Origin of the sequence: Rothia endophytica, from assembly GCF_039543885.1 — a bacterium.
GTDB lineage: Bacteria > Actinomycetota > Actinomycetes > Actinomycetales > Micrococcaceae > Rothia > Rothia endophytica.
Window position 1 is genome coordinate 1 of record NZ_BAABKP010000003.1, and the last position, 57,671, is coordinate 57,671.

Here is a 57,671-nt window from a genome sequence, read left to right on the forward strand (position 1 = left end):
GGAGCAACGGTTCTTCCGGTATGGCTTGAGGTTATTTGTAGTGATTTAATCCTCTTATTTTTGCCGCTGGTGGGGCCGTTGTCTAGTTGGTGGGGTGTGGGTGTGTTCCTACTTTTGAATAAGCCTCAGTACGTCTCAGTGTATTTACAGGTAGGGGAGAAGCGGTTTATATTGTTATAATTACATGCAGATTTTTGATGTCTTACCTGTACCTGTTGTCCCAAGTAAGACCTAGAATTTAAAAGCTGCGTAAACCTAAATTAAACGCGAACCCTAAAACGAAAGAATTAAATTAGATTATGAATCCGGATTTCATCGGACAATGGGATGTTGACGCTCAGCACTCCCGTTTTGGGTTCTCAGCTCGTCACGCAATGGTCACTAAAGTACGTGGCGAATTTGGTCAATTTGAAGGTAAGGCCAATATTAAAGATGTCGGGCAGGGTGAAAGCGAAGTAAATATTGTGCTTCACGTCGACAGCCTCGAAACCCGTAGCGGTGATCGGGACCAGCACTTGATGGGTGCTGACTTCTTTGATGCTGAAACCTACCCTACGATCACCTTCTCCTCAACGACTGTTGATGAAATTGATGAAGGCGCTTTTATCGTGACCGGAAACCTTACCATCCGTGAGGTTACGCGGGCTATCTCAATTCCGCTAGAACTCACCGGTATTAGCGAAGACTCCTTCGGTAACACGCGCGCTGGCCTAGAGGGAACCCGCCGTATTAACCGTAAAGACTGGGGACTTAAGTGGAACCAGGTGCTTGATAACGGCGGCGTAATGGTTGCCGATAAAATTACGCTTGAATTTGACCTCTCCCTGGTTAAGCTCGATTCCTCCTCATAGCCTTTTATGAGACCGGGCGAGAGGGGTCTCTGGTGAGCTGATCTTGCTTCACCAGAAGACCCCTTTTGAATAAGCCTCTTTGAGTACGCGCGCAGCTATCAGGTGGAAGCTAATATTCGCGACGAAGATTATGACCTGCTGGACTACCAGAACGTATTCACCGGCCAGTTCAATCTCAACCGGGAAACCATTGACAACCCCGGCAACCGCGGGCTGGCACTCATGGATACCGACACTATGGTGGCCAAGGCCTACGCTCAGATGAGTGCAGAAGACCCCGCTAGCGCGCTCTCGTCCGCCGACTACCAGTCCTTGCTTCCCATGGCTGATTCCCTCATCGCTAAAGCCCGCTGGGACCTCATTCTCTTCATACCGCCGGTAGGCTCCGCCAACTACACCCGTGACGGTTTCCGATCCGAGACCAATACGTCAGATCACTACCTCAACGATATTTCCCAGCGCATGCTGCATGAAGTCCGCTTAGCGGGGCTAACAGACCGGCTAGTGATGCTGGACGGCTCTGATTACGCAGAACGCTACGAACAAGCCAAGGCCGCCGTCAGCCCCCTTCTGGCTTAACTTTCTTTGACCCACCCCCTTTCACACCGTGGAGCTATTCATGCCCCTTGTCACCGCCCCTGCGCACCCACAGAACCCTCTAGCCCGCACCATCCGGGCTGTGCACACCGACCTTTTTACGGGCTATACCCCCTTTGAGAAAGTCTTCTTCGCTACGCTGATTGGTCTACAAATTCTGGTGAGCACCACAGTTTTTGAGGGCTGGCTGAGCGCCGTTACTGCTGTTGCAGGCATGATCTGCGTGATTCTGGTGGGCAAGGGCAGAATTTCAAACTATTTCTTTGGGGTCATCCAGAATGTTCCCTACCTGATTCTGGCTTTTCAGGCCTACTTCATCGGTGAAATTACCATCGCGGCTTTCTATGTGATCACCCAGTTCTGGGGCCTCTACATATGGCGCAAAAATATGCGGGTTGAAAAATCACGGGCACAGCGCGTAGCTACCTCCACCCTTGAGGATGAGCCGCGTGACGTAATTACACGGCGCCTTAGCCTGCCCCAGATAGGGCTTGCACTGCTTATCCTTGGGCTTCTGACATGGGGCTACGGCTATCTTTTGACCCAGTGGGGATCAAATCAGCCGTACGTAGATGGGTTCACAACAATCATCGCGGTAATGGCGCAGATTCTCATGGTCTTCCGCTTCCGTGAGCAGTGGGTGGGCTGGCTAGTGCTCAACGCGGTGCAGATTTACCTCTGGTCCACGGTGGATGGTGGGGGCAACCTAGCCATCATGGCTATGTACGCCGGCTTTATCGCCAATAGCCTCTACGGCTGGTACAACTGGAGCAAGCTCTCACGCCCGCTCCCCTCATCCTAGAACTGACCCGCCGCGGGGTTGAACGTTTGCTTTAGCCCCTGGCTTTTTGGGTAAAAAAAGACCGGCTCGAGACAAGTGGGCGTCCGAGCCGGTCAGCGGAGGATGGGGGATTTGAACCCCCGAGGGCGTGAACCCAACACGCGTTCCAGGCGTGCGCCATAGGCCGCTAGGCGAATCCTCCAGGCGTGTTGCTTAGCTGAAAACAGCTTCACGAAAGACAACAGATAGAAGTCTACCCAAGGTTAGGCGTCACCGCAAATCTAGCCCAGATTCATACTCACAGACACGCTCAGCGAGTATGGGCAACGAGGTGAATTTCCTTTTGTGTTTTCTAGGGGCTTACGGTACAGTAATGGGTGCCCCTTACGTGGCGTTATCTTGGAAAACTCCCCCAGGGCCGGAAGGCAGCAAGGGTATCTGGGCTCTGACGGGTGCGTAGGGGGTCTTATTTTGCCCAAAACCTACTGGGGCGGTTTACCCCGGTTCTTATAATGTCAGTCACCAGCACTACACTGTTAAGAGCATGCCCGCGCCGGATGCGAATCCCCGCATGACCCCTGCGGCGTGAGCTTTTTACGCATCCCTAGGAAGGTTTTGTTGTGAGCACTGCGCTGTACCGCCGTTACCGCCCTGAGTCCTTTGCCGACGTCATCGGGCAGGAGCACGTCACCGAACCGCTCTCAACCGCCCTAGAAAAGAACCGCGTCAACCACGCTTACCTCTTCTCGGGCCCGCGCGGCTGCGGTAAAACCACCTCCGCCCGCATTCTGGCACGCTGCCTCAACTGCGCAGAAGGCCCCACACCCACCCCCTGCGGGCAGTGCGAATCCTGCAAGGAACTTTCGCGAGACGGCGGCGGTTCCCTCGACGTTATAGAAATGGACGCCGCCTCCCACGGCGGTGTGGACCACGCCCGCGACTTGCGTGAACGTGCCACCTTCGCCCCGGTACGTGACCGCTACAAGATTTTTATTATTGACGAGGCGCACATGGTCACCCGCGAGGGCTTCAACGCCCTGCTCAAGATTGTGGAAGAACCTCCGGAACACATCAAGTTTATTTTTGCGACCACCGAACCCAACAAGGTTCTGGGCACCATTCGTTCGCGTACCCACCACTACCCATTCCGTCTCGTGCCACCCGAAACCCTGGGCGCCTACCTTCAGCAGCTCTGCGCTCAAGAGGGCGTGCAGGTAGCTGATGGCGTCCTCCCCCTGGTAGTGCGTGCCGGTGGCGGTTCTGTACGTGATTCACTCTCTATCCTGGATCAGCTCATGGCTGGTGCTACAGAAGGGCAGGGTATCTCCTATGATCTGGCTGTTGCCCTGTTGGGCTTCACCCACGGTGAGCTACTCGATGACGTCATTGACGCCTTCACCTCCGGCAACGCTGGCACGGTTTTCACCGCTGTAGACCGCGTCATTCAGACTGGCCAAGATCCCCGCCGCTTTGTCGAGGACCTGCTAGAACGCTTCCGCGATCTCATTATTATCAAAGCGGTGCCGGGGTCAGCCGCCTCGATTCTGCGTGGCATGGCAGAGGATCAGCTAGAACGCATGCGCGCGCAAGCTGAGAAGCTGGGCTCCGCCGAACTAACCCGTGCAGCAGACGTTACTAATGATGCACTCAACGAAATGAGCGGGGCGGTCAATCCCCAGCTACACCTGGAGCTTCTCTGCGCCCGCATCCTGGTAGCTGCCACTGATTCTTCAGCGGCCTCCCTCGCTGCCCGCCTGGACCAGCTAGAACGTAAGCTAGCCAGCGGAACTTTTACTACACCGGCCCGAGGGCAGGTATTCAAGCAACAGACAGCTCAGCAGGAGCCCCGGGCGATGCAAGAAGCCGCCGCGTCGGCAGCAGCTGCGCAGCGCAGCCCAGAACCTACCCCTCCTAATGCGGCCCCCCTTCAGCAGGCACCTGCTCCGCTCGCGAGCGCTCCACTCGCTGCCGCCCCGCTCGTCAACGGCGGGCAGACAACAGGCAAGCCCGGCGCGAGGTACCAGGCAGCTCCCCAGCGGCCAGCTCCCCGGCAGGTGACCTCCGGGGCAAGCGGTGAGAACACCGTAGATTTGGTGGCTAACTCCTGGAACGACGTGCTAGCTAAAATCCCCTCTGCCTTTGCGCGTGCTGGCTTTGAGAAGTGCGAGCCGGTGCGGTTCGAACAAGGTGCGCTCTTTATTCGTGCCGAAATTGCAGTGCTTCGCCAGGTCAAGGATTATCTGCCGCAGCTACAAAAGGCCCTGCAGACCGTACTCGATTTGCAGGTTCAGATTCGTGGCGAGGTCAAGAAGCCCGGTGGGGGCACAGACGCCCCAGCCCGCGGCCCACAACCAGCCGGTGATAGCAATACCCCTGCGCCGAGCACCCCGCAGCAGGCTGTGCCTATTGCTGAGGGGCCGCGCGGCGGTGAGCAGGCGTGGGCTTCCCACGGTCAGCCCCGCAGTGAAGCGCCTCCTGCCTGGAGCCAGGACGACTGGAACAAACCTGTTACCTCCTGGAACGTTGCACCTATCCCCGCTGGCTCGGCACCTGCTCAGGACGGCGGGCAAGATGAGCAGTCCGCGGCGTCAGCGCAGGGTGGCACCGAGGTTCCCCGCGAGGACCCTAACCCGCCTACTACCCCGCACCTGCGCGTCATCAAGGGTGATGTTGACCCGGTGGAACTGGCTAAGGCCCACCACCCCTCTTCAGGGGGGTCCGCGGAGCGACGAAGCATGTCCCTGGCACCCGATGTCACCGAGGACGCCGATGAAGAGGACTCTGATGGGTCAACCCCTGATGCCGACCAAGCCAAGGCAGAGGATCAGGCTCACGAAAACCGGGGCACTGAACCAACAGTTTCAGCTCATGAAGGTTCAGATCAGCAGACTGTAGAGGGCAGCGGGCACGCTGTATCTACCGAACCGGTACCGGTCTCTGATGGTCTGGCCGAAGCCGGGCATAAGGAAACCAATAATGCTGATATCAACCAGTCAGACAACCCCGAACCTGCGGAACAGACACCGGGAGCCTCTACGCAGGGCGCCCCTCTGGCGCACGAGTACGCAGGCTACGAGGGCGGTTATTTTGATGATGCCCCAGAGCCTGAACCCGAGTATGTCGCGGGAGTAGGCTATGTTTCCCCTGAAACTGCCGCCCCTCGCTCGGCGTCCGGGCAAGAAAAGCCCGAGAAAACCGAGAAGAAGAGCGGCAAGCTCTCCTTCCGCGAACGCCACGCAGCGCATATCGCTGCAGGCCAGCGGGCAGTTCAGCAACAGCCAGAAAAGCCGCAGGAGCCCCAGGCTGACGAAGATTTCGCCCCCAGCGACGAGGATGTAGCGCTTGAGTCGAGCACCCTCATTGGGCAACGAGCGGTGGAGAAAATTTTGGGCGGCAAGGTCATCGGTGAGCAGCCCCTGCACCAGCCCTCCTAAGCTGCCCCTACCCTAAGGATTTTTTGTGTACGAAAGCGCCGTTCAAAACCTCATTGACGAGCTGGGCAGGCTGCCCGGTGTAGGCCCTAAATCTGCCCAGCGCATTGCCTTCTACATCCTCGACGCTGAGGCAGAAGAGATGCAGAAACTCACCGATGCCATCACACGGGTGAAGAAGACCGTGAGCTTCTGCGAGATTTGCGGCAACGTCTCTGAGACCAAGCTCTGCGCAATCTGCAGGGACGAGAGCCGTGATGTCACAGCCCTGTGCGTGGTCGAAGAGTCTAAAGACGTTGTTGCCATTGAGCGCACCCGCTCCTTTACCGGCCGCTATCACGTACTCGGTGGCTCCATTAACCCCCTGGCGGGTATCGGCCCTGAGCAGTTGCGCATTCGTGAACTCGTGGCACGGCTTTCCGATGAACGCATCAACGAGCTGATTCTTGCTATGGACCCCAACCTTGAGGGCGAGGCAACCGCCACCTACCTCTCGCGTCTTCTGGTGCCCATTGGCATTAGGGTTTCCCGCCTGGCCTCCGGTCTGCCGGTGGGCGGCGATCTTGAGTACGCCGATGAAATTACCCTGGGACGAGCCCTAGAGGGGCGGCGCGTAATCAGCGAAGGCAACCGCGCCCTCACCGATAACTCTGCCCAGGATTTCGAAGCTGCCATCGAAAAGGAAGCTCAGCAGAAGCTAGCCGAGGAGGTTGAAAGCAAGCCACGTACCCGCTGGTCCGGTTCGATGTTTGACGATTTAGGCGCAGACTCTAATGCCCCGGAGAATCAGCAGGATACGGATCAGCACAAGCCACCGCGCGGTGAGCAGTCTGACCTCAATGGCCCCCTGCTAGAAGCAGAGGTGGAAGAAGCCGGGCTGGAAGCTCAAGAAGAAGTCACCCAGGACCTACCGGCAGAAGAGGCACCTGCACAGCCGGTGCCCGGCGAGCTATCGCCCGAAGAACGCGCCGAGCGGGTAGCGGCCGCAGCCTTTGAAGCCGAAGAAGGGCTGAGCGCCCCAGAAACCGAAGAGGCTGATACTAGCGGTGAAGCAGGGCAAGCGCAGGAACGCCGTGAGGCTTACGAGCAGAAGCTCGATGAGCTCAAGAAAACGCCCCTGCGTACGGTAGCACCTACCATTCCACCGATTCCCGGCAAAACCTACGTCAACCCCTGGACCTAACCACCTACGGCTATTCACATCCCCCACGGGCAAGAACAACGCGTCCTAGGACATTTGCCAGCGCAGAAAGCACTAGGGCGCTACCGCCGTAGGCCATGAGGTGCAGTGCATACTGTGAACCCAACGCAGCTCCCAGGGCGTAGCCACTGAGCAGACAGACGTAGACAATCCAGCGGAAGCCAGCCCAGGCACGGCCTTGCTGGTGCTCAGGCACTGACGAGAGAATCACCCGGTTAGTCAGCGCGTTAAAGGCCCCATTACCTACCCCACCAGCAGCGAAGAGCACCATAATAGTGGTAAACCCCGGCTGAAGGAGCCCTACCGCGCCGATAGCCAGTCCAATAGGAAGGGCTACCAGAGGGTAGTAGACCAGGGGTTTTTCAGTAATACAACTGCCCAGCCAGCTACCTGCCACAATCCCCACGGCCCAGGAGGCTGATGCGAAACCATACTGCGTGGGTGAAAGACCCAGGTCGCGTGTCAGGGCAAAGATGCCAGAGACGTCATCCAGGGAGGTACTGGTGACGGTAGTGATAATCAGCAGGAGGCCCAGGCTCCCAAACGCACGCGGGGAGCTAAGGAGCCGCAGCCCCTGGGTGAGCTGAATCTTGTGCGGGCGCTCATCCCGCGCCAGCGCTCCCTGCCGGGCCAGCATCACACCGACTAACGCTAAGAGCAGCATAGCGATGGCATCAATAACCAGCATGGTGCGTAGGGCGCCGGCTCCGAAACTCATTCCACCTGCCGCGACTCCCAGCACTCCCGCTGCCCCCTGAACCACAGCAAGCTGCGAGCCCGTGCGCGCAGAATTAGCGGAATAGTGGGCAACCAGTTTATGAGCTACCGGGCCAACCAGGGCAGCACAGGAGCTAATGAGAGCGCAACCAGCAATGATCACCACCCAATCAAGCGTTATCGCCATCAGTAGCGTGATGACAGCGGCAAGCACCAAGGACGCTGGCCACCACCACCATGCCATATAGCGGTCAGAGATATGCCCGCCGACCAGACCAAAAAGAACCGTCGGCACCAGGTTAGCTGCCAGTACCGCAGCAAGAAGCGAAGACTGCCCGCTCTGGGCTGCCAGCAAGGAAAAGCCGATGGAGGCCAGGGAGGCACCGGCTGCTGAGACAAAAATCCCTAACAGCAGAACCCGTTGAGCCGTAGTGTCTCCTTCCGCTGAGCCCTGTGCACGGTTAGTCAATATTCGTTGTCTAAGACTCACGGGGCTTACCCCCGTTGTTTGAGCGTGAAACGCGGGACGTCCCCGTTCAGGTAGGCAGGTAGCCAGATGCTTTCCCATTCCGGGGCCTCGGCGTGTAGCACGGTTTCCCAGCGATCCGGGGCCAGTTTGGTCAGCCAGTACACCCCGGTCAGGTCATTGCGCTTCAGGTACCCGTAGTCCACCAGTTCGCGGCGCAGGTAAGCAAAATCGGGCCAGAAAGCCTTCAGGGTTTCATTAATCTGCTTCTCGCTGTACTCCACCCCGGGGTCAAAGTAGTTAACCAGGTAGAGCAGCACGTGAGCCCTCGCCTTGCGTTTAGCGGGGAAGCTGGTGAGCGCGCCGTCCTTGAAAAATCGGCCCACTACGGTGCGGTGTTCGGCTTCTGCGGCCCGCGCCTGTTCAGCTTTCTCAGTGAGGACGAGCGCCCGGGCGGCCGTGTAGTTCAGCCCGGTTTCTGCCATGCGGGCGCGCACCAGGGTTTTGAAGTTCTTATTCTGAGTCATTGGTACATCGACTTTTCTGCACCCCTAGCCTGCTTCTCCAGTCGGAAAACCAGTATCAACCCCAGAGATTACTCATCCCTTGGCGCCGTTGGGCGGGAGGCTAGGGCTCCAAACCGGGCGCGAGGCGGTGGGGCCCGCCTGTTGTACAAGGTAGCCCATGCTCCGCGCTCGGGCAAGCACCCGCCGCCCCGACAGCCCCGGCGGCTTCTGCCGTCACGTGCGTAGCATTACCGTTATGTGAGCAAAAATAGTTCATAAACGGCCACCACACGTAACATTGACTCAACCGGAAAATCAGCCGGTAAGTATCACAACGGTATTGGAGAAGTTCAATGAGCCTGATTGTCCAAAAGTTTGGTGGGTCTTCTGTCGCGAATGCAGACGGCATTAAACGCGTAGCCCGCCGCATCGTGGACACCCAGAAGGCTGGCAATGACGTCGTTGTGGTTGTATCTGCGATGGGCGACACCACCGATGACCTTCTAGATGTGGCAGAGGAGGTCACCGGCAGGGCGCCCGGCCCCTCCCGTGAACTCGATATGCTGCTGACCGCCGGTGAGCGCATCTCCATGTCAGTGCTGGCAATGGCAGTGAATTCTCTAGGCGCTAAAGCGCAGTCCTTCACCGGCTCACAGGCTGGCATGATTACTGACGGTGTGCACGGCTCTGCACGTCTCGTTGAGGTCAACCCCAACCGCATCCAAACCTCAATTTCTCAAGGCAACATCGCTATTGTTGCTGGCTTCCAGGGGATGAACCGGCAGACCGGGGACATTACCACCCTGGGCCGCGGCGGATCCGACACCACTGCCGTCGCACTAGCTGCCGCTATGGACGCTGATGTCTGCGAAATCTACACCGATGTGGACGGCGTCTACTCAGCAGACCCCCGTGTGGTCCCATCAGCCCGTAAACTGGACACTGTCACCAGTGAAGAGATGCTTGAGCTAGCAGCTAACGGCGCTAAGATTTTGCACCTGCGCTCCGTGGAATACGCCCGCCGTTTCAACCTGAAACTGCACGTGCGCTCCTCTTTCTCTCAGAATGAGGGCACCATCGTCATCCCCGATAACCCCGAAGAATTTGAGTTTGAAAACCTAAAGGAGATCCCCTTGGAACAGCCACTGATTTCTGGTGTCACCCATGACCGTAGCCAGGCTAAGGTCACCGTTGTTGGTGTTCCCGATGTGCCCGGTTCGGCGGCTAAGGTCTTTGGGCTGCTCAACGAGTCCAACGTCAACCTGGACATGATCGTGCAGAACGTTTCAACCGACCGCTCTGATGTCACTGATATTTCCTTCACCTGTGACCAGGCGCAGGGCGGCAAAGCCGTTGAGGTGCTAACCAACCACAAGGCTGAGCTTGGTTTTGAAGAGATCAAGTACAACGATTCCATTGGCAAGCTCTCCCTGGTGGGTGCAGGCATGAAGGCTAACCCCGGTGTTTCCTTCGCTTTCTTTGATGCCCTGCGTGAAGCCGGGGTGAACATCGAGATGATTTCAACCTCCGAAATCCGCATCTCGGTCATCACTGATATTGATCACCTTGATGAAGCTGTACGCGCTGTGCACACCGCTTTCGGTCTGGACGCTGAGCAGGAAGCCACCGTTTACGGCGGCACCGGCCGCTAGGGTTTAGAGACCTGCACCAGTAGCCCGTGTGGCTGGCGCTTCTGCTAGCTACACGGGTTTTTTGTACCTCGGTAGAATGGTGCCCATGCAGATTCTCCCAGCGCAGCAGTGGCAGGTTTTAGAGCGAGCGCACCAGGAGCGTTCCGGGCGCTATGCCTTGCCCTTTGCTCAGCGGCGCGAGCGGGGTGAGAAGCACCCGGTAGAAGACTTTCTCTTCACCTACTACACCCTCAAGCCCGGTCAGTTCATGCGCTGGCACCCGGGCGCCGACGTCATCTTGCTGGACGCCGCCAGCCGCGCTGACTGGAAGTTTTACCGCCCTGCCACCGAGACTGAGTTGCTCGCCGGTGGGTTAGATGCGGACGAGGCAGCTCGCCTAGCCAGCGAGGGCACCGCAATGACCGTTGATCTTGACGCATTCGCCACTCAACGCGCCTCGGCTGTTGACTTCACCCGCATCATCCTGGGCAAAACAGCCGCCCAGCCCGGCTTCTTTGGCTGCTTTGGTCTGCACGAATGGGCCATGGCCTACAAGTCGGTTGAGAACAACATCCGCCACGACTACCTTGACTTGCGCCTAGGAGCCGACGGCACCGATGCGGTGGTTGAAAGCCACAATATTCGCTGCACCCACTTTGATGCTTTCCGTTTCTTCATGCCCCAGGCGCGCTCATTCAACGAGCTGCAACCTACCCGTCAAACCCAGCGTGACATGGAGCAACCAGCCTGCCTACACGCCAATATGGATATCTATAAGTGGGCCTACAAACTCTTACCGCTCATTAGTTCAGAGCTACTGATGGACTGCTTTGACCTGGCCTGGGAGATACGGGAGCTGGATATGAAAGCAGCACCCTATGATCTTCAGAGTTGGGGCTATGAGCCGGTCAAGATTGAAACCGCCGAGGGCAAGCTGGCTTATACCCGCACCCAGCGTGCCTTTGCTGCAAAATCGGTGCAGCTGCGTCAGCAGCTTCTTGCTCAGCTGAACGCCGCACTGCCAGCCCCTGCAGGCCGGCAAGCGGTCTAGTCCCTGGGGGCCCTGGCCCCCGTCATTCTAGGAAAAGGAGAAACCCATGACCGAACTAAATATTATGCAGGTAGCCCAGCAGCTGGGTGTTAACGAGTACTCGGTGCTGAGCTGGGTAGAAGAAGGCGGGCTCACCCCCGTGGAGGGTAAGCCCGGTCTTTGGTTCACTCCTGAGGAGGTAGAGCGCTTTGCCGCTGTGTTGACGAACCGCACCACTGAATCGCGTGATTCCCTGCAGAGTTTCAAGAAGCTTTATTAGCCCTCATGTTGAGCAGGGCCTTTTGCTGAGATTTGGCCAGTAGTTGTCATATCCATCCTGGTGAAGATAGCGCCCACTTTCACAACGGTGCTGCCGCCTAAATCTGGGCCGGTTTTTTCCTCAACCGGTGGGGGGTGGACCAGACAGCAAAAGCAATTTCGTTCACATCCGGGGTAGAGCACCCTCCCACGGGCCGCTCGACTCGCACCCCTAGAGTGCTGGGCACCACCTTTACTGTGTAAAATGAGACCTGGCTCTATATAGATTCCAGCACCCAAGGAGTGCCCATTCATGGCCCGTATTGTTGTTGATGTTATGCTCAAGCCCGAAATCCTAGACCCCCAGGGTAAGGCTATTGCGAACGAGCTCCCCCGCATCGGATTGTCGAATTTTACCGACGTCCGCCAGGGCAAGCGTTTTGAGCTCACCGTTGAGGGCGCAGTGACCGAGGAACTTCTAGCTCAGGCACGTCAGGCCGCTGAAGAGCTGCTCTCTAACCCCGTGATTGAAGACGTTGTGAACGTCGAAGCTCTGGAGGACTAAGACCTATGGCAGAGTCACTTGCAGCTCACGAAGTGCCCCTGGTGGGGGACTTCTCACAAGACACCCCCGATGGCGCTCTAGCAGGTGTGCGCGTCGGTGTTATCACTTTCCCCGGAACTCTGGATGACCGCGACGCAAGCCGCGCTATCCGCTTAGCCGGTGGCACACCCGTACCGCTGTGGCACGATGAGGCAAACCTCCACGATGTAGATGCCGTCATCGTCCCCGGCGGTTTTTCGTATGGTGATTACCTGCGTGCCGGCGCTATTGCCGCCAAGGCAGCGGTCATGAGCAAGGTAGTAGAGGCCGCTCAGGCCAGCGAAAACCCCCTGCCCGTGCTGGGCATCTGCAACGGTTTCCAGATTCTGACCGAAACCCACCTGCTGCCCGGTTCCATGATTAAGAATGATCACCGCAAGTTCATCTGCCGTGATCAGACCCTGCGCATTGAGAACAACCAGACCTTCTGGACCAGTGATTTTGAGACTGGGCAGGACATCGTCGTGCCCCTGAAGAACCAGGACGGCCAGTACGTCGCTGATGCCAAAACTCTTGAAGCACTTGAAGCTGAGAACCGTGTGGTCTTCCGCTATGTTGATGTCAACCCCAACGGGTCGCGCAACGATATTGCCGGAATCTCAAATGAACGCGGCAATGTGGTGGGCCTGATGCCCCACCCCGAGCACGCTGTGGAGCCGGGCTTTGGCCCCTCGTCCTCAGGTTTTGGCACCGTTGCCCTGCGCGGTGGCGCAGACGGTCTGGGCGTCTTCACCTCTGTTCTCAACAAGCTCGTGGGCGCCTAAGCGCTGGTTTCTAAAGGATTTATGTACTAATGAGCGAAAAGAAGTTTAACCTCGACACCGTTGAGCACGCCGCTGCTACCCCCGATACCGAGCTGCCCTGGGCTGAGCTGGGCCTCAAGGAGAACGAGTTTGAGGACGTCAAGAAGATTCTAGGGCGACGCCCCACCGCCGCTGAGCTGGCCATGTACTCGGTCATGTGGTCGGAGCACTGCTCCTACAAGTCCTCCAAGGTGCACCTCAAGCAGTTCGGCGCCAAGGTCACCGACGAGATGAAGAAGGACCTGATGGTGGGCATCGGCGAGAACGCCGGCGTGACTAACATCGGCAACGGCTGGGCCGTTACCTTCAAGATTGAGTCCCACAACCACCCTTCCTACGTTGAGCCCTACCAGGGTGCAGCAACCGGCGTGGGCGGTATCGTGCGTGACATCATCTCCATGGGTGCACGCCCCGTGGCCGTCATGGACCCCCTGCGTTTCGGTGCGATTGATCACCCCGACACCGCCCGCGTCCTGCCCGGCGTTGTTTCCGGTGTGGGCGGCTACGGCAACTCCCTGGGCCTGCCCAACATCGGCGGCGAAGTTGAGTTCGACGAGTGTTACCAGGCCAATCCCCTGGTCAACGCCCTGGCTGTGGGCATCATGCGCCACGAGGACATCCGCACCGCTAACGCTTCGGGCACCGGCAACAAGGTCATCCTCTTCGGTGCCCGCACCGGTGGCGACGGTATTGGCGGCGCTTCAGTTCTGGCATCAGAGTCCTTCGACGACACCAAGCCCTCCAAGCGCCCCGCCGTTCAGGTGGGCGACCCCTTCGCTGAGAAGGTGCTGATTGAGTGCTGCCTAGAGCTCTTCAAGAACTCCATCGTTGAGGGCATTCAGGACCTCGGCGCCGCGGGTATATCCTGCGCAACCTCCGAGCTGGCCTCTAACGGTGACGGCGGTATGCACGTTGATCTCACCAAGGTTCTGTTGCGTGATCCCACCCTGACCCCGGGCGAGATTCTCATGTCTGAGTCCCAGGAGCGCATGATGGCCGTCGTAACTCCCGAGAACCTAAGCCGCTTCGAAGACATCATGAAGAAGTGGGATGTTGAATACTCCATTCTGGGTGAGGTTACCGGCTCCGGTCGCCTGACCATCGAGTGGCAGGGCGAGATCATCGTGGACGTTGACCCCAAGACTGTCGCCCACGACGGCCCCACCTACGAACGCCCCTACGCCCGCCCCGAGTGGCAGGACGGGCTGCAGGCCGATAAGTTCACCGGCTCCGAGGCGGACGATGCCCGCCCCACCGGCGCTGAACTGGGCGAGGCCATCAAGGCCTTTATGGCCGCCCCCAACATGTGCTCCAAGTCCTGGATCACCAACCAGTACGACCGCTACGTCCAGGGCAACACCGCCCTGTCGATGCCCGATGATTCTGGCGTGATTCGTGTGGATGAAGAGACCGGCCTGGGTGTTGCCCTGGCCACCGATGCCAACCCCCGCTTCACCAAGCTGGACCCCTACGAGGGTGCACGTGCGTCCCTGGCTGAGGCTTACCGCAACGTCGCTACGGTGGGTGCCCGCCCCGTGGCTGTCTCTGACTGCCTGAACTTTGGTTCCCCCGAGGATCCGGATGTCATGTGGCAGTTCGCTGAGGCTGTTCGCGGTATTGCCGATGGTTGTATGGAACTAGGTGTGCCCGTGACCGGCGGTAACGTTTCGCTTTATAACCAGACCGGCGATCAGGCTATTAACCCCACCCCCGTAGTTGCCATGATGGGTGTCATGGATGATGTCACCCGTCGCACCCCCTCAGGGTGGGCTCCGGAGCACGACGGTCAGGCTATCTACCTGCTGGGCACCACCGCCGATGAGCTGGATGGTTCTGAGTGGGCCCGCTACAAGGGTCACCTGGGCGGCCTGCCCCCCAAGGTTGATCTGGCTGCTGAGAAGCTGCTGGGCGACATGCTGGTGAACATGAGCCGTGACGGCATGATTGATGCCGCTCACGACGTTTCAGCAGGTGGCCTAGTGGCTGCCCTATCTGAGGCTTGCTTGCGCTTTGGCGTGGGTGCACGCGTGGGTCTGGGTGAGGTTGCCGAGCGTGACGGTATCGACCTCTTCACTCTGCTCTTCTCAGAGTCCCTGGGTCGCGTGGTTGTATCCGTACCCCGTTCCGAGGAAGTTCGCTTCAAAGACATGTGCACCGCCCGCGATTACCCCTTCGCCCGCATTGGCGTAGTGGACGCTGAGTCTAACGCTCTGGCAATCCAGGGCGAGGCTGAAATCAACCTGAACGAGCTGCGTGAAGCCCACGAGGGCACCCTAGCCCGCCACTTCGGCGAGGTTGCCCCCAGCTAGTCGCTAGCTACACTGCAGAAGGACGCCGCCGCGCCCCTCCCCTGCCTTCGGGCAGGCAGGTGCGTGGCCGGCGTCCTTCCCTCATCTCACCAGCCTCTGGTCCATCAAAATGCTGGCAGGAACGTCATACGATGGAGCGGCCGATAGTTTCATGGACCGGTCTCTATCCCCGGACGAGGGGTGAGCAGGGCGGAATTCATACTCTCGGCTGAGGTGCCCTACGTTTCTATCCCGCTAGGCTAGTAGGGTATGGCACTTGTTGCCTCGTCCCTCTGCCCCAGGAGCCTTTATGACGCCCGCTGCACCCCACCGCGTGAATGTGAGTACCCCTCCAGACAGCGCCCTTGAAGTCGGTGGGCTGAGCAATCAGCAGGTGGCTGAGCGTCAGATCGCTGGGCTGGTCAACACGCAGAATAATGCGACCTCCCGCTCCACTGCCACCATCATTCGCACCCACCTTTTCACCATGTTTAACCTGGTGCTGGGTCTCTGTGGTTTGGCCGTGATTCTGGTGGGGTCCTGGCTTGATACGCTCTTTCTCTTAGCTGCTATTGCCAACGTGGTTATCGGTTTTACCCAGGAGTTCTCTGCTAAGCGCCAGCTCGACCGCATTGCCCTGCTACGCCGCGACCCGGCTACCGCCCTACGCGATGGCAAGCTGGTACCGGTTGGCCTCGATGAGCTGGTTCTCGATGACGTAGTTCTGCTCAAGCGCGGGGATCAGGTCCCTGCCGATGCTGTGGTACTCACCAGCGACGGGCTGGATCTCGATGAATCCCTGCTGACCGGTGAAAACGACCCCGTGGGTAAGCAGCCGGGGGACGGCGTCCTGTCGGCCTCCTCTGTGATTGGCGGCTCGGGTAGGGTGCGACTAACGGCGGTGGGGGCGGCCTCCCGTGCCGCTAAGATTACAGCCGAGGCTCGCGAGTTCACCACCATTCATTCGGAGCTTCGCACGGGTATGGAGCGGGTGGTGACCTGGATTACCTGGGCGCTGGTTCCCATTATCGCGATTGTGCTCAACGGGCAGATGCAGGCCGCTGGCGGCTGGCAGGTGGCCCTTGATTCTGGCACCTGGCGTGATGCCCTGATTACTTCTGTCTCATCGGTGGCTGCCATGATTCCCCAGGGTCTAGCTCTGATGACCACGATTTCCTTTGCGGTGGCCTCAGTCAAGCTGGCCCGCACCGAGGTACTGATTCAGGAGCAGCCCGCCGTTGAGATGCTGGCCCGCGTAGATACCGTCTGCTTTGACAAGACCGGTACGCTGACCGAGGGCGGCGTTGCCTTCAACAGCGTTCTACCACTTGACCTTTCACCGGGTGAGGATGTCGGCACCCGGCTCACAGCAGAAGGGCAGAGCATCAGCGTTCCCGGCACGGTGACGGGTTGGCAGGGTGCTCTAGCCTGGTTTGGCGCTGATGAGAACGCGAACCCCACCGCTGCCGCCCTGCACCCCGCTTTCGGTGAAGTACCTGCACTTGTAGCGACCGGCGTCCTGCCCTTTTCCTCTGCCCTTCGCTTTTCTGCTGTGGAGTTCGCCGACACAGGCGCTTGGGTGCTGGGGGCACCAGAGGCTCTGCTCCCCGTCAAGCACCCGGCTAGGCAAACAGCTGAGCACCTAGCCACCAGTGGCTTGCGTACTATGGTGCTTGCACATGCACCCGCGCTCGCCCGCGAGGAGGGCAAGGTAAGCCGGATGCTCCCATCTCAGCTAACACCCCAGCTTTTTGTGACCTTCCGTGAGCAGGTGCGCGCAGAGGCTCCCGCTACCCTCGCCTACTTTAGGGAGCAGGGCATTGATCTCAAGGTTTTCTCCGGCGACAACCCCCGGACCGTGGCCGCTGCTGCTCGTCTAGCAGGTATGGATGTCACCTCCGGCGCTGTTGATGCCTCTACACTGCCTGAAACCGGTGAAAAGTTAGCACAAGCAGCCATAAACAACAGCGTCTTTGGCAGAGTCTCACCCGAGCAGAAGAAGAATATGGTGCTGGCTTTGCAATCTCAGGGGCGCACCGTTGCTATGACGGGCGACGGCATTAATGATGCTCTAGCTTTGAAACATGCCGATTTAGGCATAGCTATGGGCAATGCCGCCCCTGCCACCAAGGCAGTTTCGCGTTTGATTCTGTTGGATGGCAGGTTTGACCGCCTGCCGGGCGTGCTTGCCGAGGGGCGCAAAATTATCGCCAACATCGAGCGGGTCACTAATCTCTTCCTCACTAAGACCGCCTTCGCCATCCTTTTGGGCATTACCCTGGGTCTACTGTGCTGGAACTTCCCCTTCCTCCCCCGCCAGTACTCCACCGCTGATTTGCTCATTGTGGGCGGGCCTGCCTTCCTCATAACCATGCTGCCCAATACACGCCACTACGTCAGCGGCTTCTTGCAACGTGCCCTACATTTCGCACTGCCCGCAGCGTTGGTGATTACCTGCGTGTTGGTCTTCGTCAATGGCTATGGCAGAACCCAGGGCGAGAGCACGATGCACCTGCAGACAGCGACCTTCAGTGCACTGGCGCTGATGGGCATCTACAACATCAGCACCGTCCTGCGTCCCTTTAAGGTGGTGGGACTAGCTATTGTGGGTGGCATGTATGCAGGCCTGATTCTAGTTCTCTTGCTACCCCCTTCGCTCTGGTACCACCAGTTCTCCATGCCTCAGGGGGCATATTTACTGGTAACTCTGGCTTCTGCCGCCTTGGGGTGCTTATTGCTGGAAGTTAACCTGCGTTTACACGGGGCATGGCTCCGTGCCAAGCACCCAGAAGCAGTGGAAGCCGCAGATAGAGCTCAGATACACTAGTCACATCGAATCAGGATGCAAGCAGGTCTAGTCACCGCCCACTCTGCCACGTGGGGCGTTCTTTCCACCCGAAAAATAGGCTTGCACACCGCCCATAAGCGGAGTATCGTTTTATGCGAATGGGGCTCATACCTCAGAAAAACTTCATTTCAATCATCAGGATTGTTACTGGTTAAGCAGGCAAGACCTGGGTTGTTTACAACTCTTTAGGCCATCGGTGTATCTCCACCGAAGTTCAAGATGAAGAGTATAGCTCTACCTCCTTGTGGGGCGGGGGAAAGTATACAGCTCAGGTCTTTTTGGTGTTAAAAAGCCACCTCATCTTTGCCATTGAAGGCAGTAGCCGGTAGCAACCCGCACCTCACACGAAGGAAAGATCCGTGAATAACTCACAGATTGGCGAGAGCATCCTCGAGGGCCTGGGCGGCCCCGAGAACATCTCTCACTTCACGCACTGCGCCACACGCTTGCGTGTCACCCCTCAGTCCAATGCGGCTATCGATAAGACCAAAATTGAGAAGATCCCCGGCGTCCTCTCTATCATTGAGCAGTCCGGCCAGACCCAGGTTGTTCTGGGCGATAAGGTTGAGGGTGTCTACAACGAGATGCTCAAGCTCCCCGGCATGAGTAATCTAGGCGGCGGCACTGTGGACGCTAACACTGAGCATGAGGGCAACAAGCCCGGCATCCTCACCCGCGTCTTTGATGTCCTGTCTGATTCCTTCCGCCCCCTCCTCTGGGCGCTACTGGGTACCTCGATGATCCTTACCCTGATCGTCTTCTTGCAGCAGTTTGGTTTCTTCGGTCAGTACACCGACCTCACCGGCCAGGTTGTCAACATTGACATCGTCAACGGCCCCCGCCTGTCAGACCCCGAAGCTGCAGCTGCCATGCTTAACGAGTGGCGTGCTGCTTTCCCCTTCTGGTTCATTCTGCTGGCAGCTTCTCTCTCGGTCCTGCAGTTCATGCCTATCATGATTGGTGCAACCGCTGCTAAGCGTCTGGGCGCTAACATGTGGGTTGGTGCGGCTATCCCCGCTGCTCTGATGACTGGCACCTTCCAGGGCTTCCAGGACATCGCCGTTGACGGTGTTGTTCAGGTTCCCTTCTTCGGTCTAGAGATCCCGCTCTACGTCTTCAACTACACCGGTCAGATCTTCCCGCCGCTCTTCGCTGCTGCCCTACTGGCTCCCCTTGAGCGCTTCCTTAAGAAGGTCATCCCCACCATGCTGCACATGGTCTTTGTTCCCATGATTTCTGTGATGATCCTGGTTCCCTTGACTGCTTTCGTGGTTGGCCCCATCGGTATCCGCTTCGCACTAGGTATTTCGGACGTCATTGGTAACGTCAACGAGGTAGCCCCCTGGCTCGTCGGTGGTCTGATCGCCGGTCTGTACCTCTTCATGGTTCCCCTGGGTCTGCACTGGCCGCTGAACGCCGTCATGATTAACAACCTGCAGACTATGGGCACCGACTTCATCCAGTCTCCTATGGGCGCTTACAACTTCGCAGTCTTTGGCCTAGTCACCGGTGTTGCTATCCGCGCTAAAAACAACAAGGAACTGCGCCAGACCGCTACCGGCGCTGCCGCATCCGGTCTGCTGGGCGGTATCTCTGAGCCCTCCCTCTACGGTGTGGTTCTGCGTTACAAGCGCGTCTTCCCCCTGATTCTGGTTCCCGCTATCATCGGTGGTGCAACCATCTCAGCACTGGGTGTTAAGTCCTACGCTTTCGCTTTCACCTCACTGCTCTCCATCCCCGCTATGCAGCCCTCAGCGCTTTACGCTATCGGTCTTGCTATCGCCTTCTTCGGTGCTATGGCTGGTGTACTGATCTTCGGTTACGAGTCAAAGACCCAGCGCGCTGAGTCTGATGCGGCCCGCACGGCAGCAGTTTCAACCACTGACACCACCGAGTCTGCCGTAGCTCCCGCAGCTGCTCCTGCCGCTTCTGTTGCTGCGCCCGCCGCTGCTGCTACTGTCGGGGCCGCAACCTCAGCTGCCGCAGCTCCCTGGGCTAGCGATTCAGAAACTGAAATTGTTCTGAGTGCTCCCCTTGAAGGACGCGCTATTCCGCTGTCTGAGGTTCCCGATCCCATCTTCGCCGCAGCAAAGCTGGGCAAGGGTGCGGCTATTGAACCTACCGGTAACACCGTGGTGGCTCCTGCTGCAGGTAAGGTCACCGCAACCATGTCATCGGGTCACGCTGTTGGCCTCAAGCTGGATAGCGGCGTTGAGTTGCTGATTCACGTGGGTATTGACACCGTGAACCTGGCTGGCAAGGGCTTCGATGTGAAGGTTGAGAAGGGCCAGCAGGTTGCCGCAGGTGATGTGCTCCTTACCTTTGATCCGGCTATTATCACCGAAGCCGGCTACCCGCTGGTTACCCCCGTGCTGGTCACTAACACCGTGAAGTTCGAGGACGTCACCGGTGAGGTTGGCCCGGTTGCTCTGAGTGATACTCTGCTAAAAATCACTACTAAGTAACCCGACCCTTTAGGTCTAACCTCAAAAGAAGGGGGCCGCACCATGATGGTGCGGCCCCCTTCTTTTGATGGAGTTACAGCTTATCTACCCACACCTAGAGCTCTAGTACCATATGCACGTGGTCGATCCCGGCCTCCAGGTAGTCCTCCCCCACCTGCTTGAACCCGGCGGCTCCGTAGTAACGGTCCTTGAGATAAGCCTGAGCGCTGATAGAGATGCGTTGAGCCTCTGTAGTGGTGCGCACCCAGTTGATGGCAGCACCCAAAAGCTCTCTACCCAAGCCCGTGCCGCGGGCATCGGGGTGAACCGCCACTCGCCCCATCGACCAGGCACCAGGATCAAGAGGGTGGGAATCATCAGAAAAAACACCCAGGTCAAAGAGGCGAAGATAGGCGAGCACCTCACCTGCCTCGTTAGCGTGAAAGAAGTGCAAAGCTTGCCGGTCAGCCCGGTCGATCTCGTTTTCCTCGGTAATCTTTTGCCCCACCACAAAGACCAAGCCACGCAGCAGATATATCTCGTTGAGCTCCTCGAGGGTTAGCTCTTTAAAAGTCTTGAGAACAAACATGCAAACCAGCCTATCTGCAGGCCACCGGGCTGTCAGCTGCAACAAGTGCAGGTGTGGGATCTATACCACATACTGATACTAACAGGCAATTGTTAAGTTTTTTTAAATACTGGTCAGTAGCAAAACTGGTGTGACGTGCGGGTTTACTCAAAAAATCCTATCCCTTACAAACACACATCAGGTTTTTCAAGAGAAATTTCGATTTTTGTACTTTCCACAGGAAACTATGGTCTAAGATTTAGGAAACTAAAAGTGTTACCCACCACACCTTTACCACTACCCCGGTAGGTCAAAAGGTGGCCCGTCGTCCGTGGTGGATGCCGTTGGGCGGGTATCCCTAGCCACCATCCTTATTCCCTTTACCCAAGGAGACACCTCATGCGTAAGACCCGCATCACTTCAGCTCTGAGCCTCTCAGCAGTCGCGGCACTGGCTCTCTCAGCCTGTGCCAGCACCGATTCAGGTTCATCAGCTTCCGGCGATTCTTCAGCCGACTCATCAAAGTCAGCTTCCATCGCTATTACCAACGTCTTCTCGTCATTGAACACTGACACCGCTGAAGGCAACTCGGACACCAACGGCATAATTAGCGCCATGACCACCCGTGGCTTCTACAGCATTACTGATGAATTCGATATTCGCCACAACGACTGGTTCGGTTCATACGACATGACCGAAGAGGGCGAAGGCATGAAGGTCGCGTACAAGGTCAACGATGACCAGAAGTGGTCCGACGGTAACGACATCGATAAGGGCGACCTCCTGCTTGCCTGGGCAGCTTACTCAGGCTACTTCAACGGAGAGGGCGAAGAGGGCGTCACCTTCTTCGATTACGCGGGTGAAACCGCCGGTCTGGGTGAAGCAGGTATGCCTGAGCTGGGCGAAGACGGCCGCAGCATCACCTTCTCCTACCCCAAGGCTTTTGCTGACTGGGAGAGCGCCTTCAACATCACCACTCCCGCTCACGTCGTAGCTGAACTGGCTGGACTGGACGAGGAAACCCTGGTCGAAACCATCCAGAACGCTACCCCCGGTGAAGAGAACGAAAACCTGCAGAAGATCGCAGATGCATGGAACACCGGCTTCAACACCACCACCATGCCTGATAATGAGGCACTGACTGTAGGCAACGGCCCCTACCTGGTCACCGATGTTGTCGAGAACCAGTCCATCACTCTGACCGCTAACGAGAATTACCAGGGTGACACCAAGCCCGCCATTGGTGAGGTAGTGCTTCGTGTCAATGGCGACGCTTCCTCCCAGGTTCAGGCCCTAAAGAATGGCGAAGTTGACGCTGTAGCTCCTCAGGCATCGGTTGACACCGTCTCCCAGCTGCAGGAGCTGGAGAACACCACCACCACCGTCCAGCCTGACCAGTCCTACGATCACCTGGATCTCAACATGGTCTCCGGCGGTGTCTTTGAAGACAAGGACGTCCGTGAAGCCTTCCTGCTGACCGTTCCCCGCCAGCAGATCCTGGACAGCCTCATCAAGCCTATGGACCCCGAAGCTGAAGTTCTCAACTCTCAGCTCTACGTAGCCTCAGATACCGAGAACTACGATGATGCCGTCGCCCAGAACAACTCGGATATGTACCCGAGCGATGATATGGATGCCAACATCGAGAAGGCTAAGGAACTGCTGGACGGCAAGACCCCCACCGTGCGCATCCTCTACAACACTGCCAACCCCAACCGCGTCAACTCCTTCGCCATGATTCAGGAATCAGCTTCTAAGGCTGGCTTCGACGTGGTAGACGCAGGCACCGAGCAGTGGTCATCCTTGCTGCCCACCGGTAAGGATGGCGGCTACGACGCTTCTATCTTCGGCTGGGTTTCATCAGGTATCGGCAACTCATCCCTGGGCCAGATCTTCAAGGAAGGTTCACCCTCCAACTTCAACAGTTACTCCAACGATATCGTCAACGCTAACGCTGACGAGATCATGGTGACCCTGGATCAGGCACGCATTGAAGAACTGAAGAAGGAAGCTGACGGCGAGATCTTCAAGGACGCCTACGGCCTGCCCCTCTTCCAGTCCATCGCGGTTACTTCCTACAACAGCGACCTGACCGGTGTAAAGCCCAAGCCCGGCCAGCAGCCCCTGACCTGGAACATCGAAGAATGGGACTTCGCAGAATAATCCCTGCCGCCCTCGTCACGCCACATCTATCCATGTGGATTGCATGAGTCACTTGGCGCGGACGCTCAGTAGCGTCCGCGCCTTCTGGCTGTTCTACAGGGCCCCTTCTTTAGCGAATTTCCCCTAACCCTTTCAGGATTCATCATGTTCATGTATTCAGTGAGGCGTTTGATCACCGCGGTCTTTATTCTTTTCGGTGCATCCTTCCTCATTTACAACCTCGTAGCTATCGCGGGCGATCCCCTCGAAGAGCTGCGCATCAGCCAGTCACCCAATAGGGACGCCCTTATTGCTCAGCGCACCGCGCTCCTCGATCTGGACACTCCAGCCCCTCTGCGCTATTTCAAATGGGTGGGCGGCATCCTAGGGTGCTTCGCGGGTAAGTGCGACTTCGGTTCTAACCTAGCCGGCACTCCGGTCACCCAGTTGCTCTCTAACGCAATTCTGCAGACCCTTACCTTGGTTGTTGCCTCCACCATCCTTGCAATCCTGATTGGTATCAGCCTGGGCATCGTCTCAGCACTGCGCCAGTACTCAGGCCTTGATTACACCATCACCTTCCTCAGCTTCCTCTTCTTCTCTCTGCCCTCCTTCTGGATTGCAGTGCTGCTCAAGGAGTTCCTGGCTATTGGCTTTAACAACTTCTTGAGAAACCCAACGGTTACGATACCGACCACTCTGATTATCGCTGCGCTAGCAGGTCTCTTCTGGTACTCAGCCTCCTTCGGGAAGCAGAAGACCCGCTACCTCATGGGTGTGTTGGGCTTCGTGCTTACCGCCGGGCTTATTATCTTCGTTTCAGCCACTGAATGGCTGAGCAACCCCTTCCTGGGTATTCCTTTCCTGTTGCCGCTTGGCGTCATTGCTGCCCTGCTCTTCACCGTTCTGGTCTCGGGTATGCGCAACCGCCGAGCTCTGGGTGCTGGTCTCACCATGGTCGTCGTTGGTCTTGCGATCTACTTCCCCATTCAGAGCCTCCTCAACCAAGCAACCTTCCTCATGGTCGTCATCATCGCAGTGGCCATGATGCTGGTGGGCTGGGTAGCTGGCCTTCTCTGGGGCGGCTACGATAAGGGCCAGGGCGCCCGCGTGGGTATGCTCTCCGGCCTCGCCATGGCTCTGCTGATTATTGTCGACCGCTTCATGCAGGCCTGGCCCGACTACGTGGGCAACAGCCGCATTAAGGGACGCCCCATCCCCACCGCTAACGCTTCAACCCCCAACCTGCAGGGCGACTTCTGGATTCTGAGCACCGATACGCTCACCCACATCCTGCTGCCCACCGTAGCCCTCACCCTGATCTCCTTGGCAGCCTACTCACGCTACTCGCGTGCGTCCATGCTGGAAATCATGAACCAGGACTACATCCGTACCGCTCGCGCTAAGGGTGTCTCCGAGCGCACCGTGGTGATGAAGCACGCCTTCCGCAACGCTCTGATTCCTCTGGCAACCATCATCGCCATGGATATCGGAAGCATCATCGGCGGCGCAGCCATCACCGAGCGCATCTTCGCCTTCAAGGGCATGGGTACCCTCTTCCTTGATTCGTTGGCGCACACCGACCCCAACCCCGTCATGGGCGTCTTCCTGGTCACCGGTATCATGGCGCTCGTCTTCAACCTGGTTGCTGACCTTCTCTACTCAGCACTCGATCCGCGCGTGAGGGTGAAAGCATAATGAGCACTAAAAACACCAACGGGTCCGTATCAGCCGATAAGGAACCCACCACCGAAACCACCGCCCTGCGCTCGATTGAAACTAACGTTGATATCCGCGCTCAAGAGTCCGTAGGTAAAACCCAGGGCCAGATTGTGCGCAAGCGCTTCTTCCAGAACACCGGTGCTGTAGCCTCAGTTTTCGTCATTATCGCGATTCTGCTGCTAGCGCTGACCTCCATCGGTGTTGGCCCCATCCCCGGCTGGTGGGGCTATAACCACACCGAAATGCAGCCCGTGCTCAACGGTGGTGCGCCCAATGCCACACACTGGTTCGGGCAGGATGCCACCGGTCGTGACCTCTTCGCCATGACCATGCGCGGCACTCAAAACACCGTGCTGGTAGTTCTGCTGATCACCAGCATCGCTGCCATGCTGGGTGTGCTCTTCGGCGGCCTAGCTGGCTACTACCGCGGCTGGGTTGAAGCGGTCATCATGCGCTTTACCGACATGGTTATCATCATCCCGCTCATCCTGCTCACCGCTGTGCTAGGTAAACTGGCAGGTAGCTACTTCACCGGTATCTGGAACACGCTCATGTTCGGTATCGTGGTTGGTCTGCTCTTCTGGTCTTCACTGGCTCGTCTGGTGCGCGCTGAGTTCCTGACCCTGCGCGAACGTGAATTTGTGGACGCTGCCCGCCTGGCAGGTGCCTCAGATATGCGCATCATCTTCAAGCACATCTTGCCCAACGCCATCGGCGTAGTGACCGTGAATGTGTCACTGATGATGAGCTCCGCTATCCTTACCGAAACCGCTCTGTCCTACCTGGGCTTCGGCATCAAGGCACCGGACTGGTCGCTGGGTTCCATCATCTCAGCCAACCAGGCAGCCTTCGCTACCCGCCCATGGCTCTTCTGGTTCCCCGGCCTCTTCATCCTGACCCTGTCACTGGCCATCAACTTCGTGGGCGATGGCCTACGCGATGCCTTTGACCCACGTCAGAAGAAGTTCAACCCCAAGAAGGCTACCGAACGTACCGCTCACTCCGCCGAAAACGGTGTGGGTATCGACGGTGGTGCCGCACCGGCAACTGCTGGCTTGGTCAGGGTAGACACCTCTATTGCCGCTGAAGTTGATCGCCCCGAAAGCTCACGCACCTCGGACTCCATCAACCAGGACCTTGACCCGCAGAACCCTAACGACGACAAGCGTCCGCCCCAGGGCTAACCCAGCGCTAAAGCAAAGCGGTGGCGGGCCGTCCCCCGGACTACCCGCCACCACTGATAAGAACTTCACGTGATAACTACATAGAGAAGCAGAACCCGTGCCCTGGTGCTAGATCATCAACCCGATGATAGCGAGCACCAGTAGCACAGCAAAGAGAACGCTACCCAGAAGGTCAGCCTTAGAACGGCAGACGGCCGGAATACCTGCAAGAGCGTTGGCTTCCACCAGCTCCTGCCAGTAGCCGCGAATCACCAGAGCCACCGACCCCGCCAGGGAGTTCGGTAAATCAGAGGTTCGCATCGCGCCACCCTCACCGTAGGTAATGGAAGGCAAGCGCTCAAGGTCAGCCGGGCGAGCCCGGCGGGAAGCCACCATGCCACCAGCAGGAATGCCAAAGGCCTGGTAACGCTTCTGGGCAGTCACCAGGGTCAGGTTATACCGGGTTGATACATCAATCAGCGCCGCATAATTCACGGTGTGGGTACAAAAAGGATTCACTACTGTGATGTTTTCCTCCCCCACCACCAGATGCGACCGCCCCAGCGTGTACCAAATAGCGTAGGCCAAGAAAATCAGCGACCAACCCCGCGTCACCACCGCGGATAAACCACTGCTGAAGGCCAACGCAACCAGCACGCTCACCGCCACTAGCACGGCAAAGCCGGTATACCAGGGGGCACTCTTAGCCCGGAAAACAACCGGCGGGTTCTGCAAATACTGAGACTTCATAGTCTCGTATTCTTCCAGATATAGCTATCACAGCATAAAACGACAAACCTCCTCACACCACGAACAAGAGTTGGGAAAACCAGTGAACACTCCAAACGTACAAGCGACCGGCTCACAGCCCGTCCTGAAGGTTCGCGACCTCAGCGTCGACTTCGGCGTCGACCGCCAGTGGGTGCCCGCAGCCATCGGTCTTGACTACGAGGTCCACGCCGGCGAAGTTCTCGCCATCGTCGGTGAATCAGGCTCCGGCAAATCAGTCTCATCCATGGGCACCATCGGACTGCTGCCCAAGAACGCCCGCGTCACCGGCTCTGTCCAGCTCAACGGCCGCGAGCTGGTGGGTCTCTCTAACACCGACCTGCTCTCGGTACGCGGTGAAGAAGTCGCCGTAATTTTCCAGGAGCCCATGACCGCCATGAACCCGGTCATGACCGTCGGCGACCAGATCGTTGAAACCCTACGCCTGCACAAAGACGTTGCTCCCGCCCAGGCGAAAGAAGAAGCCATCAAGATGCTGGAAATGGTTGAAATGCCGGATCCAATCAAGGCCTTCAACTCTTACCCCCACCAGATGTCTGGCGGCCAGCGTCAGCGCGCCATGATCGCCCAGTCTCTCTCAACCAACCCCAAATTGCTGATTGCGGACGAACCCACCACCGCTCTTGACGTGACCGTTCAGGCTGAGATCCTGCAGCTCATGCGCAACCTGCAGAAGAAGCTGAACTCAGCCATCATTCTGATTACCCACGATATGGGCGTCGTTGCCGACCTCGCCGACCGTGTAGCCGTCATGCGCCGCGGCGAAATCGTTGAAACCGGCGAAATTCACGAGGTCTTTAACAACCCCCAGCACGAATACACCCAGGCGCTACTCGGCGCCGTGCTGCACCTGGGCGGCGAAGAAATCGACGTCAACGCCGCCATCAATGACGCTGCAGAACAAAACCGCCCCGCCACCGAAATACTCAAAAAGGTAGCGCCAGCCCGCAGCGGCGAGGTCATCCTCTCCCTCAAGGACGTTGCCCTGGAATACCCCAAGCAGGGCCGTGTAGGGCCCTTCCGCGCCGTCACCGGCGCCACCCTTGAAATCCGTGCCGGTGAAGTACTAGGCCTGGTAGGTGAATCAGGCTCCGGTAAATCCACCATCGGCCGCGCCACCGTAGGCTTCCTGGACGTCGCCGAAGGTGAACTGTCCGTCTGCGGCGTGAACATGACCAAGCCCTCCCGCAAGAACCTCGCCCAGGTACGCAAGGACGTCGGTATGGTCTTCCAGGACCCCTCATCCTCCCTCAACCCCCGCCTGCCCATCGGCGAATCCATCGGCGAACCCATGATGCTCGCCGGCGTCGCCAAGGGTGCCGAGCTGCAAAAGCGCATCGAAGAACTCCTGGACCGCGTGGAGCTCCCCCGCTCCTACCGCAACCGCTACCCCCACGAGCTCTCCGGCGGTCAGAAACAGCGCGTAGGCATCGCCCGCGCCCTGTCCCTCAAACCCAAGCTGCTGATCGCCGACGAACCCACCTCTGCGCTGGACGTCTCCGTGCAGGCACGCGTCCTTGAACTCTTTCAAGAACTCCAAGCCGAAATGGGCTTCGCCTGCCTCTTCGTTACCCACGACCTCGCCGTCATCGACGCCCTGGCCGATCGCATCGCCGTGATGCGCCGCGGTGAAATCGTAGAGCAAGGCCCTCGCGAGCAGATTCTGCGTCACCCCCGTGAGGTCTACACCCAACGCCTGCTGGCCGCTGTTCCCCTCCCTGATCCCGACGCTCAGGCCCAGCGCCGCGAGCTCCGCGCCAAGTTACTCGAAGAAACCGGCGCCGTCGTCAGCTAAGGGTGCACAAAAAATAAATTCCTCGTAGCTGACTCTCTCGCCCGGTTCGCTTCGCTCACAAGCCGATTCACGCCAGCCCCGACCAGCTACGCGGAATTTATTTCTTGTACTGAGGGATGTAGGTGGACCCTACCTCAGCGTTTAAAAAGAAGTGACCGGATCTTTACACATTGTAAAAATCCGGTCACTTCTTATTGAGCGGGAGAAGCTAGTTCATTTTGTTGCGCCAGTCGGCATCCTTGCCGGCGCGGGTGTCACGCAAAGCCTGCAGATTTTGCGCAATAAGGCTCTCAGGGTCTACAGGGCGGCCGCCAGCAGAGTGGGGCGTGATCACAATGTTCTTAGCAGCCCAGAGCGGGTCATCAGCGGGCAGGGGTTCAGTCACTGCTACATCGATACCAGCCCCAGCAATGCTGCCCTCATTGAGAGCAGCGACCAGGTCAGCTTCATTAACGGTGGGGCCGCGGCCCACGTTGATGATGTAAGCGCGGGTAGGCAGCTTAGCCAGACGCGCGGCATCCAAAGCGTTCTGCGTTGCTTCAGAATTGGGCAGAATCATCACCAGGATGTCGGTCTCGGGCAGAATGCTATCAATATTCTCGGTAGCAATCACGGGGAAGCCTTCACGCTCACCGGCGGTGGTCGCCACACCGGTCACCTGAGCGCCGAACGCCTGGAAAAGGCGGGCTGTAGTGGTGCCAATAGAGCCAAAGCCCCAGATGGTGACCTTGGCATCCAGCAAGGTGGTGACCTGGTCAGCGGGGTGAAGCTCCTGCGCCCCTCCCAGTTCCCCAGCCCAGTTGCTGCGGTCTTGGTGCTCTGCCAGGGTGGGCAAGAAGCGAACAAAGTTCAGGGTCAGCGCCAGAGCATGCTCCGCCACAGTCTTAGAGTGAAGACCAATCCCCGAGGTAATAACAGCCTCCTGACGGAAGCCCGCTGCGCGTGCCTGATCCGGGCCCGCCAGAAGCGACTGAACCAGCTCCACCTGTTCAAGGTAAGCGGCGGCGTCCTTCAGCTGTTCATTGGTGTTAGCCCAAGAAATCAGCACATCAGCGTCATAGTGTTCAGCGTCAATGTTCACGGTGGGGTCATAGGACACCACGGTGTCTTCCCCTTCAAGACCCAGGCGGGACTCATCCAGGGTGACAGAGGTAGGAACAAGAATTTTCACGAAATCTCCTCAAAAGCGCAGCCGTTGGCACGGCGGGTACAGCACCACTCTACCCAAGGGTGCGAGCTGGAGCACAAGAAATGACGCTAATCGGTCTTCGAAAATAGGTGGGCACAGCGCCCGCGGTTTAATCTTCGCGCAAGAGGTAACGGAAGGTCTGCACAGCCTCACTCACCAGCTGCTGGCGCTCACCCTCCTCCGGCACACCGCGCACAAAGTCTAGGTGCCGTAAAAGGGCGGTTGCAAGGTGAACGGCCGCGCTGGCTTTCTCCTCACCAGCGGCAGAGGCGGTGTTGGCCGTATTAAAGGGGAAGGGCCCGCGGCGGCCAGCTATCCTAAAGGCTGGCCAGTCAACGGTGAGCAAAAATGCCTGTAAGGTCTTTTCGCACTCGAGATTATGCAGTCGCATGCGGTAGCGCAGCTCCGGGTAACGCGAGATAAGATCTTGCACCTGCGTATACGTAGGGCCATCTACTGAGGCCACAATAATATCGAGCAGAAGGTGGGTGAGACGCTCAAAAAAATCCAGGTGCTGACGCGCGGCGTCCTTCTCAAGAATCTGCTCGGTGAGTTCTGGGGCACGTAAACCCATCACGGCGTCCTCTTTCACCGCAAAATAATTGAAGAGGGTGCGAGGGCTCACCTGAGCTTCGGCCGCTATTTCATCAGTGGTGGTTGCTTTCAAACCCTTCTCAGCTACCAGCGCCAAGGCTGCGGTGTGGATTGCAGTATGGGTGCGTTCACGGCGCGCTTGGCGCACAGACTTCTCAGGTTTGCTCACTCTCTCAGTCTAGCCGCTTACTTCCATCACCGGGGGGGGCAAAGACTCAGGCAAGTACGAGCGCATCTTGTCACACCTAACGGTAGACTCAGAACGGTGAACTTATTCTTGCCCACCATCGACATCCCTAATATTCCGGACTGGCTATCGGTAGCTTTGGTCGTTATCGATGTTTTGATCCGCTTGACCGTAATATTTTGGTTGCCCTATAACCGCAAACCGGTGGTGGCTCTGGGTTGGCTGATGGCCATCTTCTTCATTCCCTTCGTAGGTCTCATCGCCTTCCTGGTCTTCGGCTCTAACCTGGTGCCCAAGCACCGGCGTAGCCGTCAGCGGGCCATGAACCAAATCATCAAAGATGTCATCGGCGGTGAGGACGCAGTTTTGGGCGAGGTGGAAATTTCTGAACCCGCGCGTGTAGCAGCCAACCTTAACTACAGGCTGGGAGCTCTTCCTCTCATTGGCGGCAACAAGTTTGATCTGCGAGAAAGCAACAACGATGCCCTGGCAGAGCTCGCTGAACAGATTGACAAAGCAACCACCTATGTCCACTTTGAGTTCTATATCACCGCCCTAGACACCGCCACCGAGCCCCTCTGGGACGCCCTGGTGCGCGCCCACGAGCGCGGAGTGAGCGTCCGGGTGCTCATTGACCATATTGGCGCCCGCAAATACCCTCGGTGGAGGGAGCTACAGCGCAAACTCACCGCTGCCGGAGTGCCCTGGCGTCTCATGTTGCCCCTCAAACCCTGGAAGGGCCAGTGGCAGCGCCCCGACCTGCGTAACCACCGCAAAATTGTGGTGATTGACGGCGAAATCGCCTTTACGGGGTCACAGAACGCTATCCACAGCTCCTATAACCTCAAACGCAACCTCCGAAAAGGCTTGGAGTGGAAGGACCTCTCCTTTGTCTGCACCGGTCCTGTAGTTCACCAGCTCAACGCTGTGTTCGTCTCGGACTGGTACGCAGAAACCAAGGAACTTCTGCTCTCAGAAATTGACGTCAGCATCATCAACGACGCCAGGGTGAACATCAACCAGCGTCCCTTAGCGCAAATTGTGCCCTCAGGCCCCGGGTTTGAAACCGAAAATAACCTACGTCTGATCAACCACCTGATCTACAACGCTGAAGAGCGGGTCACTGTCTGCTCGCCCTACTTCGTACCAGAAGAAACCCTCTTGCAGGCACTGACCAACATGGCGATGTCCGGCATCGAAGTCACTCTCATCGTGTGTGAAAAGGGCGACCAATTCTTGCCCATCATGGGTCAGCGCTCCTACTATGAGCAGCTACTGCGCGCCGGGATCAAGATTCAGCAGTACCCCGGCCCCACCGTCCTCCATTCCAAGTTCATGATGGTGGACGATGAACTAACCTTTATCGGTTCCTCTAACATGGATCCCCGCTCCTTCGCCCTCAACTTTGAGGTTTCCACCTTCATCGTGGACAGGGGCATGGTCTCTGAACTTGAGCGTATTGCCAGTGATTACATCTCTGAATGCAAAGAGCTTCGCTACGACGAGTGGGTCAACCGGCCCGTTTACCAGAAGGTCACCGAGAATGTATGCCGGCTGTGGAGCGCCCTGCTCTAGCAGCGCTACTGACCCAACGAAGGTAGTTGCTTAGGCAGGGGCGACTGCCTCACCATCAAAGCGGCGCCCCTGACCGCTACCTTCGTATGCCAGTACGGTAATGTTGCCCGGCCCGGGTTTGATCTGCCCCATCTGCTCAGCTGGCACCTTCGCGCCAACATCCACAATGACAGCCCGCAGGTGTGACCCCGCCGGAATCAGAGCATCGCCCATGATGATGCTGCGCTCAACCACCGCACCTGCCTCTACGGTTACTCCGGGGCCAATGACGCTGTGTTCCACACGGCCGTGAACCCTCGCCCCGTGTGCCACCAAAGACCCCTGAACCTGCGCAGTGGGGGCGATATAGGCCGGCGCGTAAGGGTCTGGGTGGGGAATAATAGCCCACCCCGGGGCGTCCAGCTGGAGCCCCTTACCCTCTAATAGATCCATGTGGGCACGGTAGTAGGCGTCAACGGTGCCCACATCTTTCCAGTACCCCTCCATCAAAAACTCGTGCACGGCACCGTGCTGAACCAGGTGTGGGATGAGAGTCTCACCGTAATCCCCTAGAGTCTCCCCCACGGCGTCGGTATCAGCTCGGTCGACGCCCTCTAACAAGACATCCAGAGAGTTTCGAAGGGCGGTCACCGAGAAAACGAAGATCTCAGTGGCAATCTTCTGCGACGCTGGAGCCTTAGGCTTGTAGTCGTAAGCAACTACCTTTTGACCATCAGTGCGCACCACCCCGTAACGGGAGGCGTCCTCATCAATCTCGGTCGTCACAATCGTGAGGTCAGAGCCAAGCTCATCGTGCTGCTCAAGGACCGGGCGCAGGTCCAGCTGATAGAGGTGGTCTGCGCTCATCACTATCACGTTCCGTGCACCCACCGATTCCAGCAGAGGCACCTGCTGGTAGAGAGCGTGCCCGTTACCGCTGGCAAAACCATCCACAGCATGACCCTGAACCGGCGGAAGAATACGCAAACCATCGCGGGTGCCATCCAGGTCCCAGGGGCGTCCACCGGCAAGATGCTGGTTGAGGGTGAAGGGCTGATACTGCTCCACCACCCACACGTGACGCAGCCCAGAGTGCACCAGATTAGACAGGGCAACATCAATCATGCGGTAGATACCTGCGAAAGGGATAGCCGGTTTAGACCTGTGATCGGTCAGCGGCGAGAGCCTGCTCCCCCGGCCACCGGCAAGTACCAGGGCAACCGTCGGCGGCTGCTGGGTATGCGGAAAGGGATCTGACATGGCAACCCACTCTCAGTAGTAAGTACACATCTTTGTACTAGCTATACTCGCACACTTTAGCCCTCTGAACACCACAGATGACGCCGGTATTCTCTTCTACCAGGCTGGAGGGCTAGAGCCGGGGAGCACAGCAAAAGAAACCTTCAAAAGTACGGTCTTACTCCACACTTTTGAAGGTTTCCTTATGATTCCTGGTGACGCACGGGGCGTTCCGGTCAGCTGGTCCTAGCGGACGTTGCCGTCCGCGGCGCTGCGCTGACCGACGTAGGCGCCGCGGTAGGCTGCAGCCGGGTGGGTATCTGCCACCTTGGTGATGCCCTCACCGAAGAGGTTCTCCCGCAGGGTGGAACCTTCGTAGGCGGTGCGGTAGCGGCCGCGCTTTTGCAGTTCGGGCACCACGAACTCCACGAAGTCTTCGAAGGAACCGGGGGAAACATGGTAGGCAAGGTTGATTCCGTCCAGGCCGCCCTCGTCAATCCAGCGTTCTAGCTCATCGGCAACGGTCTGGGGTGAGCCCACGATGACCTCGCCCATGCCGCCGGTCGCGCAGTGCTCAGCGATATCGTGACGCGTCCAGTCACGATCCTTGGATTGTAGGGTGAAGGGGGTCAGGAAGGACTGAATCGACTCGGTCTCAACGTACTTGAGCGCCTCGTCCTCATCGAACTGGGAGAGATCCACACCGCTCCAGCCGCCGATAATTGCCTGAGAAGCTTCTAAGTTGGCGTACTTCTTGTACTCCTCGAACTTTGCCTGCGCCTTCTCGTCAGTCTCATCAACCACAACCGAGAGCATGGCAAGAATCTTGGCATCATCACGGTTACGGCCCGCTGCTTCAACAGCGTCGCGGATGCGGCCGGTCAGCACCTTGGTCAAGTGGGGGCGCAGGGCGGTGATGAAAATAGCCTCAGCGTGCTTTCCAGCAAACTGCTGGCCGCGGGATGATGCGCCCGCCTGGAAAATGACCGGGGTGCGCTGGGGTGAGGGCTCAGACAGGGCGATACCGGGCACGGTGAAATGCTTCCCCTTGTGCTCGATGGGGTGCACCTTGGTGGGGTCAGCGAAGATACCATTTTCACGGTCACGTAGCACCGCGCCGTCCTCCCAGGAACCTTCCCAGAGTTTGTAGCAAACATCCAAGAACTCATCTGCGATCTCGTAGCGGGTATCGTGCGGGATCTGAGCTGGCAGGCCCTGATTCTCAGCAGCTGACGCCAGGTAACTGGTCACCACGTTGAAGCCCACGCGGCCGCGGGTCAAGTGATCAAGGGTGGAGTAGGACCGTGCCAGGGTATAAGGCTGGTTGTACGTGGCAGCTGCGGTGACGCCGAAGCCAATGTTTTTGGTAACCGCTGCCATCGCTGAGATCTGCAGGAAGGGGTCGCCCACCGGAACCTGCGCGCCGTCGCGCAGGGCATCGGCCACCGAGTTCTTGTAGACGTCGTAGACGCCCACCACGTCGGCGATGAAGATAGCGTCGAAAAGGCCCTTTTCGCAGACCTTTGCCAGATCAGTCCAGTATTCGATGGTGTTGTATTCATCGGCGCGGTTGCGGGGGTGACGCCAGGTGCCGAAGCTCTGGTGGCTGGTGGTGGTCATATCGAACGCGTTGACGACGATGCGCTTCTTCTCGGTCATGAACCGGTGCCTTTCGGGTCGGCCCTCACACCCCGTGCCTGGCTAGCGATACAAAAATGGCGCCTAACCTCTTGTGAAGGTGGCGCCTGGTTGCGCCGTACTTGCAGTTATCTGCCGGATCCTCATCTGGGGCACCCCGCTACGGGAGAGGGTTGCCGCCCAACGAGCCAGAGCTTAGCGTTGGGTCTCATGATCGCGGTTTTAGTCTAACCAGGTGAGGGGGCGCTGAGGCAAAGTTCAGGGGCTCTGTTTCACACTGTGAACCGGGTTGGGTTCTGTTACGGACGGCTGGCTGTCACGGAGCGTCACAAACGTTAAGAGGCGTCACAGGCTAGATTTTCAGGCACCGTGCCCATAGGCTGAAGCCACCGATAACCATCCAGAGCGACCGAGAGACTTGGCTCCACGACGTCGCAGCAACCACCCACAATAGGGGCCGGTGCTAACGCCAAGAAACGATGGAGAAAGCAATGAGCGCACTCACGCTACAGCACACCCTCACCGCCTGTGACATCAGCTTCTCGGGCATCGCTAAGAGCTTCGCCGGCGAGCGCGGGGCAGTCCACACGGTCCTCGAAGGTGTTTCGTTCACCGCCTATCCGGGTGAGATTATTTCGATTATTGGTTCCTCAGGCTGCGGTAAATCAACGCTGCTACGTGTAGCGGCTGGTTTGGAAGCAGCCAGCGCGGGTGAGGTCACCATCGACGGCGCTGCCGTTCGTGGCCTAGATTCACGGGTAGCTATTGGGTTTCAGGAGCCCAGGCTTTTACCCTGGCGGTCTATTGCTAAGAATGTGGCTCTGGGGCTACCCAAGGGCACCCCTAAGGACGACGCTCGGCAGCATGTTGATGCCCTCTTGCGGTTGGTGGGGTTGGGGGATTATGCGGCGCATCGCCCCCGCGAGATTTCAGGAGGCATGGCGCAGCGGGCATCCCTGGCGAGAGCGCTAGCACGTAACCCCGGCGTCCTTCTGCTCGATGAGCCTTTTGGTGCGCTGGATGCCCTGACGCGTATCAAAATGCAGGATTTGCTGCTGGATATTCATGCTCAGGACCCCGCAACCATCCTATTGGTTACCCACGATGTGGAAGAAGCTCTTTACCTATCAGATCGCGTGATTGTGCTAGGCACATCTGATCCGCACTCGCCTGCCACTATTACCCGAACGGTTGAGGTTCCCGGGCACCGGCCCCGTGATCGCGGGGATCTAGACCTCGCTTTGTTGCGCAAAGAATTGCTGGCTGAGCTCGGCGTCGAAGAGCACTAAGTATCAGCCCTCTACTTTACCGGGTATCTGCCCCACCTGGCCCTTGCTTCTTGCACCTACACACTACGAAATTTCAAGGAAACCCCGTGTCAATCTTTTCTCGTTTCGCCCAATCCTCCGCCCTCCTGGCCGCTGGCACCCTGCTACTGACCGGCTGCCTGGCAGGTGAAAACGCAACCCCTGAGGCCTCAGTCTCAGCCTCAGCCGCGGACACCACAATCACTGTCGACTACGCCACCTATAACCCGCTCTCCCTCATCATCAAGGAAAAAGGGTGGCTAGAGACTGCTCTCCAGGATGAGGGTAAGACCGTGGAATGGGTGCAGTCAGCGGGGTCGAATAAGGCTAATGAGGCTCTGCGGTCTGGGGTTCTTGACGTCGGCTCAACCGCCGGGTCAGCGGCGCTCCTTGCCCGGTCGAACGGCTCCCCCATTCAGGTGATTGACCTCTACTCCCAGCCAGAATGGGCTGCTCTGGTCACCACCCCCGACTCCGGTATCACCTCGGTTGCAGACTTGGCCGGTAAGTCAGTTGCAGTCACCAAGGGTACCGACCCCTACTTCTTCCTGCTCCAGGCACTTGAAGAAAACAATGTATCACCGCAGGATGTCACGATCGAGCAGCTCCAGCACGCTGACGGCCGCACCGCTCTCACCAAGGGCTCGGTGGATGCCTGGAGCGGGCTAGACCCCATCATGGCGGGCACTGAAATTGAAGACGGAAACATCCTCTTCTACCGCAACGTTGACTTCAATACCTACGGCTTTTTGAACGCTACTGAGGACTTCATCGCTTCTGATCCCGAGTCTGCTCAGACCATTGTTGATACCTACGAGTACGCCCGCGAGTGGGCTCTAGCTAACGAAGATGAGGCCATTCAGATTCTGGCGGATGAATCGGGTGTCACGCTAGAAACCGCACGCACCGTCTGGGAACGAACCAATCTAGACATTGATAACGTGCCCGGGGAGGCCCAGCGCACCGTGCTGACAAGGGTTGGCCCTTACCTGGTTGAGTCCGGGGACGTCGCCACCCAGGCTGATGTGGACTCCGCTTTGGGCAGTCTCATCCACGATTCCTTTGCCACCCAGGCTGACCCTGCACATATCTCGGCTCTGGTGAGTGAATAGCCATGTCTTTGCTTCCAGCCACTGATACCCGCCCCGCCGAAACTAAGCGAGTAGCACGTAGCCGGGCGGGGGCGTCCTCACGGCCCGTGCAACTGAGCACCCGAGGCCACCGCTGGCTGCCCTGGTTAGGCGCTCTGCTTCCTCTCACTCTGCTGGCACTCTGGCAGTACCTGAGCTTGACCGGGGTGTTCAGCGCCGTCCAGTTGCCCGCACCATCTAGGGTGGTTGCAGCAGCCCTTGACCTTCTTGGACGCGGCCAGCTGGGGACACACATTGCGATCTCAACCCAGCGCGTCCTCCTTGGTTTCACCATTGGTGCCCTCTTGGGCCTGGCATTGGGTGCCTGGGTGGGCCTCTCCCGCTGGGCTAACCTGCTCGCGGCACCCACCATCGGGGCGCTACGCGCTGTTCCCTCTCTGGCCTGGGTTCCCCTGCTCCTGCTGTGGATTGGCATCGGTGAGAACTCAAAGGTCACTCTCATCGCCATCGGTGCTTTCTTCCCGGTCTATACCACTGTCTCAGCCGCGCTTGCCCATGTGGACCCCAAACTGGTTGAAGCGGCCCGCACCTTCGGCATCCGCGGGCTGGGTCTCTTCACTACGGTTCAGCTACCGGCGGTTTTGCCCGCGGTGGTCTCGGGGCTGCGTCTGGCCCTCGCTCAGGCCTGGCTCTTCCTGGTGGCAGCTGAGCTGCTAGGTGCGTCCATGGGGCTCGGGTTCTTACTCACTGACTCCCAGAACAACGGCCGCACCGACCGCCTGTTGCTGGCCATCGTCCTCCTAGCGATTCTGGGTAAGCTGACCGACCTGGCTCTGGGTGCTTTTGAACGCTGGGTCAAGGTCCGCTTCCCCTCCAACTAGCCCCGGCTTCCAGGATAAGCCTAAACTTCACCGGCATGTTCTTACGTCACGCCGGTGAAGCTTTGGGCCATCGGGCGGAGGGATCCAGCGGACGGCGGGCTGTCACGGAGCGTCACAAACGTTAAGGGGCGTCACGGTTAGAGCCGTCACCCGGGCGGGCTTTAGGCTGGAAGGGCACGCAAACCATCCAGAGCGATCTCAGAGACCTGGCTCGCTAACGATCGCAGCAACCACGCCATACCAGCCCCCACCGTCAGAGCACTTGAGCTTGGAACAAAGGGGCGCAGGTTCACATGAGGCGCCGGTGCTACTGCCAGCTACCGATGGGAGAATCCCTTGAGCGCACCTGCCACCTTCACCTACACCGATCCCGGCACCCCTACACCTAACCCGGCGCACGAATCCGACGCCGCCCGCATCGCTTTCTGGGAGGCACAGGCGCAGCGCCTGGATTGGGAAACCACCTGGCAGAAGGCTCACACCTTCAAGAAACCCCAGAGCCTGGGCACCGATGCAGACGGTGTAGAGCAGTTCACGGTGCCGCAGATTCGCTGGTTTGAGGGCGGGACGCTCAATGCTTCCTACAACTGCGTAGACCGCCACGTTGAGGCCGGCCGCGGGGATAAAGTGGCGCTCTTCTTTGAGGGGGAACCCGGCGACCGCGAGGCTATTACCTACGCCGAGTTACAGCGTCGCGTCGCCCGCGCCGCCCACGGCCTTGAAAAACTGGGCGTCACCAAGGGCGACCGGGTCGTCATCTACCTGCCAGTTATCCCTGAAACGGTGATCTTCACCCTGGCCTGCGCCCGCATCGGCGCTATTCATTCCTTGGTCTTCGGTGGCTTCTCAGCCGAGGCGCTGCGCTTCCGCGTTGAGGATACCGGCGCCAAGGTACTCATTACCACCGACGGGCAGAATCGCCGCGGCTCGGTCGTGCCAGTCAAGGTGAACGCCGATGAGGCATGCTCCGGTGAGAACCAGATTGAACACATCATCGTGGTGGACCGCACCGCTGGCACCGACCAAGCGCGGGGCGCTGTGCCCTGGACGCCGGGCCGCGACGTCTGGTACCGCGAGCTCATTGAAGGTCTGCCTGAGACCCATTCCCCCGAGTTCTTTGACGCTGAGACCCCGCTCTTCATCATCTACACCTCCGGTACCACGGGCAAGCCTAAAGGCCTGGTGCACACTACCGGTGGCTACCTGACCCAGACCGCCTACACCCATGCCCTGCTCTTTGACCTGCTACCTGAAACCACGGGAGCGGACGGCACCCTGCGCGTCGATGAACTGGCGGCCACCAACGATCCCGCCCGCGTCCGCGACACCGTGCACTGGTGTACTGCCGACCTTGCCTGGGTCACCGCCCACACCTACGAAATCTACGGACCGCTGCTGAGCGGCGTCAGCCAGGTCATTTACGAGGGCACCCCCAACACCCCCACCTTTGAGCGCCATTTTGAGATCATCGAGCGCTACGGGGTGACCAACTACTACACCGCCCCCACCCTGATTCGCTCGCTGATGGGTGCCTTCCCGGATGGATTGCCCGCGGGCAAGTACGACCTCTCGTCGGTGCGCCTGCTGGGGTCGGTAGGGGAATCTATTAACCCCGAAGCCTGGCGCTGGTTGCGCACCCACGTGGGCGGCGGCACCGCGTCCTTCATTGATACCTGGTGGCAGTCTGAGACCGGCTCAACGGTCTGCTCCCCGCGCCCGCACGACCCTCAGTTCGCCCCGGCGGGCAGGTTCGCGGCGTCCGGGCAGGTGCCTGGCACCTCCCTGGAGACCAAGCCCGGTTGCGCTACCCGCAGTGTGCCCGGCATTTCCACCCGCGTGGTGGACGAGGCTGGGCGGGATGTAGCGCCCGGCGAGCAGGGTTTCATTGTGGTGGATAAAATTGGGCCGTCCATGGCGCGCACGGTCTGGGGCAACCCTCAGCGCTACCTGGACTCCTACTGGCGGCACTTTGGCGAGCGCGGTTGGTTCTTGGCCGGCGACGGCGCTAAGACCGACGAGCTGGGCGATACCTACATCCTGGGCCGCATCGATGATGTTATTAATATTTCCGGCCACCGCCTCTCTACCATTGAGATTGAGTCTGCCCTGGTCACCCACGAGGCCGTGGTGGAGGCGGGTGTCTGCCCGGTGGAGGATGAGCTGACCGGCCACCAGGCGGTCGCCTACGTGACCCTGTCTGAGGCTGGGCGGGCACTGAGCGCACAGGATCTGAAAGCGGCACTGCTGGAGCACGTCCGCCACGCCATTGGCCCCATTGCCAAACCTAAGGACGTGGTGGCGGTGGCTGATATCCCCAAGACCCGCTCGGGCAAGATTACCCGCCGCCTCCTGGGCGAGCTCTACCAGGGCCGCACCCTGGGGGATGTATCCTCCCTGCAGAACGAAGAAGCGCTGGATGCTATCGCGCAGGTGCTGGCGGAACGCTAGCGCAACCGTGCCAGGGTAACGCAGTTGTAGTCACCGATAGGCTTGAAGCCCTTAGCCAGGTAAAGATCAATGACGTGTTGGTTGGTGACGTGGGTATCAGTCGTGATGTAGACCTGCCGGACGTTCCCCACGGCCTCTAGCGCGGCGTCCAGCAGCTGCCCGCCCACGCCCTGACGCTGGTAACACGGGTGCACCAGCAGATCTTGGATATAGCTGATGCTGACCCCATCGCCGACAGCTCGTACCAGACCTACCAGTTGCCCTGAGGCATCGCGGGCGCAGGCAAGGTAGAGGCTACCGGCGCACATAGGCACCAGGTAGGCTGGGTTGTCTGTGTAGGCAGTCCAACCGACTGCGGTGTAGAGATCTACCAGTTCTTCTTGGCTGGGCACCTGCCCCACAGTAATCTGCAGGGGCGTCAATTTCACTTTTGCCTCAGTCGTATTTGAGGTAGCTCTCGCGGTTCCGCCCTCTTCCAGCCGGCTTATAGAACCCATGAGACGGCGCGCGTTCTGTGGCGACTGTGCCAGGTAAGCAGTTTCATTGATTTCTTGGCCAGCGGTATTGCTTGTTCCCATAATTTCCTAGACTAGGGGTTGAGCTTGGCGATGGCGCCTGAGAGCACGGCGGCGAAGCTGGTCCACCCGGCGTAGGGCAGCAGCAACGCCCCGGCGGCAGGCTTGATCTGGTAGGCACGGCGCGCCAGGTCAATGGAGGACGCGGCCAGCAGCGCAGCTTCAGCGGTGGCTAGCTTGTAATTACGCCCCTGCCAGAAGATTGCTGACCAGCCAGCATTCAGCACCAGGTTGGCGCCCAAGGCTACCTTGTAGTGGCGCACCTTACGTTCCAACTCATCCTGCTCACGCTGCCAGACACCGGCGGGTTGCACGGTGCTGGGTGCCGGGGTTTCAGCGGTCAGCACCTGGGTAGAAGCACTAGCGATGCTGGCATAAAGCGCTGTCCAGGCGATAGGGAACGCAAGGGCGGGCGGCTGGAAAGAGGGCTTCTTGAGTGCCTTGTACCAGAGGTCATCCGGTGTGGTCACCAGGGAACCGACGGCGGCCGTGACGGTAACTGCCGCGCTGCTGAGGGCGAATGCTGGAAGGAATTTCATCGGGTCTCCTTATCAGGAATAGAGGTGAAGGGTTGAAGGTTTAGTTGGCGCCCTGCGGGGCGGGTGCGCCCATAAGACGTTCTAGACAGTTGCCGAAAGCCTCGGGGATGATGCCGTCTTGACGCCAGCGCTCCACCGCTGCCAGCGCTTTGACTTCGTAGCCAAAAGCAGTCATAACCAGCAGGTGCAAGCGGGCCTGAGTTAGGCTGTAAACACGCCAAGGCAGGGCTGGTTCAAACTCGTGGATGGCGATAATAACCTGGTTGGTGTCCAGCACCTGGCGGAAGGACAGGCGTGCCCGGCTGTCATCACGGGCCAGCGCCAGGCGTCCACCGGCAATCAGGTAGGTGGCAAAATCCTCGTAGGCCGCCGCGGCGGGCTTCTTCAGCACCAGCAGGGGCTTGCTGGTAAAAGGAAGCCTAACCTGGGCATCATGATCCGTGATATCGGTGTTGATTAGACCAAAACTGCTGCGCTCTAGCCAGGTGAGGTAGTAGTCCGCGGTGCTCCGTGCTGTCCACCCCTGCGGCACGGTGACGCGCTGAATGGACTTCACATCGTTACGGTCAGAACCTGACCTGCCTCCGGTGAAGGGCAGTGGCAAGTGGGAGAGGGTGAATTTCTGCGGCTTCTGATCCTTGAGCGCGGCCTTCACGCTGTCTTTGAAGCTGGTGGGGGCGTTGGAGATACCCTCGACATAGTGCTCGTCGGTAACCACCATGCTGTGCACCAGGCTTTCGAGCAGGGGGTTAACCATCTCTTTGGGTTTGTTAGAAATCAGGGTGACCCAGGCTTTGGAGAGCCAAACGGGGATGATGGGCAGGTCTACCATGGGCAGTTTCTTGCCTATGACCTCAGCGGTCTGGGCGAAGAGGTCCTTGTAGTTCATCTCCTGGGGGCCGCCGATGTCGATGGCTTGCTGACCGAATTCATCCGATTCAATGATCTTTTCGAAGGCGTCCATGACGTCTTGGAGCGCCACGGGGTCGGTGCGGTTATAAGCCCACTTGGGCACTACCAGGCCGGGTAGACGTTCAACCAGGGACTGCAGAATGGGGAAGGATGAGCCTTCCGGGCCCACAATCAGACCGGCACGCAGAGTAGTCACGGGCACATGGTAGGAGCCCAGAATTTTCTCGCATTCCAGGCGACTGCGCAGGTGGCGGGAGAACTTCTTTCCGTCCTGCGGGATGATGCCGCTGAGATAGACGATGCGCCTCACCTTATGCTTGGCGGCGGCGCGGGCAAAGTTGTCTGCCAGCAGGGCGTCCATGTCTTCGAAGGACGCCTGGGTCAGCTTGGCTTGTGGTTGCATGGAGTGCACCAGGTAGATGGCGAGCTCCACTCCTTCCATAACATCGCTGACCTGCTGGGGGTCGAAGAGATCGGCGCTTTTCCAGGTGACGTTAGGTTCGTCTTCTTTGCCCTCAGTGCTGCGGGAAATGGCGACGATGTGGTGGCGGTCTTTGAGCCGCTTCATGAGGTTCTGGCCAATGTAGCCGGTGGCGCCGGTCAGCAGGATCTTCACGGGGTACTCCTTCGCACGGGGTTTAACCTTCTAGGTTAGTTCTACCCCACCAATGCTCAGTTTACTGACCAACACGCGGGCGACATGCTAAGGGTGGAATCTGAGCGGACAGGAATGGGCACGGCCTCCTCCGAGATGGCGGGCACCTTGGAGCAACGCCGCCGTCTGACCGAGCAGTTGCTGAAAACTGCCGCCGGTGATCTTGAGGCTATGTGAATGGACGATGACTTCCTCTATGCCCTGGAAAACGGCCTACCGCCCATGGGCGGTCTGGGGATCGGCATTGATCGCCTCATTGTGTTACGGACCCAGATCCGCGGCGTGCTGGCCTTCCCCTTTACGAAACCCGGAAGTAAGAGCTAGGCAGATACGGTCGGTAAGGTAGGTCACTGATTACACTGTTCTCATGGCTACCTTCTCCCGCCGCGTCTTTATCGCCGCCTCAGCATCCGCCCTGCTCGTTCCCGCTCTCGCCGCCTGTTCATCTGGTTCGGGGGCGCAAGAGTTCGCCGAGCAGCTAGCTCAGGGACTTTCCAAGAAAGATATGAGCGGCATTAAGCTCAGCCAGGACGTTCCGACCGGCGCGGATGATTTCAACCGGGCAGTTGGTTACATGAAGAGCGCTACCCCAACCGTCTCCGTAGAGTCACTAGCGAAAGCGGACGAGGGCCAGAAAGTGACACTGAAATGGTCCTGGAAAATTCCCGGCTCCACCCAGACTTTTGACTACACCACCGAGGCCGCTCTGCTTGAAGAAGACGGGGAATGGGCTTACCGCTGGACACCCGCCAGCATCCACCCAGATCTAGCAAAGAATCAGGCGCTACGCCTTGACACCAGTGCCGCTACCCGCGGTGATATTACCGGAGCTGGGGGCGAGAAAGTGGTGACCCTGCGACCGGTGGTCACCCTGGGCATTGATAAATCTAAGATCAGCGACCCTGCCGCGCAGGAGTCATCGGCCCGCGCTCTTGCACGACTAGTTGAAATTGACCCCGATACCTACTGGTCCGCAGTTCAGGCAGGTGGCGAGCAGCAATTTGTCCAGGCTATTACCCTGCGACAGCGTGCCTTTGATGCCCTAGACCAGCAGGCATTGGACGCCATTGAGGGCTACCACGGCGCAATAGGTGAACTCCCCTTGGCCCCCAGCAGCAGCTTTGCCCCCGATATTTTAGGAAGCGTGGGTGAAGCAACCGCAGAAGACATCGAGGCATCAGAAGGCAAGCTCCTGGGCGGTGAAACCATTGGACGCGGCGGCTTACAGGGGCGGTTCAACGAGCTACTAGCCGGGTCGGCGGGTTACACCGTAAGCCTGGTTGAGATTGATGAAACCGGTGCCCAGACACGTCAGGCGGCCCTGAAGAGCGTCGTCAGCAGTGAACCCACTCACGGCACCGACCTAGCCACCACTCTGGATGTGAAATTACAAGAAAAAGCGGTGGACCTCCTCAAAGACCAGGAATCACCCAGCGCCCTGGTAGCTCTGAGACTGTCCACCGGTGAACTGCTGGCAGCCGCCAACGCTGAAGCCTCCGAAGGTTTTTCCACTGCCTTGCTCGCCCAGTACGCCCCGGGGTCCATCTTCAAGGTAGCCTCAGCTCTAGCTCTGCTACGCCAGGGTAAGACTCCCGAGTCGCAGGTTGAGATCACCGACTCGGTGAACGTGGATGGGGTAACCTTCAAAAACGCACCGGGCTACCCGACCTCTGCCACGGGCTCACAGACCCTCACCACTGCTCTGGCGCAGTCAGCGAATACCGCTTTTATCAATGAGCGCGATACCGTTTCGCAGGCTAATCTTCAAGAAGCAGCCCACGGGCTGGGTGTGGGGATGACCTTGGATTTGGGTGTCGATACTTTCATGGGTAACGTGCCCGATGCAGACACCCAGGCCCTGCACGCAGCCTCCCTGATTGGTCAGGGCGAAGTGTCGGTATCACCTCTTTCTATGGCAGTGCTGGCGGCCTCCGCAGCTCAAGGGCAGATAGTTACTCCGGTGCTCGTCAAAGGCCAGGACCTAGCGGACGCCCAGCCGGCAGCGGGAGCTGCCGTCACAGCCGCTGAATCGAAGCAACTGAAAACCATGATGCGGGCTGTTGTCACCGAGGGCTCCCTGGGCGATTTGCGCCAGCTAACCCCTGATACCGCTATGGGCAAGACTGGCACCGCCGAGTACGGCAAGGAAACCCCACCCAAAACCCACTCATGGGTCATCGCCGTGCACGAGGATATGGCGGTAGCGCTAGTAGTTGAGGACGGCGACTTTGGATCAGTGACCGGGCAGCCCATCGTCAAGGCTTTCTTACAGGACTAGAACACCGGCATCCTAAGTCTAAAACACCCACTTTGTCGGGCAGGTATACCCCCCTGAATCGAGTGCTAACGGTACACAACGGGCACCTTCGCTATCGCTGACGCTGCCCCGCCACCGTTACAACTGCGGGAATAGGGGCCCACCACAGCGGGCACCGGTAAGACACAGCGGGTATTTTTATGGGGACGCCGGGTGAGCGGCTAAATCTTGTAGTCTGTCATCTCGAAAATCTGCAGGAAGCGCTGAATACGGGCGTGGTCCGAGGCGAAGAACCCAGCCGGGGCGCCGTTGTAGGCAACAGTGCCGCCGTCCAGGAAGATGATGCGGTCAGCCACGCGGCGCGCGAAGGCCATGTTGTGAGTAACCACTACCAGGGAGCGCTTTTCAGCCGCGAGGCCCATCAGCACCTGAATCACCTCGGCTTCAAGCTCGGGGTCCAGGGCGCTGGTGGGTTCATCGAAGAGCAGGTAGTCGGGGGCTACCGCCAGAGCACGGGCGATAGCTACGCGCTGCTGCTGCCCACCGGAAAGGTTATCGGGGTAGGCATCAGCCTTGTGCTCCAAACCCACCTTAGCCAGTAACTGGCCCGCCAGCTTCTTAGCCTCAGCTTTGCTCTTTTTACCGTTGAGCACCGGGGCCAGGGCAACATTCTGCTGGGCGGTCAGGTGCGGGAAGAGGTTGAAGTTCTGAAAGACCATGGCAGAGTGCTGGCGGATGGTGCGCACCTGCTCGTCGGTGAGGTCAGTGCCAAAATCGACGGTATCGCCCTCGATTGAAAGCTGACCTAATTCAGGGGTTTCCAAGAGGTTGAGACAGCGCAACAGGGTAGATTTACCCGAGCCAGAGGGCCCCAGAATTACCGTGGTTTCCCCAGCGGCAACGTCCAGAGAAATCTCACGCAAAATGGTGTTGCCGTCAAAGCTCTTTGACAGGTTTTTAACGCTAAGCATTGGCGGTCCTTACATAGCGACTGGTGCGCTTTTCCAGGTACTGCTGGCCGATGGACAGCAGGGTGAAAATAACCAGGTAGATAGCTGCGACCTCAAGGTACATGGCCAGGGGCTCGAAGGTGCGGGCCGCCACCTGCTTACCGGACTGGAAGAGATCCACCATAGAAATCACAGAGACCAGGGAGGTTCCCTTCACCAGGTCAATCAGGTCATTACCTAGCGGGGGCAGGGCGATGCGGGTTGCCTGCGGTATCACCACGTGGCGCAGGGTCTGAGCCCGGGTGAAGTTCAGGGTGCGAGCTGCCTCAAACTGGCCCCGCGGAATCGAGGCATAGGCAGAGCGGAACGTCTCCGCCACGTAAGCGCCGGTGTTGAGGCTCAGCGCAATGATGGCAGCGCTCCAGGTATCCAGGGTGATGCCCACACGGGGCAGACCGTAGAACACCAAGAAGAGTTGAACCAGCAGCGGGGTGCCGCGAAAGAACCACACATACGTGGTGGCTAGCCAGTTAAGCGGGTTGAACCTGCCCAGGTTGCGGGCTGCGGTGGAGAACAGACCAATCACCAGCGAAAGCACAAAGGCGATGATGGTGAGAGGGATGGTGACCTGCGCAGCGGCCAGCAGCAGCTGCGGCAGGGACTCCACCCAGAGCTCTATATAACGATCCATGGTGTCCTAGGGTAGGGGTGCGCCTTAGGACGCGGGGGTCAGGTCAATCCCGACGTACTTCTCGAAGATTGCCTTGAAGTCGCCGTTCTCCATGTGCTTCTTCAGGGACTCATTGATGGCGTCCTGCAGGCTGGTGGCACCCTTGGGCATCAAAATCGCAGCCTCTGAAGGTTCACCCAGAATGCCGTCCAGCAGGCGGATGGGAGCATCGGGGTGCTGTTCCTGGTAGTAGGAGAAGGTAACGGCATCATTACCGCAGGCATCCACACGGCCGGTGAGCACCTGTTCGATGGCCTCATCAAAGCCGGTCACGATCGTCATCTGAGCGCCAGCTTCTTCCAGCAGGGTACGGAAGTTGGAAGTCTCGGAGCTAGCTGCGGTGGCGCCGTTCAGGTCGCTGACGGACTGCAGCTCTGAGCTATCCAGCACAGCAACCTTGCCTTCGGATGCCACGTAGGGCACCGAGAAATCGTACTTTTCCTGGCGTTCCGCGGTGGGTGAGACGTTGTTGATGACGATGTCATAGCGGTCAGCATCCACACCGGCAATGAGGGAGTCCCACTGAGTTTCGATGTATTCAGCTTCAACACCGAGGTCAGCGGCGATTAGGTCAGCGATTTCCTTCTCCATGCCTACTAGCTCACCGGTTTCGTTGTGGTAGTTCCAGGGGGCGAAGGTACCTTCAAAGCCCACGCGGATTTTGCCGGCATCCTTGATGGCCTGGAGCTTATCGGCAGCAGCGGTTGAAGAGTTCTCTGATGAGCCACCGCAGGCAGCCAGCGCTAGGGCAAGGGCACCAGCCCCGGTGAGTGAGAACATGGTACGACGATTTACATTCATGGTCTTGCCTTTCTGGGCAGGAAAAAAGGGGGATATTACTGATAGTTTAGGCGGCATCGAGAGCTGCAGTGATATCGGCGATGAGATCCTCTGCTTCTTCGATACCTACGGCCACACGCACCAGGCGCTTGGTCATGCCTGAGGCTTCCAGGTCCTCGTCACTGAAAGCGCCCTGGGTCATGGTGGAGGGGAGGCAGACCAGAGACTCAATGCCACCCAGCGACACAGCGAAGGTAAAGACCTGCAGGGCGTCCAAGAAGGCCTTGATATCTTTGCCCTCCGCCATGGTGAAGGAAAAGAGCGCGCCGTTGCCGCTTGACTGGGCGGCCTGCAACTGGGCTTCAGCCTCACTGTGGGAACCGGGGAAGTAGACCTTCTGGACGGCAGGGTGGGCAGTGACTGCCTCCAGCACGCGGGCGGTGTTCTGCTGCTGGCGATCCATGCGGATTGCCAGGGTTTTGACCGACTGAATCAGGCGGTAGGAGTCGATGGGTGAGAGTACGTTGCCTGTAATCAGCTGGGCTTTGAAGAGCTCGTCTGCCAAGGCAGCATCATTCGTGGTGGCGACACCTGCCAGCAGGTCAGCGTGACCGCCCAGGTACTTGGTGGCGGACTGGACCACGATGTCAGCACCCAGCTCGAGGGGGCGCTGCAGGTAGGGGGTCATAAAGGTGTTATCCACGACCAGCACCGCCCCGTTACGGTGGGCAATCTCGGCTACTGCCCTGATATCAACCACGCGCAGGGTAGGGTTAGTGGGGGTTTCCAGGAAAATCATGCCCACGTCCTTACCCACAAAGTCAGCATCGGTAAGAGCGGTAAAGTCGTGCACGAACTCGTAGCTGACCCCGCGCTTGGGCATTTCGATGGTCGCCATGCGGTAGTTACCGCCGTAGACGGGCATGCCCAGCATGATGGTCTGGCCTGACTTCAGGATTCCCATGGCAGCGGCGGTAGCGCCCATGCCGGTAGCGTAGACGTAAGCATGCTCAGCGCCCTCAAGAGCTGCCAGGGTGATTTCAGCGTTAGAACGGGTAGGGTTACCGCCGCGCTGGTATTCGAAAGGCCCTTCGGTGCCGTCAGTGGGCTGACCAAAGGTGGTTGAGGTATAGATCGGGGGAACAACCGCGTTTTCTTCGATACCGTGGAGGGCATGAATAGCACGAGTGGTAAAACCTGCCATGGGTCAGTTGCCTTTCGGATATGTAAATGTATTGTCTGAGCCTATACCAGGCGCCGCCAGCTAGGACAATTATTGTTACAAGTTTATGACCCGCTTCTAGGGCATCCTGCGGGCATGTAACTAAGACCACGAACCAGTACAAGGAAAGTTGCTGCCCGCTAGGGTTTCTGGTGACTGAAAGCGTACCGGTCTCGCAGAGAGTTCAGCTTCTTCACCGCCGTATCGGTGAGTTCCCATAAGGTGTCCCCTGTGCCCAATCTGCAAGGGTTAGCAAAAACCGCTGGCTCCCCCTCCAGATGGGATTTTTCAAGGCTGGCAAGGGCATTAAGGCATTGGCGTTCAGGCTTAGCCGTTAATTCTTGGGCTGTGCAAAGAGTTACATAACCATGGATAACGATATGGTGCAGAAGGATTAGAAGGTCAAGATCCCGCCGCAAACGTCGGGGAGCTAACTCTCTAATAAAGCACGCCCACACCACATCCTGCCCCTCAGCAGTTAGCTGCACCCGCACCGCATCCCCATCAGCTACTTCCTCAATCAGAGGGGCTGGCATACCGCGCTTCAGCATTTCTCTGCGCAGGGTAGTGATGCCTCCACCCTGGTAATCCATGAGGTGGAGCTCCACTAGCACCTGTACCAGGGCGTTATTTCGGGATCGAGGCGGGTGTTGCCCCAGGTTCTCAGCCGTAACCCCGCCGAAGAACCCACCGATTGAACCAACCATCACTGAACTAGCCGAATGCCATACATCCACCGGGGCAGATGCAGCCCAGTCTCGATGCGCCACCCCGTTGATCAGGGCCTCTTTAATAGCCCGCGGGGGCACCTGGGTGAGCAGCCTCCCCGGCTTCTCATAGGTTGCCAGGTCAACATCCTGCAGGCTCTGATACTGACTCTCGCCGGTTTCAGCAGCATACTCCAGCTCAGTCTCCAGGACGCAAATACGGGTGGCTCGTTCAATGTGGGCAAATACTGTGGCAAGTTCCTCCAACAGGGACGCCCGCGGAGGTGCTTTCCCTTCCTGGTAGACCGGCGGCAAAACGGAGTATTTATGGTTCTTAGCGAAGAAGCGATAAGTAATATCTGGCTGGCCTCGCCCAATCAACAGCAGGTAGCCAGCGTTAGTAAAAGTATTTTGTGCTGTCACTACACCCAAGCGGCGCAACAAATCCTCATCATCAGCTCTCGACAGATCGAGGTGGTTGGGCAAACCCGTCGCGTCTAAGAAACTGCGGGCGGCGTTCAAAGCGGCCGGGCGCACGTGGTAGATGGGGATTTTGGAATCCTGAGCTGACCAGTCAAAGCTGAGACTCCGCCCTTGGCGCTCCCTCCACGCTTCTTCGGTCACCGCCATACACTGGTCCTTAACCCGCCAGTGAATAATATCTTTCCAGGGCACCGGCTCAATCGCCTGGGGCGCCAAGATGACGAGCAACCTACGGCCCCTAATGTGCACCTCCTGAATGCTCACGGTCAGTTGGTGCTCAGTGAGCGCGTAAATACGCCCCCGCAACCAGGCGGCGTCCATTTCGGTGCCAATAATGTCGCCCCCGTCTGCCACCCCCACAATCAGGGCACCGCCGTGCTCCGTGTTAGCCATGCAGGTGGCCTCCCCCGCCAGTGCAAAGGCGGCTTCCTCATTATGTGGGTTTGAGGGAAGTATTTCGCCGCGCCCGTTACGTCGGCCGGCTTCTTCTTTGAAGTCTAGGTAGCGTGATTCATAGGTATGAGACCAAATGTTATCTTCTAAAGCTCCCAGCACACGATTGACCTCATCGCGCACTGGATCACCGCGCAAAAACTCGTGCATACATCCACCCTACATCTTTTGTGATACAAGTTACATATACGCACCTAAAGCTCTTCGTCTAGCCACCGGCAGCCTACCGTCACCCCTGGTGATACCCGGGCATACAAAAGCGCCACCTCTTAGAGAAAGAGGTGGCGCTTGAGAAAAGCTAGAGAGCCTTAGACCTTACAGGCCAGCAGGTGAAACATAGATAGGTGCTGAGCCGGTGGGTAGGTTGACTGAGAAGATAGTGGTTCCCATGCCGTTCCAGCCACCGTGTACTGCCTGACCGTTGCCAATGTAAACAGCGATGTGCTGCTGACCGAAGCCGTTGGATGCGTAGAGTACGAGGTCGCCAGGCTGGGGGTTGGAAGTAACGGTACCCAGTTGCATGTAATCCATGGGCCAGCCGTGGAAGTTGATGCCAGCGGCGCGCAGTGAATTGGTGGCCAGCATGGTGCAGTCGGTCTGAGCGTTTACCGCTGCGTAACCGAGGGCAGCTGCAACTACAGCATCGCGCTTAGCTGAGTTGCTAGCTGCTGAAAGAGCAGGAGCAGGTGCTTCTTCAACAGTAGAAGCAGGTGCTACTTCAACAGCAGGAGCAGGTGCAGCTTCGACAGTAGGAGCAGGTGCAGCTTCAACGGCAGGAGCGGGTGCTTCTTCAACAACAGGAGTAGCCTCGATAACCTCTACGGTTTCAGCCTGAACGGCAACTTCTGCGGGAGCTTCTTCAACAGGGGCTTCTTCAACAGGAGCCTCTTCAACCACTACCTCAACCACAGGAGCTTCCTCAACGGGAGCCTCTTCAACGACAGCTTCTTCAACAACGGGGGTTGATTCAACGGGCTTCTCGGGGGCCACAATGTAAGCGGGCACGCCCCAAAGAGCAATCTTGCCCTCGCCGGCCAGGGCGAATGACTTGAGCAAGGGGGCAGAAACTACTGCACCGTTATCTGCGGTGGTCTGCGGAGCTTCATTGGTTGCGTTAGCGGCTGCAAAAGCACCGCCTGCTAGAACTACACCTACCGCACCTACTGAGAGTGAACGACGCACGTTAATACCTTTTCCTTCGTTAGAATTTCAGCAACCCGCCTGTTGAACTGGGCTGTCTTTGGCTCTACTTGCTTCGAGGCAAGTTCCCAGAAGCTGATTGGACTCTGAACAGCATATAACGATTTGGTAACGATGTATACCAAATCGTTATAAAACCCTGCTTAAAATGCGTCTATCTGGCGCGCGGAACGCAAAAAACCCTGTAAATTAGCTGTTTTTTATCATTATCGTGCCATTCATCACCTCGAGGGTTAGCATGCCAACTATTAGCTTCAAAGTATTGAATGTTGGCGCGGCAGTATTCTTTGCACCGTTGAGGGACAGGGAGCTTAATCTCCGCGTGATTTAAGAGTAACCGGGGGCAGTTGAGGGGCAGGGATCACGGGCATACTCTCCCCATACTCTGCCGGTAGTAGCACGACGCCGCCAAAGCGTGGGTAGACCCCCGCCGCGGTTTCAGGTGTGGCCCCTTCTGCCAGGGCACCATCGGTCACGGATCCCTCTTCAGCACCGGGCTCAAACTGCTCTACCTGCGCTTGCCAGGCGGCGCGGGCGTCCGCAATATCCTGGTGGTTTCGCCCAATGAAGTTCCACCACATGGTGATGCGCTCGCCAAAGGGCTGGCCACCTAGAACGATGAGGCGGGTCTCCCCCACCGTTTCGATGGCTAGGGTATCTGAGCCGGGCTCAAGGTAGAGCATCTGGTCTGCCTCAATACGGCACCCCTGCACGATAGCGGCTCCGGTGTCCACCAAGATGCCACGTTCGAAAGTGGGGTTCAGGGTTAGGGTGAAGTGTTGGTGTGGAGCATCCGCAGGTGGGTTCTTGTCAGCTTCGGGGTCTGATCCCGGTGCGCCCACCAGAATTTCAGCTCCCAGTAGGGGCGAAAAGGTTTGCACCGGGGAAGTCCCCTGCAAGGTAGCGCTGCCCATGGTGAGGGAGAGCTCTCCCAGAAAGACGCGGGCCTGCAGCGGGAGACTGTCTGCACCGTGCGCCCCCTGACGGGCGGCAAAGGTGAGGGTCGGAGGCACAAAGTTCTCAAAAGCGGGTTCAGTATTAAGGTGGCCCTCGGGTAGGGCAATCCAGAGCTGCACCCCGTGGAGCACCTGAGTGTCGGCGGTGGAATATTCACTGTGGTTAATGCCGTAGCCAGCTGTCATGAGGTTGAGTTCGCCGGGGCGCACGTCCGCTACAGTGCCCAGGGAGTCCCTGTGCTCAACGGTTCCGGTGAAGATCCAGCTGGCGGTTTGCAGGCCGGTGTGGGGGTGGGGTGCCACGCGCATACCGCCGGTAGCCGCCACGTCATCCGGGCCGTAATGGTCCACGAAACACCAGGCACCAATCATGCGGCGTTCTTTGGAAGGAAGAAGACGGCGCACGGTCATGGCGCGCAAGCCACCCAACGGAACGGGCCGGGGCTCAAGAAGTTTCATGGTTTTAGCCTAACCCGCGCCGAGAATTAGTGAAACCTTCAGCTGTGCGGAAGAGGTGAGGCACAGCTGAAGGTTTCAGCAACAGCTACTGCCGGTCTCAGCCTATGCCTGGGACCGGCACCCAACGGTTAAAATGCAAGGAAATCACGCGCGCAATCATCACGCCCAGAACAATGCCTACGAAGGTGGGGGGCTCATTAGCGCGCCTTCAAAGGTATAAGGCACGTAGAGCAGAATAAATAGCGCAATGATAGTCGCCTGAAGGTTCGTATTGCCTATGCTTCAGGGCTCAACTTTTCCTGGGTCAGTTCATCATCGTTCATGGTCTCGCTCCGCCCTCAGCTTCTCAGGTGACGGTGCGGGGCAAGTGTGCCTAGGCCAGCACCTGCCGTTTGGAGGAAATCACACCGGTCACGAAGCCTGCGAGGTGCAAACCGCCATGGAAGCGGGCGTACTCAATTTTGACACAGCGGTCCATCACTACATTCAGCCCGGCACCTTCCCCCAGTCGCGCGGCCTCCTCATTCCAGGAGCCCAGCTGCATCCACACGGTCTTAGCGCCGGCGTCGATAGACTCCTGCACTACGCCCGGCAGATCCTCGTTGCGGCGGAAAATCTCCACCATATCAGGGGCTTCCGGCAGATCAGCCAGGGAGGCGTACACCTTCTGCCCCAGAACTTCCTTACCTTTGGCAGCAAGAATAGGGTTCACGAAATAGAGCGTGTAGGGGCTAGAGGACTGCAGGTAGCTTGCTACGAAGTAGGAGGAACGCGAAATTTTATCGCTCATACCCACAATGGCAATGCTTTTCGTATCGTGCAGAATCGCGAGACGTTCAGGGGCGCTGGGACCTTCCCAGGTGCGTTCAGTCATGGTTTATGCCTCCTTCTTGGGGCGGGAAATCTCGCGAGCGGCGCGCTCGGCGGCGTGGGCTGCGGCATCTGCCTTCAGTGCTTCTTTCTGCGCTAGGGCTTCTGCCTCAGCGGCTGCACGGCGTTCGACCAGCTGATCAGCGCTAGCAACGCCCACGGTTTCACCGGCGTAGTTACGCCCGGATGCATGGGTGAGTGCCTGGTCTAGGTCCCACATGATGTCCTCGGGGTCTTCGAGACCCACCGAAATGCGAATCAAATCTTCGTTGACGCCACCGGCGGCCAGCTGCTCGGGGGTAAGTTGCTGGTGGGTGGTGGACGCCGGGTGCAGCACCAGCGTGCGGGCATCCCCGATGTTAGCCAGGTGGGAGGCCAACTGCAGGGCACCGATGAACTCGGCACCAACGTCTCGGCCACCAGCTTTCTCGGTAGCGGCAACGCCAAAGGAGAAGACCGAGCCTACGCCCAGCGGCAGGAGTTGCTGACCGCGCTCGTAGTGGGGGTGGGTGGGCAGGCCAGCATAGTTGACGTAGGAGATGCGGGGGTCGGCATCCAGCCACTCGACTACGGCGCGCGCATTTGCCAGGTGGGCGTCCATGCGCTGCGCCAGGGTCTCAACGCCCTGCAGAAGGTTGAAAGCTGACTGGGCGGGTAGAGAGGGGCCGAAGTCGCGCAGCTGTTCGCTGCGTAGCTTGGTCAGGAAGCCGTATTCGCCGAAGTTACCCCACCAGGAAATGTTGTTGTAGGAGGGCACCGGCTCGGTCATGGTGGGGAACTTGCCGTTACCCCAGTTAAAGCGGCCAGATTCAACCACGACACCGCCCAGGGTGGTGCCGTGCCCGCCCAGGAACTTGGTCACCGAGTGAATCACGATGTCAGCCCCATGCTCAATGGGACGGATCAGGTAAGGGGTGGAGAGGGTCGCATCGACCACCAGGGGGATGTCGTTCTCATGGGCGACAGCTGCCAGGCCGGGCAGGTCAGCAATCTGACCCGAGGGGTTAGCAACGATTTCAGTGTAGAGCGCCTTGGTCTTGGGGCGGATAGCAGCGGCGTAGTCGGCAGGGTCAGTGCCATCGACAAAGGTGGTTTCGATACCGAAGCGACGCAGGGAGACATCTAGCTGGGTGATGGTGCCGCCGTAAAGGTTGGAGGACGCCACGATGTGGTCCCCCGCCTGGCAGAGGGCAGCGAAGGTAATGAACTCTGCAGCCATACCCGAAGCAGTAGCAACAGCACCGATACCGCCCTCTAGCGAGGCGATACGTTCTTCGAGGGCTGCCACCGTGGGGTTACCCAGACGCGAGTAGATATTGCCGTACTTTTGCAGGGCAAAAAGGTTAGCGGCGTCATCCGCGTCCTTAAAAACGAAGGAGGTGGACTGGTAGATGGGCACGGCGCGCGCCCCGTGCTCAGCATCGGGGGTGCCGCCAGCGTGCAGGGCGCGGGTGCGGAAGCCAAAGGTATGCTCGGCCACGTGGTGCTCCTTGGAAAGGGGACAGGTCTTCACTCTTCATAGTGGTCTAGCCCTCACCAGATAAACAAGTGTTTCTCACGTTGCGTATTATGACGACGCGCGCCTACCGCCTGCTAGGTTACCGTGAGTTGCTGGACGAGGGTGGCGTTATCACGGGTGAAACCGCTGTCGGTCGTAAAGGAGGTCACGTAACCGGCGTAAAGAGTCACTTCTTCTGCACTCCTCCCAACCATGCAGAGGCTGATTTCACTCCCGGGCCAGGTGGCAGTTGCCTCATCTAAGAGCGCTGGGTTGTTGGAAGGGCCGGTGAAGCTGGTGACATAGAGACGATAGCCAGTGAGATCAGGAGTGACTCCCTGAGCTGTTGTTACCGTTTCTTCCACTAGCCGGGGTTCAGTCCACGACTCGGTGCAATCATCCAGCAGCTGGGGTTCTTGCGCAGAAGCGCACTCTGCGGGCACCGCAAAGTAGTAGTCCAGGCGTGCTAGCTGGGCGGTGGCGTCCACGGCCTGGCCGCTTTCGTAGCCTACTGAGAAGCCTGCTGGTTCCGGGGCTACCGGCAAATCAGTAAAGAGGTTAAGCACCCGGTTGCCATCGCTGTTCAAGGACAGGCGACCACTCTGGCTACTGGCATTGTAGTAGGCATAGTCGGATACCGCGTGGGCAGCTGGCGCGGAGATAGCCAGGGTGGCAGCACCTGACCAGGCGGCACCTTTAAGAGCTGTTCTTCGAGAAAATGCACTGTTCATATTTCCACCCTAATAAAAGTCGGGTCAGAATGCTTGCCTGACCAGTGCATACGGAGGCTTATTTGTAATGTGGTTTTATACAAAAGTGGGGACACAACCCGCAGGGTGTGGGCTTTCTGAGGGCACGTAAGGCGAGATTCTGGCTCCTGCGCCCAAGAAACACCGCCCGGCGTCCACCCTTAGGTTCTATGACCAAAATCCCCAGCTGACTCACCAGCAGCCTTCTGACTTTTCCCACGTAGGTAAGCAAGAATGAATACAGTTTTTCTGGCGAGGGATAAGCCCGCCTCTAGCATGAAAGAGGGCATGCATGCTCCAAAATATTATTGACTGGATCATCTCGGTCATGGAGGCCATCGGTTCACCGGGTGTAGGTCTAGCGGTGTTCCTTGAGAACGTCTTCCCTCCTATCCCTTCTGAGGTCATTTTGCCGCTGGCAGGTTTCACCTCCTCACAGGGGTCCATGAACGTGGTAGCCGCTTTCATCTGGGCAACTGCCGGTTCCCTTGCCGGCGCCTACTTTCTCTACTATGTCGGTGCCGCCATTGGCGCTGAGCGTCTACGCAAAATTGCGGCATGGATGTGGCTGGTCAAGGTTGATGACGTCGATAAGGCCCTCGCCTGGTTCGACCGCTACGGCAAGGTCTCTATCCTGCTCGGTCGCCTCATCCCCGGCGTGCGTTCCCTCATCTCAGTTCCCGCCGGCATCGACCGCATGCACCCCCTCACCTTCGGCCTCTACACCCTAGCTGGTTCAGCCGTGTGGAACGCCCTGCTCATCTGGTTGGGTTGGATTCTGGGTGAAAACTGGCACGCCGTAGAACACGTCATCGACCAGTACTCCACCGTGGTCTACGCAGTCATCGCCCTAGCCCTGCTTGCCTGCCTGGTATGGCTTATCCGCCGCGCTATGCAAGAGAAGCACGACGTC

Annotated in this window: 47 protein-coding genes, 1 tRNA gene, 1 other RNA gene and 2 riboswitches (1 of these 51 running past the window's edge); of the genes, 27 read left to right on the forward strand and 22 right to left on the reverse strand. The window is 58.4% G+C overall.

Annotation, left to right across the window (positions count from 1 at the left end):
- From ABD982_RS08180 to pnuC, 4 genes are all read left to right on the forward strand, one after another.
- A partial coding sequence (locus ABD982_RS08180) for a hypothetical protein (protein WP_345446343.1) occupies nt 1–180 on the forward strand: 180 nt, incomplete at its 5' end.
- A 119-nt stretch (nt 181–299) separates the two neighbouring features.
- A complete protein-coding gene (locus tag ABD982_RS08185; RefSeq protein ID WP_237203463.1) occupies nt 300–851 on the forward strand; it encodes a YceI family protein in 552 nt (183 codons plus the stop codon).
- A 102-nt stretch (nt 852–953) separates the two neighbouring features.
- Nucleotides 954–1,430 (forward strand): hypothetical protein, encoded by a 477-nt coding sequence (locus ABD982_RS08190; RefSeq protein ID WP_345446346.1) that lies wholly within the window; start codon nt 954–956, stop codon nt 1,428–1,430.
- A gap of 40 nt (nt 1,431–1,470) precedes the next feature.
- Nucleotides 1,471–2,250, forward strand: a complete 780-nt coding sequence (gene pnuC / locus ABD982_RS08195) for a nicotinamide riboside transporter PnuC (RefSeq protein ID WP_345446347.1) — start codon at nt 1,471–1,473, stop codon at nt 2,248–2,250.
- A gap of 96 nt (nt 2,251–2,346) precedes the next feature.
- On the opposite strand, the gene ABD982_RS08200 is transcribed toward pnuC, so the two are convergent.
- Nucleotides 2,347–2,431: transfer RNA gene (locus ABD982_RS08200), tRNA-Ser, on the reverse strand.
- Nucleotides 2,432–2,604: 173 nt separating this feature from the next.
- Here ABD982_RS08200 and ffs point away from each other — a divergent pair.
- From ffs to recR, 3 genes are all read left to right on the forward strand, one after another.
- An RNA gene (ffs, locus tag ABD982_RS08205) (signal recognition particle sRNA small type) lies at nt 2,605–2,701 on the forward strand.
- A 148-nt stretch (nt 2,702–2,849) separates the two neighbouring features.
- The gene (locus ABD982_RS08210; RefSeq protein ID WP_345446349.1) at nt 2,850–5,663 is read left to right on the forward strand and encodes a DNA polymerase III subunit gamma and tau; all 2,814 of its coding nucleotides are present in this window, start codon (nt 2,850–2,852) and stop codon (nt 5,661–5,663) included.
- Between the two features lie 25 nt (nt 5,664–5,688).
- A complete protein-coding gene (recR, locus tag ABD982_RS08215) occupies nt 5,689–6,843 on the forward strand; it encodes a recombination mediator RecR (RefSeq protein ID WP_345446350.1) in 1,155 nt (384 codons plus the stop codon).
- Nucleotides 6,844–6,853: 10 nt separating this feature from the next.
- On the opposite strand, the gene ABD982_RS08220 is transcribed toward recR, so the two are convergent.
- Both ABD982_RS08220 and ABD982_RS08225 read right to left on the reverse strand, forming a co-directional pair.
- Nucleotides 6,854–8,047, reverse strand: coding sequence for an MFS transporter (locus ABD982_RS08220; protein ID WP_345446351.1), 1,194 nt, complete (start codon nt 8,045–8,047; stop codon nt 6,854–6,856).
- A 26-nt stretch (nt 8,048–8,073) separates the two neighbouring features.
- Nucleotides 8,074–8,571: a DUF2087 domain-containing protein gene (locus ABD982_RS08225; RefSeq protein ID WP_345446353.1), complete on the reverse strand. Its 498-nt coding sequence runs from the start codon at nt 8,569–8,571 to the stop codon at nt 8,074–8,076.
- Between the two features lie 332 nt (nt 8,572–8,903).
- Here ABD982_RS08225 and ABD982_RS08230 point away from each other — a divergent pair, with 332 nt between their 5' ends.
- The 8 genes from ABD982_RS08230 to ABD982_RS08265 all read left to right on the forward strand — a co-directional run bounded on the left by ABD982_RS08230 (nt 8,904) and on the right by ABD982_RS08265 (nt 20,477).
- Nucleotides 8,904–10,202 carry an aspartate kinase gene (locus ABD982_RS08230; RefSeq protein ID WP_345446355.1) on the forward strand — a complete coding sequence of 433 codons (1,299 nt, stop codon included), beginning with the start codon at nt 8,904–8,906 and terminating at the stop codon, nt 10,200–10,202.
- A gap of 85 nt (nt 10,203–10,287) precedes the next feature.
- A complete protein-coding gene (locus tag ABD982_RS08235; protein WP_345446357.1) occupies nt 10,288–11,232 on the forward strand; it encodes a 3-methyladenine DNA glycosylase in 945 nt (314 codons plus the stop codon).
- 46 nt (nt 11,233–11,278) lie between these two features.
- A complete protein-coding gene (locus ABD982_RS08240; protein ID WP_345446359.1) occupies nt 11,279–11,491 on the forward strand; it encodes a MerR family transcriptional regulator in 213 nt (70 codons plus the stop codon).
- 291 nt (nt 11,492–11,782) lie between these two features.
- A complete protein-coding gene (gene purS / locus ABD982_RS08245; protein ID WP_237203285.1) occupies nt 11,783–12,034 on the forward strand; it encodes a phosphoribosylformylglycinamidine synthase subunit PurS in 252 nt (83 codons plus the stop codon).
- Between the two features lie 5 nt (nt 12,035–12,039).
- Entirely contained in the window at nt 12,040–12,837 is a 798-nt protein-coding gene (gene purQ, locus ABD982_RS08250) for a phosphoribosylformylglycinamidine synthase subunit PurQ (protein ID WP_345446362.1), read from the forward strand.
- A gap of 29 nt (nt 12,838–12,866) precedes the next feature.
- Nucleotides 12,867–15,185: a phosphoribosylformylglycinamidine synthase subunit PurL gene (purL, locus tag ABD982_RS08255; protein WP_345446363.1), complete on the forward strand. Its 2,319-nt coding sequence runs from the start codon at nt 12,867–12,869 to the stop codon at nt 15,183–15,185.
- Between the two features lie 289 nt (nt 15,186–15,474).
- Entirely contained in the window at nt 15,475–17,991 is a 2,517-nt protein-coding gene (locus ABD982_RS08260) for an HAD-IC family P-type ATPase (protein ID WP_345446365.1), read from the forward strand.
- 380 nt (nt 17,992–18,371) lie between these two features.
- A complete protein-coding gene (locus tag ABD982_RS08265; RefSeq protein ID WP_345446367.1) occupies nt 18,372–20,477 on the forward strand; it encodes a glucose PTS transporter subunit IIA in 2,106 nt (701 codons plus the stop codon).
- Nucleotides 20,478–20,571: 94 nt separating this feature from the next.
- On the opposite strand, the gene ABD982_RS08270 is transcribed toward ABD982_RS08265, so the two are convergent.
- Complete coding sequence (locus ABD982_RS08270) at nt 20,572–21,045, reverse strand: GNAT family N-acetyltransferase (RefSeq protein WP_345446369.1); 474 nt, start codon at nt 21,043–21,045, stop codon at nt 20,572–20,574.
- Nucleotides 21,046–21,423: 378 nt separating this feature from the next.
- Between ABD982_RS08270 and ABD982_RS08275 the strand changes: the two genes are divergently transcribed.
- The 3 genes from ABD982_RS08275 (at nt 21,424) to ABD982_RS08285 (ending at nt 26,072) form a co-directional block, all read left to right on the forward strand.
- Complete coding sequence (locus tag ABD982_RS08275; protein ID WP_345446371.1) at nt 21,424–23,187, forward strand: ABC transporter family substrate-binding protein; 1,764 nt, start codon at nt 21,424–21,426, stop codon at nt 23,185–23,187.
- A 144-nt stretch (nt 23,188–23,331) separates the two neighbouring features.
- Nucleotides 23,332–24,864 carry an ABC transporter permease subunit gene (locus ABD982_RS08280; protein WP_345446373.1) on the forward strand — a complete coding sequence of 511 codons (1,533 nt, stop codon included), beginning with the start codon at nt 23,332–23,334 and terminating at the stop codon, nt 24,862–24,864.
- Entirely contained in the window at nt 24,864–26,072 is a 1,209-nt protein-coding gene (locus ABD982_RS08285) for an ABC transporter permease (protein ID WP_345446375.1), read from the forward strand. The genes ABD982_RS08280 and ABD982_RS08285 overlap by 1 nt, the downstream gene beginning before the upstream one ends.
- A 108-nt stretch (nt 26,073–26,180) precedes the next feature.
- On the opposite strand, the gene ABD982_RS08290 is transcribed toward ABD982_RS08285, so the two are convergent.
- Nucleotides 26,181–26,801: a PH domain-containing protein gene (locus tag ABD982_RS08290; protein ID WP_345446377.1), complete on the reverse strand. Its 621-nt coding sequence runs from the start codon at nt 26,799–26,801 to the stop codon at nt 26,181–26,183.
- Nucleotides 26,802–26,883: 82 nt separating this feature from the next.
- Here ABD982_RS08290 and ABD982_RS08295 point away from each other — a divergent pair, with 82 nt between their 5' ends.
- Nucleotides 26,884–28,635, forward strand: coding sequence for an ABC transporter ATP-binding protein (locus ABD982_RS08295; protein WP_345446379.1), 1,752 nt, complete (start codon nt 26,884–26,886; stop codon nt 28,633–28,635).
- A gap of 208 nt (nt 28,636–28,843) precedes the next feature.
- Here the strand turns inward: ABD982_RS08295 and ABD982_RS08300 are convergent, their stop codons facing one another.
- On the reverse strand, nt 28,844–29,806 hold the full coding sequence (locus ABD982_RS08300; protein ID WP_345446380.1) for an NAD(P)-dependent oxidoreductase: 963 nt from the start codon (nt 29,804–29,806) through the stop codon (nt 28,844–28,846).
- A 127-nt stretch (nt 29,807–29,933) separates the two neighbouring features.
- A complete protein-coding gene (locus tag ABD982_RS08305; protein ID WP_345446381.1) occupies nt 29,934–30,587 on the reverse strand; it encodes a TetR/AcrR family transcriptional regulator in 654 nt (217 codons plus the stop codon).
- A gap of 96 nt (nt 30,588–30,683) precedes the next feature.
- Between ABD982_RS08305 and cls the strand changes: the two genes are divergently transcribed.
- On the forward strand, nt 30,684–32,180 hold the full coding sequence (gene cls, locus ABD982_RS08310) for a cardiolipin synthase (protein ID WP_345446382.1): 1,497 nt from the start codon (nt 30,684–30,686) through the stop codon (nt 32,178–32,180).
- A gap of 30 nt (nt 32,181–32,210) precedes the next feature.
- Here cls and ABD982_RS08315 read toward each other — a convergent pair whose 3' ends face one another.
- Both ABD982_RS08315 and ABD982_RS08320 read right to left on the reverse strand, forming a co-directional pair.
- On the reverse strand, nt 32,211–33,419 hold the full coding sequence (locus ABD982_RS08315) for a glucose-1-phosphate adenylyltransferase family protein (RefSeq protein WP_345446384.1): 1,209 nt from the start codon (nt 33,417–33,419) through the stop codon (nt 32,211–32,213).
- 225 nt (nt 33,420–33,644) lie between these two features.
- On the reverse strand, nt 33,645–35,057 hold the full coding sequence (locus tag ABD982_RS08320) for an LLM class flavin-dependent oxidoreductase (RefSeq protein WP_345446386.1): 1,413 nt from the start codon (nt 35,055–35,057) through the stop codon (nt 33,645–33,647).
- Between the two features lie 92 nt (nt 35,058–35,149).
- A riboswitch (SAM riboswitch) is annotated at nt 35,150–35,252 on the reverse strand.
- A 177-nt stretch (nt 35,253–35,429) separates the two neighbouring features.
- Nucleotides 35,430–35,522: riboswitch (SAM riboswitch) on the forward strand.
- A gap of 5 nt (nt 35,523–35,527) precedes the next feature.
- Between ABD982_RS08320 and ABD982_RS08325 the strand changes: the two genes are divergently transcribed.
- The 4 genes from ABD982_RS08325 to ABD982_RS08340 all read left to right on the forward strand — a co-directional run bounded on the left by ABD982_RS08325 (nt 35,528) and on the right by ABD982_RS08340 (nt 40,763).
- A complete protein-coding gene (locus ABD982_RS08325; protein WP_345446388.1) occupies nt 35,528–36,325 on the forward strand; it encodes an ABC transporter ATP-binding protein in 798 nt (265 codons plus the stop codon).
- A gap of 86 nt (nt 36,326–36,411) precedes the next feature.
- Entirely contained in the window at nt 36,412–37,455 is a 1,044-nt protein-coding gene (locus tag ABD982_RS08330) for an aliphatic sulfonate ABC transporter substrate-binding protein (protein WP_425570036.1), read from the forward strand.
- Nucleotides 37,456–37,457: 2 nt separating this feature from the next.
- Nucleotides 37,458–38,315 carry an ABC transporter permease gene (locus ABD982_RS08335; RefSeq protein WP_345446390.1) on the forward strand — a complete coding sequence of 286 codons (858 nt, stop codon included), beginning with the start codon at nt 37,458–37,460 and terminating at the stop codon, nt 38,313–38,315.
- Between the two features lie 336 nt (nt 38,316–38,651).
- Complete coding sequence (locus tag ABD982_RS08340; RefSeq protein ID WP_345446392.1) at nt 38,652–40,763, forward strand: AMP-binding protein; 2,112 nt, start codon at nt 38,652–38,654, stop codon at nt 40,761–40,763.
- Here the strand turns inward: ABD982_RS08340 and ABD982_RS08345 are convergent.
- From ABD982_RS08345 to ABD982_RS08355, 3 genes are read right to left on the reverse strand one after another with little or no spacing between them, the layout of a single operon-like run.
- Entirely contained in the window at nt 40,760–41,341 is a 582-nt protein-coding gene (locus ABD982_RS08345; protein ID WP_345446394.1) for a GNAT family N-acetyltransferase, read from the reverse strand. The genes ABD982_RS08340 and ABD982_RS08345 overlap by 4 nt on opposite strands.
- A gap of 11 nt (nt 41,342–41,352) precedes the next feature.
- Nucleotides 41,353–41,877, reverse strand: a complete 525-nt coding sequence (locus ABD982_RS08350; RefSeq protein ID WP_345446396.1) for a TspO/MBR family protein — start codon at nt 41,875–41,877, stop codon at nt 41,353–41,355.
- Between the two features lie 40 nt (nt 41,878–41,917).
- A complete protein-coding gene (locus tag ABD982_RS08355) occupies nt 41,918–43,405 on the reverse strand; it encodes an NAD(P)H-binding protein (protein WP_345446398.1) in 1,488 nt (495 codons plus the stop codon).
- Nucleotides 43,406–43,621: 216 nt separating this feature from the next.
- Here ABD982_RS08355 and ABD982_RS11390 point away from each other — a divergent pair, with 216 nt between their 5' ends.
- Nucleotides 43,622–43,768 (forward strand): amino acid--tRNA ligase-related protein, encoded by a 147-nt coding sequence (locus ABD982_RS11390; RefSeq protein WP_486374958.1) that lies wholly within the window; start codon nt 43,622–43,624, stop codon nt 43,766–43,768.
- Nucleotides 43,769–43,811: 43 nt separating this feature from the next.
- Nucleotides 43,812–45,722 (forward strand): penicillin-binding transpeptidase domain-containing protein, encoded by a 1,911-nt coding sequence (locus ABD982_RS08365; protein WP_345446400.1) that lies wholly within the window; start codon nt 43,812–43,814, stop codon nt 45,720–45,722.
- A gap of 200 nt (nt 45,723–45,922) precedes the next feature.
- On the opposite strand, the gene ABD982_RS08370 is transcribed toward ABD982_RS08365, so the two are convergent.
- The 10 genes from ABD982_RS08370 to ABD982_RS08415 all read right to left on the reverse strand — a co-directional run bounded on the left by ABD982_RS08370 (nt 45,923) and on the right by ABD982_RS08415 (nt 56,740).
- Nucleotides 45,923–46,672, reverse strand: coding sequence for an amino acid ABC transporter ATP-binding protein (locus ABD982_RS08370; protein ID WP_345446402.1), 750 nt, complete (start codon nt 46,670–46,672; stop codon nt 45,923–45,925).
- Complete coding sequence (locus tag ABD982_RS08375) at nt 46,665–47,342, reverse strand: amino acid ABC transporter permease (RefSeq protein ID WP_345446404.1); 678 nt, start codon at nt 47,340–47,342, stop codon at nt 46,665–46,667. The genes ABD982_RS08370 and ABD982_RS08375 overlap by 8 nt, the downstream gene beginning before the upstream one ends.
- 24 nt (nt 47,343–47,366) lie before the next feature.
- The gene (locus ABD982_RS08380) at nt 47,367–48,182 is read right to left on the reverse strand and encodes a transporter substrate-binding domain-containing protein (RefSeq protein ID WP_251380300.1); all 816 of its coding nucleotides are present in this window, start codon (nt 48,180–48,182) and stop codon (nt 47,367–47,369) included.
- Between the two features lie 46 nt (nt 48,183–48,228).
- On the reverse strand, nt 48,229–49,365 hold the full coding sequence (locus ABD982_RS08385; protein WP_251380301.1) for a trans-sulfuration enzyme family protein: 1,137 nt from the start codon (nt 49,363–49,365) through the stop codon (nt 48,229–48,231).
- 158 nt (nt 49,366–49,523) lie between these two features.
- Nucleotides 49,524–51,176: an RNA-binding domain-containing protein gene (locus ABD982_RS08390; protein ID WP_345446407.1), complete on the reverse strand. Its 1,653-nt coding sequence runs from the start codon at nt 51,174–51,176 to the stop codon at nt 49,524–49,526.
- 165 nt (nt 51,177–51,341) lie between these two features.
- Nucleotides 51,342–52,208: an NlpC/P60 family protein gene (locus ABD982_RS08395; RefSeq protein ID WP_345446409.1), complete on the reverse strand. Its 867-nt coding sequence runs from the start codon at nt 52,206–52,208 to the stop codon at nt 51,342–51,344.
- 329 nt (nt 52,209–52,537) lie between these two features.
- Complete coding sequence (locus ABD982_RS08400) at nt 52,538–53,641, reverse strand: pirin family protein (RefSeq protein WP_345446411.1); 1,104 nt, start codon at nt 53,639–53,641, stop codon at nt 52,538–52,540.
- A gap of 373 nt (nt 53,642–54,014) precedes the next feature.
- The gene (locus tag ABD982_RS08405; protein ID WP_345446413.1) at nt 54,015–54,515 is read right to left on the reverse strand and encodes a CoA-binding protein; all 501 of its coding nucleotides are present in this window, start codon (nt 54,513–54,515) and stop codon (nt 54,015–54,017) included.
- 3 nt (nt 54,516–54,518) lie between these two features.
- The gene (locus tag ABD982_RS08410) at nt 54,519–55,991 is read right to left on the reverse strand and encodes an O-acetylhomoserine aminocarboxypropyltransferase/cysteine synthase family protein (protein ID WP_345446415.1); all 1,473 of its coding nucleotides are present in this window, start codon (nt 55,989–55,991) and stop codon (nt 54,519–54,521) included.
- A 113-nt stretch (nt 55,992–56,104) separates the two neighbouring features.
- Complete coding sequence (locus ABD982_RS08415) at nt 56,105–56,740, reverse strand: hypothetical protein (RefSeq protein WP_345446417.1); 636 nt, start codon at nt 56,738–56,740, stop codon at nt 56,105–56,107.
- Nucleotides 56,741–57,050: 310 nt separating this feature from the next.
- Between ABD982_RS08415 and ABD982_RS08420 the strand changes: the two genes are divergently transcribed.
- Nucleotides 57,051–57,671, forward strand: the 5' portion of a protein-coding gene (locus ABD982_RS08420; protein ID WP_345446419.1) for a DedA family protein. The gene runs 6 nt beyond the window's last position; the window shows 621 of its 627 coding nt (coding positions 1–621); the start codon lies at nt 57,051–57,053; the stop codon falls past the right edge of the window.

Excerpts from the sequence above, each read along its gene's own strand:
- ABD982_RS08275 (WP_345446371.1), top strand. The coding sequence starts at position 21,424 with ATGCGTAAGACCCGCATCACTTCAGCTCTGAGCCTCTCAGCAGTCGCG.
- ABD982_RS08415 (WP_345446417.1), bottom strand. The coding sequence starts at position 56,740 with ATGAACAGTGCATTTTCTCGAAGAACAGCTCTTAAAGGTGCCGCCTGG.
- ABD982_RS08225 (WP_345446353.1), bottom strand. The coding sequence starts at position 8,571 with ATGACTCAGAATAAGAACTTCAAAACCCTGGTGCGCGCCCGCATGGCA.
- ABD982_RS08240 (WP_345446359.1), top strand. The coding sequence starts at position 11,279 with ATGACCGAACTAAATATTATGCAGGTAGCCCAGCAGCTGGGTGTTAAC.
- ABD982_RS08235 (WP_345446357.1), top strand. The coding sequence starts at position 10,288 with ATGCAGATTCTCCCAGCGCAGCAGTGGCAGGTTTTAGAGCGAGCGCAC.
- ABD982_RS08345 (WP_345446394.1), bottom strand. The coding sequence starts at position 41,341 with ATGGGAACAAGCAATACCGCTGGCCAAGAAATCAATGAAACTGCTTAC.
- ABD982_RS08365 (WP_345446400.1), top strand. The coding sequence starts at position 43,812 with ATGGCTACCTTCTCCCGCCGCGTCTTTATCGCCGCCTCAGCATCCGCC.
- ABD982_RS08350 (WP_345446396.1), bottom strand. The coding sequence starts at position 41,877 with ATGAAATTCCTTCCAGCATTCGCCCTCAGCAGCGCGGCAGTTACCGTC.
- purS (WP_237203285.1), top strand. The coding sequence starts at position 11,783 with ATGGCCCGTATTGTTGTTGATGTTATGCTCAAGCCCGAAATCCTAGAC.
- ABD982_RS08320 (WP_345446386.1), bottom strand. The coding sequence starts at position 35,057 with ATGACCGAGAAGAAGCGCATCGTCGTCAACGCGTTCGATATGACCACC.
- ABD982_RS08375 (WP_345446404.1), bottom strand. The coding sequence starts at position 47,342 with ATGGATCGTTATATAGAGCTCTGGGTGGAGTCCCTGCCGCAGCTGCTG.
- ABD982_RS08370 (WP_345446402.1), bottom strand. The coding sequence starts at position 46,672 with ATGCTTAGCGTTAAAAACCTGTCAAAGAGCTTTGACGGCAACACCATT.
- ABD982_RS08385 (WP_251380301.1), bottom strand. The coding sequence starts at position 49,365 with ATGGCAGGTTTTACCACTCGTGCTATTCATGCCCTCCACGGTATCGAA.
- ABD982_RS08185 (WP_237203463.1), top strand. The coding sequence starts at position 300 with ATGAATCCGGATTTCATCGGACAATGGGATGTTGACGCTCAGCACTCC.
- ABD982_RS11390 (WP_486374958.1), top strand. The coding sequence starts at position 43,622 with ATGGACGATGACTTCCTCTATGCCCTGGAAAACGGCCTACCGCCCATG.
- ABD982_RS08315 (WP_345446384.1), bottom strand. The coding sequence starts at position 33,419 with ATGTCAGATCCCTTTCCGCATACCCAGCAGCCGCCGACGGTTGCCCTG.
- ABD982_RS08405 (WP_345446413.1), bottom strand. The coding sequence starts at position 54,515 with ATGACTGAACGCACCTGGGAAGGTCCCAGCGCCCCTGAACGTCTCGCG.
- ABD982_RS08290 (WP_345446377.1), bottom strand. The coding sequence starts at position 26,801 with ATGAAGTCTCAGTATTTGCAGAACCCGCCGGTTGTTTTCCGGGCTAAG.
- ABD982_RS08380 (WP_251380300.1), bottom strand. The coding sequence starts at position 48,182 with ATGAATGTAAATCGTCGTACCATGTTCTCACTCACCGGGGCTGGTGCC.
- ABD982_RS08280 (WP_345446373.1), top strand. The coding sequence starts at position 23,332 with ATGTTCATGTATTCAGTGAGGCGTTTGATCACCGCGGTCTTTATTCTT.
- purL (WP_345446363.1), top strand. The coding sequence starts at position 12,867 with ATGAGCGAAAAGAAGTTTAACCTCGACACCGTTGAGCACGCCGCTGCT.
- ABD982_RS08390 (WP_345446407.1), bottom strand. The coding sequence starts at position 51,176 with ATGCACGAGTTTTTGCGCGGTGATCCAGTGCGCGATGAGGTCAATCGT.
- ABD982_RS08400 (WP_345446411.1), bottom strand. The coding sequence starts at position 53,641 with ATGAAACTTCTTGAGCCCCGGCCCGTTCCGTTGGGTGGCTTGCGCGCC.
- purQ (WP_345446362.1), top strand. The coding sequence starts at position 12,040 with ATGGCAGAGTCACTTGCAGCTCACGAAGTGCCCCTGGTGGGGGACTTC.
- pnuC (WP_345446347.1), top strand. The coding sequence starts at position 1,471 with ATGCCCCTTGTCACCGCCCCTGCGCACCCACAGAACCCTCTAGCCCGC.
- ABD982_RS08335 (WP_345446390.1), top strand. The coding sequence starts at position 37,458 with ATGTCTTTGCTTCCAGCCACTGATACCCGCCCCGCCGAAACTAAGCGA.
- ABD982_RS08260 (WP_345446365.1), top strand. The coding sequence starts at position 15,475 with ATGACGCCCGCTGCACCCCACCGCGTGAATGTGAGTACCCCTCCAGAC.
- ABD982_RS08230 (WP_345446355.1), top strand. The coding sequence starts at position 8,904 with ATGAGCCTGATTGTCCAAAAGTTTGGTGGGTCTTCTGTCGCGAATGCA.
- ABD982_RS08325 (WP_345446388.1), top strand. The coding sequence starts at position 35,528 with ATGAGCGCACTCACGCTACAGCACACCCTCACCGCCTGTGACATCAGC.
- ABD982_RS08270 (WP_345446369.1), bottom strand. The coding sequence starts at position 21,045 with ATGTTTGTTCTCAAGACTTTTAAAGAGCTAACCCTCGAGGAGCTCAAC.
- ABD982_RS08285 (WP_345446375.1), top strand. The coding sequence starts at position 24,864 with ATGAGCACTAAAAACACCAACGGGTCCGTATCAGCCGATAAGGAACCC.